General features: G+C 64.4%; 48 protein-coding genes, 3 tRNA genes and 1 pseudogene. 23 read left to right on the top strand and 29 right to left on the bottom strand.

From position 1 onward, the window contains the following. From AC07PT_RS28440 to AC07PT_RS28425, 4 genes and pseudogenes are all read right to left on the bottom strand, one after another. Positions 1-74: pseudogene (locus AC07PT_RS28440) on the bottom strand (GTP-binding protein); the annotation flags it as partial. Positions 75-153: 79 nt separating this feature from the next. Next, a tRNA-Thr gene (locus tag AC07PT_RS28435) sits at positions 154-228 on the bottom strand. 50 nt (positions 229-278) lie between these two features. Continuing rightward, positions 279-352: transfer RNA gene (locus tag AC07PT_RS28430), tRNA-Gly, on the bottom strand. A 68-nt stretch (positions 353-420) separates the two neighbouring features. After that, positions 421-506, bottom strand: a tRNA-Tyr gene (locus AC07PT_RS28425). Between the two features lie 189 nt (positions 507-695). Between AC07PT_RS28425 and AC07PT_RS28420 the strand changes: the two genes are divergently transcribed. After that, entirely contained in the window at positions 696-1,745 is a 1,050-nt protein-coding gene (locus tag AC07PT_RS28420) for a patatin-like phospholipase family protein (RefSeq protein ID WP_494658910.1), read from the top strand. A gap of 18 nt (positions 1,746-1,763) precedes the next feature. Here AC07PT_RS28420 and AC07PT_RS28415 read toward each other — a convergent pair whose 3' ends face one another. From AC07PT_RS28415 to trpE, 7 genes are all read right to left on the bottom strand, one after another. Further along, positions 1,764-2,498, bottom strand: a complete 735-nt coding sequence (locus AC07PT_RS28415) for a uracil-DNA glycosylase (RefSeq protein ID WP_492350439.1) — start codon at positions 2,496-2,498, stop codon at positions 1,764-1,766. Positions 2,499-2,517: 19 nt separating this feature from the next. Further along, on the bottom strand, positions 2,518-3,306 hold the full coding sequence (gene trpC, locus AC07PT_RS28410) for an indole-3-glycerol phosphate synthase TrpC (protein ID WP_492350438.1): 789 nt from the start codon (positions 3,304-3,306) through the stop codon (positions 2,518-2,520). Beyond that, complete coding sequence (locus tag AC07PT_RS28405) at positions 3,299-3,436, bottom strand: hypothetical protein (RefSeq protein WP_494658909.1); 138 nt, start codon at positions 3,434-3,436, stop codon at positions 3,299-3,301. The genes trpC and AC07PT_RS28405 overlap by 8 nt, the downstream gene beginning before the upstream one ends. 10 nt (positions 3,437-3,446) lie before the next feature. Next, entirely contained in the window at positions 3,447-4,496 is a 1,050-nt protein-coding gene (gene trpD / locus AC07PT_RS28400) for an anthranilate phosphoribosyltransferase (protein ID WP_494658908.1), read from the bottom strand. Between the two features lie 33 nt (positions 4,497-4,529). Next, positions 4,530-5,189, bottom strand: a complete 660-nt coding sequence (locus AC07PT_RS28395) for a LysE family translocator (RefSeq protein ID WP_494658907.1) — start codon at positions 5,187-5,189, stop codon at positions 4,530-4,532. A 93-nt stretch (positions 5,190-5,282) separates the two neighbouring features. Next, positions 5,283-5,864: an anthranilate synthase component II gene (locus tag AC07PT_RS28390; protein ID WP_492350434.1), complete on the bottom strand. Its 582-nt coding sequence runs from the start codon at positions 5,862-5,864 to the stop codon at positions 5,283-5,285. A 5-nt stretch (positions 5,865-5,869) separates the two neighbouring features. After that, the gene (trpE, locus tag AC07PT_RS28385; RefSeq protein WP_494658906.1) at positions 5,870-7,381 is read right to left on the bottom strand and encodes an anthranilate synthase component I; all 1,512 of its coding nucleotides are present in this window, start codon (positions 7,379-7,381) and stop codon (positions 5,870-5,872) included. A gap of 376 nt (positions 7,382-7,757) precedes the next feature. On the opposite strand from trpE, the gene AC07PT_RS28380 reads away from it, so the two are divergent. Together AC07PT_RS28380 and AC07PT_RS28375 are read left to right on the top strand one after the other, a co-directional pair. Next, complete coding sequence (locus AC07PT_RS28380; RefSeq protein WP_494658905.1) at positions 7,758-8,345, top strand: chalcone isomerase family protein; 588 nt, start codon at positions 7,758-7,760, stop codon at positions 8,343-8,345. 84 nt (positions 8,346-8,429) lie between these two features. Continuing rightward, positions 8,430-10,226: a methyl-accepting chemotaxis protein gene (locus AC07PT_RS28375; protein WP_494658904.1), complete on the top strand. Its 1,797-nt coding sequence runs from the start codon at positions 8,430-8,432 to the stop codon at positions 10,224-10,226. A gap of 28 nt (positions 10,227-10,254) precedes the next feature. Here the strand turns inward: AC07PT_RS28375 and gph are convergent, their stop codons facing one another. Continuing rightward, positions 10,255-10,959 (bottom strand): phosphoglycolate phosphatase, encoded by a 705-nt coding sequence (gene gph / locus AC07PT_RS28370; protein WP_494658903.1) that lies wholly within the window; start codon positions 10,957-10,959, stop codon positions 10,255-10,257. A gap of 191 nt (positions 10,960-11,150) precedes the next feature. Between gph and AC07PT_RS28365 the strand changes: the two genes are divergently transcribed. After that, positions 11,151-13,166 (top strand): bifunctional 2',3'-cyclic-nucleotide 2'-phosphodiesterase/3'-nucleotidase, encoded by a 2,016-nt coding sequence (locus AC07PT_RS28365; protein ID WP_494658911.1) that lies wholly within the window; start codon positions 11,151-11,153, stop codon positions 13,164-13,166. Continuing rightward, positions 13,163-13,960 (top strand): tetratricopeptide repeat protein, encoded by a 798-nt coding sequence (locus AC07PT_RS28360; RefSeq protein WP_494658902.1) that lies wholly within the window; start codon positions 13,163-13,165, stop codon positions 13,958-13,960. The genes AC07PT_RS28365 and AC07PT_RS28360 overlap by 4 nt, the downstream gene beginning before the upstream one ends. A gap of 50 nt (positions 13,961-14,010) precedes the next feature. On the opposite strand, the gene rpe is transcribed toward AC07PT_RS28360, so the two are convergent. Further along, positions 14,011-14,706 (bottom strand): ribulose-phosphate 3-epimerase, encoded by a 696-nt coding sequence (gene rpe / locus AC07PT_RS28355; protein WP_492350428.1) that lies wholly within the window; start codon positions 14,704-14,706, stop codon positions 14,011-14,013. Between the two features lie 145 nt (positions 14,707-14,851). Here rpe and apaG point away from each other — a divergent pair, with 145 nt between their 5' ends. The 4 genes from apaG to thiL all read left to right on the top strand — a co-directional run bounded on the left by apaG (position 14,852) and on the right by thiL (position 19,759). Further along, positions 14,852-15,247, top strand: a complete 396-nt coding sequence (gene apaG / locus AC07PT_RS28350; RefSeq protein ID WP_492350427.1) for a Co2+/Mg2+ efflux facilitator ApaG/CorD — start codon at positions 14,852-14,854, stop codon at positions 15,245-15,247. A 38-nt stretch (positions 15,248-15,285) separates the two neighbouring features. Next, positions 15,286-17,274 (top strand): transporter-like protein TlpB, encoded by a 1,989-nt coding sequence (gene tlpB, locus AC07PT_RS28345; RefSeq protein WP_494658901.1) that lies wholly within the window; start codon positions 15,286-15,288, stop codon positions 17,272-17,274. A 58-nt stretch (positions 17,275-17,332) separates the two neighbouring features. After that, positions 17,333-18,397 (top strand): PAS domain-containing protein, encoded by a 1,065-nt coding sequence (locus tag AC07PT_RS28340; RefSeq protein WP_494658900.1) that lies wholly within the window; start codon positions 17,333-17,335, stop codon positions 18,395-18,397. A 372-nt stretch (positions 18,398-18,769) separates the two neighbouring features. Beyond that, a complete protein-coding gene (gene thiL / locus AC07PT_RS28335) occupies positions 18,770-19,759 on the top strand; it encodes a thiamine-phosphate kinase (RefSeq protein ID WP_492350424.1) in 990 nt (329 codons plus the stop codon). 18 nt (positions 19,760-19,777) lie between these two features. Here thiL and AC07PT_RS28330 read toward each other — a convergent pair whose 3' ends face one another. Continuing rightward, the gene (locus AC07PT_RS28330; protein WP_492350423.1) at positions 19,778-20,170 is read right to left on the bottom strand and encodes a tautomerase family protein; all 393 of its coding nucleotides are present in this window, start codon (positions 20,168-20,170) and stop codon (positions 19,778-19,780) included. Positions 20,171-20,355: 185 nt separating this feature from the next. Here AC07PT_RS28330 and AC07PT_RS28325 point away from each other — a divergent pair, with 185 nt between their 5' ends. The 3 genes from AC07PT_RS28325 to AC07PT_RS28315 all read left to right on the top strand — a co-directional run bounded on the left by AC07PT_RS28325 (position 20,356) and on the right by AC07PT_RS28315 (position 22,395). Then, positions 20,356-21,267: a LysR family transcriptional regulator gene (locus AC07PT_RS28325; protein WP_494658899.1), complete on the top strand. Its 912-nt coding sequence runs from the start codon at positions 20,356-20,358 to the stop codon at positions 21,265-21,267. Positions 21,268-21,406: 139 nt separating this feature from the next. Then, positions 21,407-21,880 (top strand): phosphatidylglycerophosphatase A family protein, encoded by a 474-nt coding sequence (locus tag AC07PT_RS28320; protein ID WP_492350441.1) that lies wholly within the window; start codon positions 21,407-21,409, stop codon positions 21,878-21,880. After that, positions 21,877-22,395, top strand: coding sequence for a CinA family protein (locus AC07PT_RS28315; protein ID WP_492350421.1), 519 nt, complete (start codon positions 21,877-21,879; stop codon positions 22,393-22,395). The genes AC07PT_RS28320 and AC07PT_RS28315 overlap by 4 nt, the downstream gene beginning before the upstream one ends. A 21-nt stretch (positions 22,396-22,416) precedes the next feature. On the opposite strand, the gene AC07PT_RS28310 is transcribed toward AC07PT_RS28315, so the two are convergent. After that, complete coding sequence (locus AC07PT_RS28310; RefSeq protein ID WP_494658898.1) at positions 22,417-23,421, bottom strand: NAD-dependent epimerase/dehydratase family protein; 1,005 nt, start codon at positions 23,419-23,421, stop codon at positions 22,417-22,419. Between the two features lie 94 nt (positions 23,422-23,515). On the opposite strand from AC07PT_RS28310, the gene AC07PT_RS28305 reads away from it, so the two are divergent. Further along, positions 23,516-24,400 (top strand): LysR family transcriptional regulator, encoded by an 885-nt coding sequence (locus AC07PT_RS28305; RefSeq protein ID WP_494658897.1) that lies wholly within the window; start codon positions 23,516-23,518, stop codon positions 24,398-24,400. A gap of 39 nt (positions 24,401-24,439) precedes the next feature. Continuing rightward, positions 24,440-24,922 carry a nuclear transport factor 2 family protein gene (locus AC07PT_RS28300; protein ID WP_494658896.1) on the top strand — a complete coding sequence of 161 codons (483 nt, stop codon included), beginning with the start codon at positions 24,440-24,442 and terminating at the stop codon, positions 24,920-24,922. A 68-nt stretch (positions 24,923-24,990) separates the two neighbouring features. Here AC07PT_RS28300 and AC07PT_RS28295 read toward each other — a convergent pair whose 3' ends face one another. After that, a complete protein-coding gene (locus tag AC07PT_RS28295) occupies positions 24,991-25,854 on the bottom strand; it encodes a UPF0149 family protein (protein ID WP_492350417.1) in 864 nt (287 codons plus the stop codon). Positions 25,855-26,023: 169 nt separating this feature from the next. On the opposite strand from AC07PT_RS28295, the gene AC07PT_RS28290 reads away from it, so the two are divergent. Then, on the top strand, positions 26,024-27,652 hold the full coding sequence (locus AC07PT_RS28290; protein WP_492350416.1) for an FMN-binding glutamate synthase family protein: 1,629 nt from the start codon (positions 26,024-26,026) through the stop codon (positions 27,650-27,652). Between the two features lie 67 nt (positions 27,653-27,719). On the opposite strand, the gene AC07PT_RS28285 is transcribed toward AC07PT_RS28290, so the two are convergent. The 9 genes from AC07PT_RS28285 to argS all read right to left on the bottom strand — a co-directional run bounded on the left by AC07PT_RS28285 (position 27,720) and on the right by argS (position 36,942). Next, the gene (locus tag AC07PT_RS28285; protein WP_492350415.1) at positions 27,720-28,538 is read right to left on the bottom strand and encodes a Crp/Fnr family transcriptional regulator; all 819 of its coding nucleotides are present in this window, start codon (positions 28,536-28,538) and stop codon (positions 27,720-27,722) included. 328 nt (positions 28,539-28,866) lie between these two features. Then, complete coding sequence (locus tag AC07PT_RS28280) at positions 28,867-29,322, bottom strand: putative toxin-antitoxin system toxin component, PIN family (protein WP_494658895.1); 456 nt, start codon at positions 29,320-29,322, stop codon at positions 28,867-28,869. A 1-nt stretch (position 29,323) separates the two neighbouring features. Beyond that, the gene (locus AC07PT_RS28275) at positions 29,324-30,607 is read right to left on the bottom strand and encodes a THUMP domain-containing class I SAM-dependent RNA methyltransferase (RefSeq protein ID WP_494658894.1); all 1,284 of its coding nucleotides are present in this window, start codon (positions 30,605-30,607) and stop codon (positions 29,324-29,326) included. A gap of 64 nt (positions 30,608-30,671) precedes the next feature. Then, entirely contained in the window at positions 30,672-32,255 is a 1,584-nt protein-coding gene (locus AC07PT_RS28270; RefSeq protein WP_492350412.1) for an RNA polymerase factor sigma-54, read from the bottom strand. 2 nt (positions 32,256-32,257) lie between these two features. Continuing rightward, positions 32,258-33,001: an LPS export ABC transporter ATP-binding protein gene (gene lptB / locus AC07PT_RS28265; protein WP_492350411.1), complete on the bottom strand. Its 744-nt coding sequence runs from the start codon at positions 32,999-33,001 to the stop codon at positions 32,258-32,260. A 23-nt stretch (positions 33,002-33,024) separates the two neighbouring features. After that, positions 33,025-33,669 carry a lipopolysaccharide transport periplasmic protein LptA gene (gene lptA / locus AC07PT_RS28260; RefSeq protein ID WP_492350410.1) on the bottom strand — a complete coding sequence of 215 codons (645 nt, stop codon included), beginning with the start codon at positions 33,667-33,669 and terminating at the stop codon, positions 33,025-33,027. 107 nt (positions 33,670-33,776) lie between these two features. Further along, positions 33,777-34,430: a thiol:disulfide interchange protein DsbA/DsbL gene (locus tag AC07PT_RS28255; protein WP_492350409.1), complete on the bottom strand. Its 654-nt coding sequence runs from the start codon at positions 34,428-34,430 to the stop codon at positions 33,777-33,779. 95 nt (positions 34,431-34,525) lie between these two features. Further along, the gene (locus AC07PT_RS28250; RefSeq protein ID WP_492350408.1) at positions 34,526-35,260 is read right to left on the bottom strand and encodes an SPOR domain-containing protein; all 735 of its coding nucleotides are present in this window, start codon (positions 35,258-35,260) and stop codon (positions 34,526-34,528) included. A gap of 8 nt (positions 35,261-35,268) precedes the next feature. After that, a complete protein-coding gene (gene argS, locus AC07PT_RS28245; protein ID WP_492350407.1) occupies positions 35,269-36,942 on the bottom strand; it encodes an arginine--tRNA ligase in 1,674 nt (557 codons plus the stop codon). A gap of 132 nt (positions 36,943-37,074) precedes the next feature. Here argS and AC07PT_RS28240 point away from each other — a divergent pair, with 132 nt between their 5' ends. Further along, the gene (locus AC07PT_RS28240; RefSeq protein WP_492350406.1) at positions 37,075-37,386 is read left to right on the top strand and encodes a PsiF family protein; all 312 of its coding nucleotides are present in this window, start codon (positions 37,075-37,077) and stop codon (positions 37,384-37,386) included. 59 nt (positions 37,387-37,445) lie between these two features. Continuing rightward, entirely contained in the window at positions 37,446-38,414 is a 969-nt protein-coding gene (locus tag AC07PT_RS28235) for a glycosyltransferase family 2 protein (protein WP_492350405.1), read from the top strand. Positions 38,415-38,430: 16 nt separating this feature from the next. Here the strand turns inward: AC07PT_RS28235 and AC07PT_RS28230 are convergent, their stop codons facing one another. From AC07PT_RS28230 to AC07PT_RS28215, 4 genes are all read right to left on the bottom strand, one after another. Then, positions 38,431-39,975, bottom strand: a complete 1,545-nt coding sequence (locus tag AC07PT_RS28230) for an ArnT family glycosyltransferase (RefSeq protein WP_494658893.1) — start codon at positions 39,973-39,975, stop codon at positions 38,431-38,433. A 30-nt stretch (positions 39,976-40,005) separates the two neighbouring features. After that, positions 40,006-40,821 carry a ChbG/HpnK family deacetylase gene (locus AC07PT_RS28225; RefSeq protein ID WP_492350403.1) on the bottom strand — a complete coding sequence of 272 codons (816 nt, stop codon included), beginning with the start codon at positions 40,819-40,821 and terminating at the stop codon, positions 40,006-40,008. A 7-nt stretch (positions 40,822-40,828) separates the two neighbouring features. Beyond that, positions 40,829-41,275 (bottom strand): DUF2214 family protein, encoded by a 447-nt coding sequence (locus tag AC07PT_RS28220; RefSeq protein ID WP_492350402.1) that lies wholly within the window; start codon positions 41,273-41,275, stop codon positions 40,829-40,831. Positions 41,276-41,338: 63 nt separating this feature from the next. Next, entirely contained in the window at positions 41,339-42,259 is a 921-nt protein-coding gene (locus AC07PT_RS28215) for a LysR family transcriptional regulator (protein ID WP_494658892.1), read from the bottom strand. A gap of 227 nt (positions 42,260-42,486) precedes the next feature. Here AC07PT_RS28215 and AC07PT_RS28210 point away from each other — a divergent pair, with 227 nt between their 5' ends. From AC07PT_RS28210 to AC07PT_RS28185, 6 genes are all read left to right on the top strand, one after another. Further along, positions 42,487-43,203 carry a haloacid dehalogenase type II gene (locus AC07PT_RS28210; RefSeq protein ID WP_492350400.1) on the top strand — a complete coding sequence of 239 codons (717 nt, stop codon included), beginning with the start codon at positions 42,487-42,489 and terminating at the stop codon, positions 43,201-43,203. 96 nt (positions 43,204-43,299) lie between these two features. Next, complete coding sequence (locus AC07PT_RS28205; RefSeq protein WP_492350399.1) at positions 43,300-45,483, top strand: malate synthase G; 2,184 nt, start codon at positions 43,300-43,302, stop codon at positions 45,481-45,483. Between the two features lie 111 nt (positions 45,484-45,594). Then, positions 45,595-45,852 carry a cysteine-rich CWC family protein gene (locus AC07PT_RS28200; protein ID WP_492350398.1) on the top strand — a complete coding sequence of 86 codons (258 nt, stop codon included), beginning with the start codon at positions 45,595-45,597 and terminating at the stop codon, positions 45,850-45,852. A gap of 66 nt (positions 45,853-45,918) precedes the next feature. Further along, the gene (locus AC07PT_RS28195; protein WP_494658891.1) at positions 45,919-46,110 is read left to right on the top strand and encodes a 4-oxalocrotonate tautomerase; all 192 of its coding nucleotides are present in this window, start codon (positions 45,919-45,921) and stop codon (positions 46,108-46,110) included. A gap of 16 nt (positions 46,111-46,126) precedes the next feature. Then, the gene (locus AC07PT_RS28190) at positions 46,127-47,626 is read left to right on the top strand and encodes an MFS transporter (RefSeq protein WP_492350396.1); all 1,500 of its coding nucleotides are present in this window, start codon (positions 46,127-46,129) and stop codon (positions 47,624-47,626) included. A gap of 3 nt (positions 47,627-47,629) precedes the next feature. After that, positions 47,630-48,394, top strand: coding sequence for a class II glutamine amidotransferase (locus AC07PT_RS28185; RefSeq protein ID WP_494658890.1), 765 nt, complete (start codon positions 47,630-47,632; stop codon positions 48,392-48,394). Positions 48,395-48,693: the final 299 nt, after the last annotated feature.

Raw genomic sequence — 48,693 nt, 5'->3', positions numbered from 1 at the left:
TTGCCGTGGTCAACGTGACCGATGGTGCCGACGTTCACGTGCGGCTTGGTACGTTCAAACTTGCCTTTTGCCATTTTTTCGACTCCGAAAAAAAATACCTAAATCAACACAACAAGGGTCAAAGCGCCCCCTGACAGGGGGCGCCGAAGAACGTGGTGCCCATGGCGGGAATCGGACCCGCGACCTCTCCCTTACCAAGGGAGTGCTCTACCACTGAGCCACATGGGCATCTGAAGGCCACCAGGCACTTCAAAAAAACTACTCAAGCAAACCGATGCTGGAGCGGGAGACGGGAATCGAACCCGCGTCATTAGCTTGGAAGGCTAGGGTTCTACCATTGAACTACTCCCGCCAAACAATGACAGGATCACTCCCGACACTACCGGCGCTTTTGATCGCCACTCACATCAATTCACTCGCTGGTGGAGGAGGCTGGATTCGAACCAGCGTAGGCGTAAGCCAACAGATTTACAGTCTGCCCCCTTTAGCCACTCGGGCACCCCTCCAGCGAATCTCGAACTATAACACAGTTTTTTAGGCCGTTTTACTTTCTTGTTCGAGCCGCATGTCCCTAAGAACCTGCGAGACCACGATTATGAGTTATTTTTTGACCCGTTTTGGGCTTTTTGGACAAATTTCTTCAATTGCCCTCAACTTTTTATGCTGCACTGCACAAATCATGTCAGGATGGCTGAATGTACACCTTCCCCACTCCCACGGAGTCGCCCAAACGTCTGAGTCTTGCCCTCCAGGGCGGAGGGGCACATGGCGCCTTCACCTGGGGTGTCCTTGATGCCCTTCTTGAAGATGAGCACTTCGATTTCGATGGCATCAGCGGCGCGAGCGCCGGTGCCATCAATGCGGTGGCGCTGGCCCAGGGCTACCTGGGTCACGCCCCCGGCAACGGAGAGCGCGCGGCGATCAGAACCTCTGCCCGAAAGACATTGCGGCTGATTTGGGAAGGCGTGGTATCGCTGGGCAGCGTCGGAGCCCTGACACAGAGCGTGATGCACATGATGCTCAACACGGGCATGGGTGGACACATGCTGCAAAGCGCCATGGCCCCCTGGATGTCGCCGTCGCAGATGAATCCGATGGATATCAATCCGTTGCGCAAGCTGCTGGCGGCCCACATCGACTTCGAAGGGATGGCACGGCTGCATTCTCCGCGCGTGTTTGTCTCGGCCACCCACGTGCGCACGGGGCTGGCCAAGGTTTTTTCTGGCCGGCAACTCGATTTGCAAGCCGTCATGGCATCAACTTGCCTGCCCATGGTGTTTAGGACGGTCGAGATCGATGGTGAGCCGTTCTGGGATGGTGGCTACTCCAGCAATCCACCCCTGGTTCCGCTGATCAAGCAGTGCGATGCCCAAGACATTCTGGTCGTGCAGATCAATCCACTGCAGCGCCACGAAACGCCGCACTCACAACAGGACATCCTGGACCGGGTGAACGAACTGACCTTCAACGCCAGCCTGCTCGACCAGATGCGAAACGTTGAATTCATCAACCACCTGATCGAACGTGGACGGATGCAGGAAGGTGAAGACTACCGCCGCATTCGCCTGCATCGCATCGATGGTGGTCAATCCCTGGACGAACTCCCCGCCTCCAGCAAGGTGGCCGCTGACGGCAACATGATCGAGCACCTCTTCGAGATGGGGCGAGACGCGGCAAGGCACTGGCTGAAGCGCCACACCGAGGATGTGGGCGTGCGCACAACGCTGCGTCTGCCCAAATCCTGAGCAGCAGGCCGCCGAGTATCAGCCCATGCTTGTTTGCTGATCGCGCCAGGCCCGGGCCTGTGAGAAATGCCCGCAACCGATGAAAGGTGCAGGCGGACGCAGCGCAGACAAGGGCGACGGGTGATTGGACAGAAGAACCAGATGGCGCGACGCATCGATCATGGGGCGCTTGCTTTGCGCATGGGCGCCCCACAGCATGAAGACCACGGGGCGGGGACCCTGGGCCACATGCCGAATCACCGCATCGGTCAACAGTTCCCAGCCACGACCGGCATGGCTGGCGGGCTGCCCTTCCTCCACCGTGAGGCAGGTGTTGAGCAACAACACCCCTTGCTGCGCCCAACGAACCAGACTGCCACCCGGCGTGGGAAACGCCGGGAAAGGGGTCCCAAGATCACGCTGCAATTCCTTGAAGATATTGCGCAGCGACGGCGGCAATGGCACACCAGGCGCCACCGAGAAGGCCAAGCCCTCCGCCTGGCCACGTCCATGGTAGGGATCCTGCCCCAAGATGACGACACGCACCGCCTCGGGCGGTGTCAGCAGGAGTGCCCGCAATGGCTGAGGAGGAAACACCGTGGCACCCGCGTGCAGCCGCTGCTGAAGAAAGTCCAGCAATTGCACGCCTGATGGCGCCGCAAAAAACTCATCCACCAGCGCCTGCCACCCGCCTGCCACGGGCCAATCAGCCGGATCGGCCGAGCCCAGTTGGTCTGGCACGGGCAGTTGGGCTGCATCGATCGATTCCGACATTCCGTCCTCCGAATGCAAGTCAGGCAAACAAATGAGCCAGTGCCTCGCCGGGATCCTTGGCACGCATGAAGGCCTCACCGACCAGGAAGGCATGCACTTGCGCCTCGCGCATGCGCTGTACGTCCGCCGGCCCAAGGATGCCCGACTCCGTCACCAGCAATCGGTCTGCCGGCACGTCAGCCAACATGCCCAGCGTGGTGTCCAGACTGACCTCAAAAGTACGAAGGTTGCGATTGTTGATGCCCACCAGCGGTGTTTTGAGGCGCAAGGCTCGCTCCAGTTCCGGGCGATCGTGCACTTCGACCAGCACCGCCATGTCCAGGCTACGAGCCACGGCCTCCAGATCGGCCATCTGGGCGTCGTCCAGACAGGCGGCAATCAGCAGGATGCAGTCGGCACCCATCACCCGGGCCTCGTAGACCTGGTAGGGATCAATCATGAAATCCTTGCGCAGCACCGGCAGCGCACAGGAGGCTCGGGCCTGTTTGAGGTAGTCCACGCTGCCTTGGAAAAACTGCTTGTCCGTCAACACCGACAGACAGGCCGCGCCATGTTCGGCGTAGCTCTGCGCAATATCAGCCGGGATGAAGTCAGCCCGCAGCACGCCTTTGGACGGGCTGGCCTTCTTGATCTCGGCAATCACCGCAGCCTGACCGGCAGCCACCTTGGCGCGCATCGCGCCAATGAAGTCCCGCGTCAGCACACGGCTCTCGGCGTCGGTGCGCATCGCCGCCAAGGACACTTTCTTGAGGCCGGCCGCCACCTCCTCACGCTTGACGGCCACGATCTTGTTCAAAATATCACTCATGTTCTTGCGGGCTCTGAGAGCCGTTTTTCAAAATTTTCAGGAACACCCGGTGCAAGCCCCAACCGACACCTACAAAAAGTGCCGAAACACCGAGTGCGATCCAAGTACCGGGGTCTTGCCACAGGCTCATGGCAGGGGCCTCAAAGTGCAGGCGTGAGGGCCTTGGCCGTGGCCACCAGCTCGTTCAGCCGGGTGCGCGCAGCGCCCGATTCCACGGCAGCACGGGCACGCTGCACCCCCTCGGTCATCGAAGGCACCACGTTGGCGGCATACAGTGCCACACCGGCGTTGAGCAACACGATATCGCGGGCCGCTCGCACCGCTGGATCCGGGCTGTTGTCCAGCACGGCCAAGAGCAATTCACGGGACTGCTCCGGCGTGTCGACTTTCAGGGCACGGTTACTGGCCATGGGCAAGCCGAAGTCTTCGGGATGGATCTCGTACTCACGCACCTCGCCGTCCTTGAGCTCGCCCACCAACGTGGCAGCCCCCAGGCTGACCTCGTCCATGCCATCGCGTCCGTAGACCACCACGGCATGTTCGGCCCCCAGGCGCTGCAAAGCGCGCACCTGGATGCCCACCAGATCAGGATGGAACACCCCCATCAGAATATTGGGCGCTTCAGCCGGGTTGGTCAGCGGCCCGAGGATGTTGAAGATGGTGCGCACCCCCAGTTCCTTGCGCACGGCCGCCACATTCTTCATGGCGGGGTGATGGTTGGGGGCGAACATGAAGCCAATGCCGGTTTGCTGGATGCAGCGGGCAATCGCCTCGGGCGTGAGGTTGATATTGACGCCCAGCGCCTCCAGCACATCGGCACTGCCCGATTTGCTCGACACACTGCGCCCGCCGTGCTTGCTCACCTTGGCCCCAGCGGCGGCAGCCACAAACATCGAGCAGGTGCTGATGTTGAACGTGTGCGAGCCATCCCCCCCGGTCCCGACGATGTCCACCAGGTGCGTCTTGTCGGCCACATGCACCTTGGTTGAAAACTCCCGCATGACCTGTGCGGCCGCAGTGATCTCGCCAATGGTCTCTTTCTTGACACGCAGCCCGGTGATGAGGGCCGCCGTCATCACCGACGACAACTCGCCGCGCATGATGGCACGCATGAGGTCGAGCATTTCGTCGTGAAAAATCTCGCGGTGCTCAATGGTGCGCTGAAGCGCTTCCTGAGGGGTGATAGGCATGGAAATCTCCTGAGAGGTCATGACGTTTCGCGCTCAAGGCGCGGGACGATCCGAAAAAGCCAGCTTGAGGCCGAAGCCGATGAACATCGCCCCAGCCACGCGATCCAGCCAATGCAAGCCGCGCTGCACTGCGCCAAGGCGACGGGCCATCCAGGCGGCGGCCAGCGCCCAGCCCAAATTGACCGGAATGGCGTTGAGGTTGAACAACACCCCGAGCAACACAAACGCCAGCGCCTTGTTGTCGGTCCCCGGCGCGATGAATTGAGGCACAAAGGCGAGAAAGAAAATCGCCACCTTGGGGTTGAGCACATTGGTCCAGAAGCCCCCCACGAAGACCCGCTTCAGGCTCTGAGTGGCGGGCCCGGATGGCATCAACTCGGCGTCAGGCACCAGACTCGCACCCGAAGCACGGGCGAGCAACATGCGAAGCCCCATCCAAACCAGATAACCGGCCCCCAGCCACTTGAGCACCGTGAAAGCCGTGGCCGACGTGGCCAACAAGGCGCCGACGCCCACGGAAGCGGCCGCGATGTGAACGAAACAACCCGCGGTGATCCCCAAGCCGGCAACCACCCCGGCGCGCACGCCGGAGCGCAGGGCATGGGAGACGATGTACAACACATCGGGCCCTGGCGTGAGGTTCAGCAACCAGCCAGCCAGCACAAACAACAGCAGGTGATGGGCATCCGGCATGGTCACGGCTCCCGCTTCAACTTTGAACGCGATGGCGCACCGGCAGCCCTGCCGGAACCAGCCGATCGGGCCGCCGGGCCTGCACCGCGGACCTCATGAGCGCACCAGGAAGTTCTTGAGCATGGCGTGCCCATGCTCGGTCAGAATCGACTCAGGGTGGAACTGCACGCCCTCGATGTCCAGTGACTGGTGACGCACGCCCATGATCTCGCCGTCATCTGTCCAGGCGGTCACCTTGAGGTCTGCCGGGCAGGTGCTGCGCTCGATCGCCAGCGAGTGGTAGCGATTCACCGTGAACTGCTCGGGCAAGCCCGCAAAAACACCTTCTTGCGTGGTGGTGATCACACTGGTCTTGCCATGCATGAGCTGCTGTGCCCGGATGATCCGGCCGCCAAAGGCAGCCCCGATGGCCTGATGCCCCAGACACACCCCGAGAATCGGCAGCTTGCCAGCGAAATGCTGGATGGCCGCCACCGAGATACCGGCCTCCGCGGGCGAGCAAGGGCCCGGGGAGATCACCAGGCGATCGGGTGCACGGGCAGCAATGCCCTCAAGGGTGATTTCGTCGTTGCGGAACACCTCGACCTCGGCACCCAATTCGCCAAAATACTGGACGATGTTGAAGGTGAACGAATCGTAGTTGTCCACCATGAGGAGCTTGATCTTGTTCGTCATGGCGTTCACTCCAGGCCTTCTTCAACGAGTTCGGCCGCTCGCAACAGTGCGCGGGCCTTGTGTTCTGTTTCTCTCCACTCCATCTCAGGCACCGAATCGGCCACCACGCCAGCGGCGGCCTGCACATACAGCGTCTGGTCCTTGATCAGGCCGGTGCGGATGGCGATGGCCACGTCCATGTCGCCCGCATAGCTGATGTAGCCGCAGGCGCCACCGTACAAGCCGCGCTTGGTGGGCTCAAGCTGATCGATCAGCTCCATCGCGTGCACCTTGGGTGCCCCCGTGAGAGTGCCTGCCGGAAAGGTCGCCTTCAACACGTCGATGGCGCCCATGCCGTCGTTCAACGTGCCTTCGACGTTGCTCACGATGTGCATCACGTGGCTGTAACGCTCCACCACGAAGGCCTCCGTCACCTTGACCGAACCGATCTTGGCGATGCGGCCGATGTCGTTGCGGGCCAGGTCGATCAGCATCACGTGCTCCGCACGCTCCTTGGGATCGTTGATGAGTTCGACCTCGGCAGCCTTGTCCTTCTCGGGCGTGGCACCCCGTGGACGCGTGCCGGCCAGGGGCCGGATGGTGATCTTCTGCTCTTCGCGGCCATCGATGTCAACGCGCTCCTGGCGCACCAGGATCTCAGGCGACGCCCCCACCACATGGAAATCCCCAAAGTGGTAGTAGTACATGTAAGGCGAGGGATTGAGCGAACGCAGGGCCCGGTACAAGGACAAGGGGCTTTCGGTGTAGCGCTTCTTGATGCGTTGCCCCACCTGCACCTGCATGAAATCACCGGCAGCAATCAGCTCCTTCGCCCTCTCCACGGCCACCAGGTAGTCGGCCTTGGCAAAGTCACGCTCGGCAGGGTAGCCCTGGGTGGCCTTCACCACCGGGGCGCTGACGGAGTACTTGAGTTGATCTTTCAGGTCGCGCAGGCGCTTTTTGGCGTTGGCAAAGGCCTCGGGGGTGGCCGGGTCGGCATAGACAATGAGGTACAGCTTGCCCGACAGGTTGTCGATCACGGCCAACTCTTCGCATTGCAGCAACAGGATGTCGGGCGTGCCCAGGGTGTCGGGGGGGCAGGTCTTCTCAAGCTTTTTCTCGACGTAGCGCACTGCGTCGTAGCCAAAATACCCCGCCAAGCCACCGCAAAAGCGGGGCAAACCAGGACGCAGGGCCACCTTGAAGCGCTTCTGATACGCCGCGATGAAATCCAGAGGATTGCCCTGGTCGGTCTCGATGACCACCCCATCGCGAACCACTTCGGTCTTGGCTTCATCGCCAAAGCCGCTGGCACGCAACAGGGTGCGTGCGGGCAGGCCAATGAAGCTGTAGCGGCCAAAACGCTCCCCCCCTACCACCGACTCCAGCAAAAAGCTGTAGCGGCCACCATCGCGGGCATGGGCCAGCTTCAGGTACAGGGACAAAGGGGTTTCCAGGTCAGCAAACGCCTCTGCAATCAGAGGGATGCGATTGAAGCCCTGCAAGGCAAGGCTCTTGAATTCAAGTTCGGTGATCACGGCAATGAGCCTCCAGCTCTGGCGGCACCGCAGTTCTAAGGAAAGGTGCCGCGTTCATTCATCATCTCAACGGGCCCCGACAAATGGGGCCCCCGGGCGCATGCCGGCGCTGCCCGGACATGCTTGGTCAGTGGTGCACGTGAAATGGCTTGCGCCAGGGCCAAGCTCCCCGGTCGCTGCAACCTGTGATGAACGTGCGGTGAATGAACATGTCGCCAGAGTGTAGCAAACCTGCCAGCCACTCTGGCGCGCCAGTCGCTCAGGCGACGCGCGGCCCCATCGAAAACCCTGTTGCGTCAAACCGACCCACCCGAGGAGACTGCAAACTCAACGATCAAGCCCATCGATCCGGGCCGATCTTCCGTCAACAACACCCATGAGCCTCCGATTCCGCACCATCGCCCTCAGCGCCTGCCTGGCCTGGCCGCTGCTTGTGCAGGCCGCCCCCACCACGGTGCAGGGCGTCAGCTTCGACGACCCCATCGAATTGCAAGGGCGCAAGCTCAGCCTGAACGGCGCAGGGGCCCGCTACAAGGCGGTCTTCAAGGTGTATGCCATGGGCTTGTACCTGGAACGCAAGGCAAGCAGCCCCGAAGACGTGCTGGCCGCGCCTGGCGCCAAGCGCATCAGCATCACCATGCTGCGTGAAATCGATGCCAACGAATTGGGCAAGCTCTTCACCCGGGGCGTGGAGGACAACGCCCCCAAGGGCGAAATGTCCCATCTGATTCCTGGATTGATCCGCATGGGCGAGATCTTTGGCGAGCAGAAGAAGCTGGCTGCCGGCGACACCTTCACCGTCGATTGGCTGCCCGACAGCGGCGCCACCCTCACCGTGCGCGGCAAGGTTCAGGGCGCGCCATTCAAGGAAGCCGCCTTTTTCAACGCCTTGTTGCGCATCTGGCTGGGCCCCAACCCAGCCGACTGGAAGCTCAAGGACGCGCTGTTGGGCAAGCCGTCCTGACCTCGACCGGCCTTCATCCATCCCATTGTTGGCCCCATTGCCTTTCCTTTTGCCCGTCCCTTCGCCCGTTACTGCTGTCAGACCATGAACTACAACAACCTCAGAATCGGCTCCCGCCTGGCCATCGCTTTTGCCACCATCTTGTTGATCACCTTGCTGGTGGCCGGCTTTGGCGTGCAGCGCATCTCGGTGCTGCAACAAGCGGGCGAGCATGTCGCCACGATCGAATTGGAGCAGCAGACCCTGGTCGACGACTGGGCCTCCGACATCCGCATCAATTGGGCCCGTACTGAAGCCCAACTGCGCGCCGTGGACAGCACCTACATTGAACGCCTCAAAAAGGACATTGAAACCACCTCCAGCGGTACGGCCGGCAAGATCAAGCGGCTCGAAGAACTGCTAAAGGACGACGACGGCAAGGCCCAACTGGCCGAAATCCGCCAGGTGCGGGAGGCTTACCGCAACAAGCGGGTCGAACTGGCCAAGCTGCAGTCAATGGGCGAAGACATCAACGGCATGATCGATTCGCAGCTGCACCCGATGGCCGATGGTTACCTGGCCAAACTGGACAGCCTGCGCAAGCGCATGGCCAGTCAACTGGCTCAAGGGCAGGAGCGCAATGCCGCTCTGGCCCAAACCAGCCGCCTCCTGCTGATGGCGGCCGCGGCCCTGGCCGTGGTGCTGGGCGCCTTCATGGCCTGGACCGCCACACGCTCCATCACCCGCCCCGTGCAAGAGGCCGTGGCGGCGGCCACCGCGATTGCCCATGGCGACCTGTCCATCCAGATCCCCACGGGGGCCCAAGACGAAACCGGCCAATTGCTGCGGGCCCTCGCCGACATGCAAGGCCGGCTGGCCGCCCTGGTGGCGGATGTGCGCCGCAACGCAGAGGGTGTGGCCACGGCCAGTGCCGAAATCGCCCAGGGCAACCACGACCTGTCGGCACGCACAGAACACCAGGCCTCGGCCCTGGAGCAAACCGCGGCCTCCATGGAGGAACTGGGCTCCACCGTGCGCCAGAACGCCGACAACGCCCGAGCAGCCAATCAACTGGCGGTGAACGCCTCCACCGTCGCCACGCAGGGTGGCGAAGTGGTGGCCGAGGTGGTCGACACCATGAAAGGCATCAACGAGAGCTCGCGCAAAATTTCAGACATCATTGGCGTGATTGACGGCATTGCCTTCCAGACCAACATCCTGGCCTTGAATGCAGCGGTGGAGGCAGCACGTGCCGGTGAGCAGGGACGAGGCTTTGCCGTGGTGGCCAGCGAAGTGCGCAGCCTGGCCCAACGCAGCGCTGAAGCGGCCAAAGAGATCAAGGGCCTGATCGGCGCCAGTGTCGAGCGGGTGGAGCAAGGCAGCCATCTGGTAGACCGGGCGGGTACCACCATGACCGAAGTGGTCTCTGCCATCCGCCGGGTGACCGACATCGTGGGCGAAATCAGCGCCGCCAGCTCGGAGCAAAGCTCGGGCGTGGCCCAGGTGGGCGAGGCGGTGACGCAGATGGACCAGGCCACTCAGCAAAACGCGGCCCTGGTCGAGCAGTCGGCGGCAGCCGCCGCCAGTCTGCGCAACCAGGCCAGCTTGCTCGTGGATGCGGTGGCCGTGTTCAAACTCAACGCCAGCCAGAGCCGGTCCATCGAGGTCAATACCCCCAGAGCCACCCGGTCGGCCTTGCCACCCAGCACCCCCTACCTGGGCCAGGAGCGCCGCCAGCAACCCGACTCGGACCGTCGCAGCGGAGCCGGAACGGCCAGCCCGGCAGCGCCTGCCTCCAGCAGCGCCAAAGCCACCCACAGCACCAGGTCAGCGTCCAGCGACGCCACCACCACGGCCAAGGCCGCAGCCACCGCCAGCGACGAAGACTGGACCAGTTTCTGAGCCGAGGGCGGGCGCCGCGCAGTGTGCGTCAGCCCAACAGAAGGCGTAACTGATCCAGCGAATCCACAAAACCATCGGCGTCCACCGCCCGGATGGGCTCGCCGTGGTTGTAGCCATAGGTCACCAGCACCACAGGGCAAGCCGCAGCGCGCGCAGCCTGAGCGTCGTTGCTGGAATCGCCCACCATCAAGGTGCGGCCAGGCTCGCTGCGCAGGGCGGCACAGGTTTTCTGCAGTGGCAGAGGGTGCGGCTTCTTGCGCTCAAAAGAGTCGCCACCAAACACTTCGCTGAAGTAGCCCTCCAGGCCCTTGGCCTGCAGCAAGGGCTGTGCAAAAGACAAAGGCTTGTTGGTCAGGCACGCCAGGCGCCAGCCCCGTGCCTGCAGATCCTCCAGGCCCGCCAGAACGCCGGGGTAGACGCTGGAGTAGCCGCCGTTGATGGCCAGGTAGTGCCGCTGGTAGCTGCTCCAGGCGGCGGGGTACAGCGCCTCGACCGCGGCGGGTTCCGTCGCCCCTCCACCCAGCACATGCGCCAATACAGTGCGCAGCAAGTGCTCTGACCCTTTGCCCACCATGTGCTCGATGCGTTGCGGCTCGATGGAGGGCAAGCGCAACTCATCCAGCATGCGGTTGAGGGCCTCGGCAAAGTCGCCCAGGGTGTTCACCAAGGTGCCATCCAGATCCAGGATGGCGGCTTCAAACGGCGTTGAAAGAAGAAAGGAGGAAGAAGACACGGCATCAAGGCGCCCACACGGGCGCAAGCAAAACAGCGATTGTGCGACAGGCCCGGCCCGGCAGCCCGCCCTCGCGCTCGTGTCATCTGCCCGTCAAAGCCATGTCACGCAGACCGACCACAGTCCAGCTCTTTACGCACTGGATACAAAACCCGGAGGGATGCGAGATGTCAAAACCTGTTGTTCATTCGATGCGCCGTGCCTGCACCGCAGGCCTGCTGAGCGCAACGGCCCTGGCGCTGGTCGCCTGCGGCGGCTCCAGCGGTGGCCCCGTGGTGGCGGCCAACACCAAGGCCAGCCTGGCCCTGCTGGAGACCACCGACCTGCACACCAACGTGATGAGCTACGACTACTTCAAGCTGGCCGAGGACACCTCGCTCGGCTATGAACGCGTGGCCACCCTGATCAACAAAGCGCGTGCCGAATTTGCCAACACCGTGCTGCTGGACAACGGAGACACCATCCAGGGCACGGCACTGTCCGACTACCAGGCCTTGATCAACCCGGTGGGCTGCAACCAGTCGTTGGCCATCTACAAGGTCATGAATCAGAGCCAATACGACGGCGGCGGCATCGGCAACCACGAGTTCAATTACGGCCTGCCCTATCTGAACCAGGTCACCGGCAGCGCCTTCCAGGTCGACGGCGTGACCAATGGCGCCACACGCTGTGCGGGTCCGAACTTCCCGCAGGTGCTGGCCAATGTGTACAGCGCCAAGACCAAGGCCCCTCTGTTCAGCCCGTACCAGATCATCACCAAGACGCTGAGGGCCACCGCCCCCGATGGCAGCACGGTGCAGGTCCCGGTCAACATCGGCATCATCGGATTCACCCCCCCCACCATCCTGTCCTGGGACAAGCGCTGGCTGGACGGCAAGGTGTACACCGAAGGGCTGGTGGAAACCGCCCAGAAATACGTGCCCGAGATGCGCAGCAAAGGCGCCGACCTGGTTGTGGCCATCTCGCACGGCGGCCTGGACAACAGCAGCTACGACCCGACCATGGAGAACGGCAACTGGCACCTGTCCAAGGTGCCAGGCATCGACGCCATGCTGATCGGCCACTCGCATCAGATCTTCCCGAACGCCACCAGCACCGTGGCCCAGTTCAACCTGCCCGGGGTGGACAAGGTCAAGGGCACCGTCAATGGCGTCCCCACCGTGATGGCCAACTTCTGGGGCAAGCACCTGGGCGTGATCAAACTGCAATTGGTGCACAACGGCAGCAAGTGGACCGTCGACACCACCGGCACCACCGTCGAAGCCCGCAGCACCCAGAACGCAGACAAGAGCTATGTGGCGGTCGACCCCGCCGTGGCCAGCGCGATTGCCAGCGAACACGCCGCAACCATCCAGTACGTCAAGACGCCGATCGGAAGCACCGACTTCAACATGGCGTCCTACTTCGCCGACGTGGGAGACCCAGGCGCCATCGAGGTGGTGAACCAGGCCCAGGCGTCGTACGTGGCGGCCTACATCGCGGCCAACCTGCCGCAGTACGCCTCGCTGCCGGTGTTGTCGGTCAGCGCGCCTTTCAAAAGCGGCTTTGCCGGCGGCAGTGATTTCACCGATGTGGCCAGCGGGAACGTGGCCATCAACAATGCGGCCGACCTGTACCTGTACCCCAACACCGTGTACGCCGTGCGGGTGCAAGGCAGCGACATCAAGGCCTGGCTCGAAACAGCAGCCACCCGCTTCAACCGCATCGACCCGACCCTGAGCACCGACCAGGCTTTGGTCAGCAGCTACCCCGGCTACAACTTCGACATGTTCACCTCGCCCGACATCCGCTACGAGATTGATGTCACTCAGGCCCAGGGCAGCCGCATCAAGAACCTGAGCTACAAAGGCAAGGCCATCGACCCTGCGGCTTATTTCATCGTGGCCACCAACAACTACCGCGCCAGCGGGGGTGGCAACTTTCCGGGCCTGGATGGCAGCAAGACGATCTACGCGTCGCCGGATGCCAACCGCGACGTGCTGATCAACTACATCAAGACCACCAAGACCCTCACCCGAGCCAGCAATGGCCGTGACCGCAGCTGGCGTTTCACCCAAGTCAGCACGGCCGGCCGGGTCACCTTCAAGTCGGCCCCAGGCAAGCTGGCCCTGGCCACCGCTGCTGGTTTGAACGGCATCAACATGATCAACAACGATGACGGCAGCGGCAAGAACCTGGCTGACTACGCCATCGATCTGAGCCAATGAACGCCGCACTGACTCTGCCGGCCCCCTCCCCGGCGCCCACTTCGTCGCGGCGGGTCTGGCTGGTGGCCGGACTGCCTCTGCTGCTGGCCGCCTGGGGGGTCTGGGGCCTGCACCAACAGATCGATGCGCCCCCGTCAGAGGCCGAGTTGATCCAGTGGGGGGCCCAGGCCCAGGCACGCGACGAACAGGCCACCAGCGTTTTGCGCACATTGGCGCGCAATGGGTTGAAGCCCGCCATGCCCCTGCTGGGCCGGGTGCTCGTGCAACGCGGAGACGCCCGCCTGGTCGCCGAAGGGCGCGACTGGCTGCAGCGCGCCGCCGAGGCCGGAGACGCCACGGCCGCCTTGCAACTGGGCAAGCTGTGGTTCAAAGGGGCGGCCGGCCTGCCCGCCGACACCGACCGCGCGCTGCCCTGGCTGCACCAGGCGGCCGATCAGGGGCAGGATGCGGCGGCCCACTACATTGCCTTGATCCTGAAAAACGGCAGCGCCCAAACCCCGGCGCACCCGCAGGCTGCGGCCCGGTGGATGCGTCGGGCCGCTGAGGCAGGCTGGGCCGATTCCCAGTTTCTGCTCGGGCAGATGCTGCTCCATGGTCAGGGTGTGAAAGCCGACCCGGACCAAGCCCGGGCATGGTTTGAGCGCGCTGCCGAGCAGGATCACCCGGAGGCCAATCTGCAACTGCTGCTGGCGCAAACGCATGCAGAACTGGGCTTGCATCGCCAAGCCGATGTCGAGGCCGAGCGTTGGCGTGAGGCCCAGCACGCGCTGAAGCACCGGCCGGAAGCGCCATGAACGGGGCCGCCTGCGGGTCAGATACCCAGGACGCAGGCCGCCCCTGAGGCTCAGCCCGCCAGTTGAACCCGCATGGCGTCGATGACGGCGCGGTAATCAGGCTTGCCGAAAATGGCGCTGCCTGCCACGAAGGTGTCAGCCCCGGCGGCGGCCACCCGGGCAATGTTGTCGACCTTGATGCCGCCGTCCACTTCGAGGCGGATGTCCTTGCCGCTGGCCTCGATGCGGCGGCGCACGTCTTCGATCTTGCGCAATGCCGAGTCAATGAAGCTCTGGCCACCAAAGCCCGGGTTGACGCTCATGATGAGGATCAGATCCAGGTCTTCGATCACCCAGTCCAGCACATCCAGCGTTTGCGCCGGGTTGAACACCAGCCCGGCCTTCACGCCTTGCGATTTGATGGCCTGGATGCTGCGATGCACATGCCCCGAGGCATCGGGGTGAAAGCTGATGTAGTCGGCACCGGCTTCGGCAAACGCGGCGGCCAGGGCGTCCACGGGTTGCACCATCAAGTGCACGTCGATGGGCACGGCCACGCCTTCGGGCGTGCGCGCATGGGGCTTGAGGGCCTGGCAGATCATGGGCCCGAAGGTCAGATTGGGCACGTAATGGTTGTCCATCACGTCAAAGTGGATCCAGTCGGCGCCGTCGGCGATCACCTGACGGACCTCATCTCCCAGCCGTGCGAAGTCGGCCGACAGGATGGAGGGGGCGATGCGGTAGGGGGTAGGAGCGGAGGTCTTCATGGCGCCAATTGTCGCAGCAGCGCCGGCCCTGGCGCCAACGAGGGCAATGCTCGAAAAAATGCCAAAGACTGCACAAGCGCGTCACGAATGACAGAATGCGGGAACTTCAAAGTCCGACAGCCTTCTTACTGTTTGTCCATCCACCATGCCCAGTTATCGAATTAACGTTCACGTCGAGCCTCAACACCTGCCGGACCAGTCCAATGCGGAGCAGTCCGTGCACGCCTTTGCCTACACCGTGACGGTCACCAACACCGGCGACGTGCCGGCCCAGTTGATCTCGCGCCACTGGCAGATTCATGACGCCACGGGCCACTGCGAAGAAGTCAAAGGCCTGGGGGTGGTGGGCAAGCAACCACTGCTCAAACCGGGTGAGGCCTTCCAGTACACCAGTGGCTGCCGCCTGCGCACCCCCAGCGGAACCATGAACGGCAGTTATTTTTTCGTGGCGGAGGACGGCGAACGCTTTGACGTACCGATCCCGCTGTTTCTGCTGGAGGCCCACTCCAGCGCCCACGCGCCGGCTCGCGTGTTGCACTGAGTTCATTCGGTGCCACACCTCGGCTTCACCACGTTCACATGAATCAAACACCCCCCGACCTGCCCCAGATCCTCGACGCCCTCAACCCGCACGCATCGTTGGTGCAACGCCACCTGTGGCTGATGAGCCTGCTGCAATGGATACGGGGTCGGGCAGACGATGCGCCAGCCGCGGTGGCACGCCTTCGGCTGATGCTCGATGCGATCCAGCTGCGCCCCACGTGGCAGACCGAGTGGCAACTGTGGTGGGTCAACTTCCTGGGCGCGGTGGATGCCACCTCCTTGCTGGCCGATCATGGTTTTGCCCCGAGACCGGCCTTCATGAGCGAGCTGGGCAACCGCTTGCGCAAGAAGCTGCTGCCACAGACCCCCGAGACCACCGATCTGGGCGAACTGTTCGAGTTGCTGGCCCCCACCACCTTTGATGCCGAGTGGCTGCGCGCCATCGACCCCGAGACCCTGGTGCGCGTGCAGCGCCTGCTGTTTCCCGCCCCCCCGGCCGCCGATGACCCAGAGGAGGCGCCACTGGCCAATGCCACCTTGCTGCTGCTGGATGCCCTGACCTACAGCGTGGGCCAGGTCAGCGCCACGGGCTTTGCCTCCGAGATCCGCCAGCGCATGTCGGACCAGGCACAGAACGAGCGCCCCTTCCATGAGCTGCCCGCCCATTTCGAACGCCTGCGCCAAGCCGTGCTGCAGCAAGGGCCACGCAGCGAAGCGGCACTGCAGGCCGCCGATGTGCTGCGCCAGCAGTTGGAGGCCTGCCGACGCGCGGCCCAGACCGTTTACACCCACCTGGAAGAGCATGGCATCTCAGTGGGCATCGTGTTCCGCCTGCGCCAGTTGCGCGAGCGCGTGCTGCGCATCCGCGATCTGCTGAGTTGCCTGCAAAGCCAAACCCCCTCGGCCGATCTGGCCCAGCTGCTGGCCCGCCTGGTGCAAGTGAACGAAGACGGTCGCAGCATCCGAGCCCTGATTGCCGCCAGTTCGCAGCTCACGGCGGCCAAGGTGGCCGAACGAAGCGCCGAAAGCGGTGAGCACTACATCACCCGCAACGCCACCGAATACCGGGAGATGCTGCGCGCCGCCGCCGGTGGCGGCTCGGTGCTGGCCCTCACCACCTGGGCCAAATTTGCCATCTACGGGCTGGGCCTGTCGGCCTTCTGGAGCGGTTTTGCGGCAGGCCTGAACTACGCCGCCTCGTTCGTGCTGGTGATGCTGATGCACTGGACCGTGGCCACCAAACAACCCGCCGTCACCGCACCGGCCATGGCCGCCAAGCTCAAGGACATGAGCGCACCCGATGCCATCGAGCGCTTCGTCGATGAAGTGGCCCACCTGTTGCGCTCACAGTTTGCCGCCATCGTGGGCAACCTGGGCCTGGTGGTTCCGGGTGTGCTGCTGATCTGTGTCGGTCTGCATGCCGCCGGCCTGGGGCCCATGGTGGACGCCGAACATGCCCACCACACCTTGCACGACCTGAGCCTGCTCGGGCCCACCGCCCTGTTCGCCGCCTTCACGGGGGTGCTGCTGTTTGCCTCCAGCATCATCGCGGGCTGGGTCGAAAACTGGTTCGTGCTGCACCGGCTGGACTCGGCCCTGACCTACAACCCCCGATTCACCCGCTGGCTGGGGCCGTTGCGCGCGCGTCGCTGGGGCCAGTGGTTGCGTCGCAACATCTCTGGTCTGGCCGCCAACATCTCGCTGGGCATGATGCTGGGCTTGATCCCAGCTTTCGCCGCTTTTTTCGGGCTGGGCCTGGAGGTGCGCCACGTCACCCTGTCCACCGGCCAGGTCAGCGCTGCAGCGGCCACCCTGGGGCTGGAGGCCCTGCGCCACGCCGAGTTCTGGTGGGCGATTGCGGGTCTGTGCGCCATCGGGCCCCTGAACCTGGCCGTCAGCTTCTACCTCGCCTTCCGGCTGGCACTGCGTGCCCACAACGTGGGCCAGGTGGAGCGCCAGCGCATCAACCAGGCCATACGCGCCCGTTTGCGCAGCGCGCCGGGCAGCTTTTTCTGGCCGGTGTAACCAAACGTCAAAGGCACAATAGCGTTGGCACAGAAACTGTCACGCTGTGCCCAGCCTCATGTCCGCTCAACCCCATACGCCCACCCGCTCCAACGCCTTGCGACTGCGTGCCGATCAGGTCGATACGCTGGTCACCCACGCGCTGAATGCACCCATGTCTGTGGTGGACAACACGCTGCGTGTCGTCTATGTGAACGCCAGCTTTGCGCGCTGGTTCCAGCGCACGCCCGCCGAAGCCACCGGCCTCATGCTGGCCGACCTGTACGGGGCCGAGGCGCTCGACCAGATTCAAGGTCACATTGACCGGGTGCTGAGCGGCGAAACCGTGCATTACCAGCGCCAGATATCCAACCCGGCGGGCGAGGCCGAATGGCACAACGTCAGCCTGAGTCCCTGGCTGGACGATGAGGGGCAGGTGCTGGGTTTCGTCAGCATCGCGTTGCGCGTGCACGAGCTCAAGATCACGGCCGACGCCCTGCGGGCCGCCAATCAACGCGTGGCGTCCCACATGGAAAACAGCCCCCTGGCCGTGCTGGAGATGGATGCCAGCCTGCGCCTGCTGCATTGCTCCAGCCGCGCCAGCCAGTGGTTTGCCTGGACCCTGGACGAGGTGCGCGGACGCCAACTCCCCAAGGTGCTGCCCACCCGCTGGGACAACACCCCTTTGAGCGAGGCCCTGGGCCGGCTGCAAAGCGGCCAGGAACTGCAGAACCGCTCTGAATTGACGTTCCAGCGGGCGGACGGATCTGCCCTGCACACGGTGTGGTTCAACTCGGCCCTGCTCGACCCGCAGGGTCGCGTGGAGTCGGTGATGTCGCAGGTCGAGAACGTGACAGAGCGGGTGATGGCCGCCGAACAACTGTGGCCCGAAGCCCCCCAGGCCTCGATCGCCAGCCTGCTCGATCGCAGCGACCAGATGTCCAAGATCTGCTCGTCGCTCAAGCTCACCCCGGCCGAAGCCCGGGTGGCCATGCTGCTCACCGAAGGCCACCCCCTCAAGCGCATTGCGCAGATGACGCATCTGTCCATCCACACCGTGCGCAGCCAGGTGAAGAGTGCCCTCAACAAGCAGGCCCTGCACCGCCAGGTCGATCTGGTGCGGCGCGTGATGTCGATCCGGTAATTTGAAAACGGGCGCAGGCAGCGCACCGTCAAGATGAGGACACGGGCCGCCGGGACCTGGCTTGCGCCAAGCCCCGGGGCCGAGCCTGTGGTTTCCGATGCCAGGAAAGACGCGCCTCTCGAGGCTCCCATCCCTTGCTCATCCCATTCCTGCGGGAAGCGCGTCTTCCTGACCCTGAAACTCTTCTTTCCTCCCTGGCAGCGACCTTGCGGTGTGACAGCTGACAGACGGCTGAACGATTGTTCAACCATGGACGGAATGCTAAAAAAAATCCACACAGTTGACCATCCCGCAAATAGGGTATGAAGCGCACCGGACACGCGTCCAGGGGTCTGGCCAGCCCTTATGCTTGCGGCTTCTTGAGGAATCCGCATGGGTGAATTTGATCTGATTGCCCGTTTTTTCACCCGCGCGCCCCGCGCGGGCGGCCCCGTACGGCTGGGCGTGGGCGATGACTGCGCACTGCTGCAGGCTTCGCCGGGCACGCACTTGGCCATCTCCAGCGACATGCTGGTCGAAGGCCGGCACTTTCTGTCCACAGTCGACCCCGCGCGCCTGGGCCACAAGGCGCTGGCCGTCAACCTGAGCGACCTGGCGGCCTGTGGCGCCACCCCGGTGGCCTTCACCCTGGCCCTGGCCCTGCCGCGCGCCGACGCCCGCTGGCTGGCGCCTTTTGCCCAGGGCCTGCTGGCCCTGGCCGATGCGCACGGCTGCGAGTTGATCGGTGGTGACACCACCCAGGGTCCGTTGAACATCTGCATCACGGTGATGGGTGAGGTGCCAGTGGTCGACGGTCGCAGCCAGGCCCTGCTGCGCAGCGGCGCACGCCCTGGCGACGATCTGTATGTCAGCGGCACGCTGGGCGACGCTCGATTGGCACTCGAGGTGTTCCGAGGCACGCAAAGCCTGCCCGGACCAGCGTTCGAGGCGGCCCGCGCCCGCATGGAAAGCCCCACCCCCCGGGTGGCTCTGGGCCAGTCCCTGCGCGGGATTGCCTCGGCCGCAGCCGACATCAGCGATGGGCTGGTCGGTGACCTGGGCCACATCCTGCGCCGCTCCGGCGTCGGCGCCAGCATGGACGCCGAGCGTGTGCTGAGCCTGCTGGCGGCCCGTTCAGGCCCGCAGCACCTCAATCTGGACGACGACACCGTTCTGGGGCTGGTGCTGGCGGGCGGCGATGATTACGAACTGGTCTTCACCGCCCCCGCCGCAGCCCGCGAAGCGGTGCAGGCGGCCAGCCGCCAAAGCCAGACGCCGGTGACCCGCATCGGGCGCATCGAGAAACAGCCCGGGCTGCGCCTGCTGGATGCCCGTGGCCAGTTGATGGAACGCCGCGACGAGAGCTTCGACCACTTCAAGTGAAGCGCCCTGCCCTGGACATCAGGCCACGCCTTGGGCCTGGGGCGCCGTGGCCTCGCAGCGCCCCCAGTGCTGAGGCGGCACCTCGCGCACGATCACGCCGCTGCCCACCGCCAGCGCCTCGCCGCGGCCCAGTTGGCGCTGCAGCGACCTCAATGCGTGAGCGATGAATTCGGCCTGCTGCCCTTCACTCGCCTGGCCGGCAGGCAGGCAGAGGTGCAACTGGGCGGCAGGCCGGTCCACCGGCTGCCCGGCGACATACCAACGCGCAGCGGGCAGGTCGTCGATCAGCACCACGACCGTCTCCCGCGTCGCACCCAGCCAACGCTCGGCCAGATCGGTCAAGGCCTGGGCCAACAAGGGGTAACGCTCGGGGTTTTGCAAGGGCGCGACCTGAAGGTGCAGGGAAGTCATGGCTTGTCTCTTTCGGCGCTGGCGCGCGGATGCGCGGATGCGGGTGAATTTGAGGTCTGACTTTAGAGAACCCGGGGTGCCAGCGAAACAGCAGCCCGGGCAAACCGGTTTTGCAAACCCTGCAACACGCACGGCGTCTGCCGGCACGGCACGGGCATGCCCAAGCCCCGGCTAACATCGGCGCTGTGAAAGACTTGGACTTTGATGACATGGCCCTGTTCGTGCGCGTGGCAACCCGCGGCACGCTGTCGGCCGTGGCGCGCGAACGCAACGTGCCGGTCAGCCAGGTCTCGCGCTCGCTCAGCCGCATCGAAAAGCAGTGCGGTGTGCGACTGGTGCAGCGCTCCACCCAAGGGCTGTCGCTCACCGCCGAGGGGCAGACCTTCCTGGGTTACTGTCAGCGCATCACCGGCACGCTCGAAGAACTGGAGGCCGAATTTGCCCACCAGACCCGCGAGGTCAGCGGCACCGTGCAGGTGGCGGTGAGCCCGGCGCTGGGCCATTTCATCATCGTGCCCAGCCTGGCCGGCCTGTATGAGCGCCACCCGAGGCTGCAGATCGAGCTGCATTCGGACGACCGCCTGATCGACATGGCGCTGGAGGGCGTGGACCTGACGCTGCGCAGCGGCGCGCCACACACCGAATCGATGATGGCGCGCCAGATCGGCCACCACGGGCGGGCGCTGTACGCCAGCCCGGCCTACCTGGCCCGCTTTGGCACCCCCAGCCACCCCGATGAACTCCTGAGCCATCGCCTGATCACCAACAGCGCGGCCCAGCACCTGAACCGCTGGCCCTTCATCCTCGATGGCATGGCGATCGAGCGACCGGTGCAGGGCCACTACCGAGCCAACTCCACCGGCATCATGATGACCATGGTGCTCAATGACCTGGGCATCTGCCGCTGCAACACCCTGATTGCGGCCCCGCTGGTGGCGCAGGGCAGGCTGCGGCCCGTGCTGGAAGACTGGGTGGATGTGCAGGATTTCCCCATCTATGCGCTGCTGATGCCCCAGCGCCACCACCTGCCCAAGATCCAGGCCTGCCTGGACTACTGGAGCCAGTGGTTCCAGGCCCTGCTGCCGCCCAAGCCCTGAGAATGGCACCAACGTCACTGGCCCCCATGCCCCTTCGCTGCATTGCCCCATGAACCCATCTCACCCCAACGAACCGACCTGGCCAAAGCCCGGCCCCTCCCCCACCACCCGCCCCGCAGTACGCCCCACGGCGCGCTTCATGTGGTCGCACCCGGCCCACATCATCGCGCTGGGCCTGGGCTCTGGCCTGAGCCCGGTGGCCCCCGGCACGGTGGGCACGCTGTGGGCCTGGGCGGCCTACCTGCTGCTGCAACTCTGGCTCACGCCGGGGCAGATCGGCGCCCTGATCGCCGTGTCCATCGCCGTGGGCTGGTGGGCCTGCACCGTCACGGCGCGCCACCTCAACACCCTGGACCCGGGCAACATCGTGTGGGACGAGGTGGTGGCCTTCTGGCTGATCCTTTGGTTGGTCATGCCGGCGAGCCTGGGTGGGCAGCTGGTGGCCTTTGCCCTGTTTCGCTTCTTTGATGCGGCCAAGCCCGGCCCTGTCGGCTGGGCAGACAACTTGTGGCACGGCTTTGGCCCCAAAGGGGGCTTTGGCATCCTGTTTGATGACCTGGTGGCAGCGTTCTGCACCTTGCTGGTCATCGCCCTCTGGAGGTTTTTCGCATGACACAGCCGATCACTTTCGACCACAGGGTTGCGACCACCGCACTGGCCCAAGCCTTGCGCCAGCAAGGCCTGAAGCTGGCCACCGCAGAAAGCTGTACCGGTGGCCTGATCGCGGCGGCCTGCACCGAGCTGGCGGGATCCAGCGACTGGTTCGAGCGCGGGCTGGTGAGCTACTCGAACGAGGCCAAGACCGAGCTGCTGGGCGTCCCGGCCGAGCTGATCGCCCAGCACGGGGCCGTCAGCGAGCCCGTGGCCCGTGCCATGGCCGAAGGGGCCCTGCGTCATGCCCAGACCCAGGCCCGAGCCCAGGTGTCGGTGGCCGTGACCGGCGTGGCAGGCCCCAGTGGCGGCAGCGCGGCCAAGCCGGTGGGCACAGTGTGGTTCGGCTTTTCAGTGGGCGGCCAGACCCACAGCGAAGTACAGCGCTTTGACGGCGATCGAGCGGCGGTGCGCCTGTCGACCGTCGCCCACGCCCTGCAACGACTGCTGGACCTGCTGGGCAGCAACAAGGGCTGAGGCGCCGGCAGCCCTCCGGCCTCAGGCCGCCAGGACTTCGGGCCCCGAGGCCAGGGGCAGGCGCATCGCCTGCAGCGATTGGCGCACGGCCAGCTCAAAGGGCGTGCGGGGCTCCGCCCCCAGCCTTTGCACCAGGCGGGTGTTGTCCAGTCGGTGCGGGGTGCTGAACAGGTAGCCGGTCTGGGCGATCGTGGCCAGGGTGGGCGAGACCAGGCCGAACAGGCGGAAGAACCACACCGGCACGCGGCGCACTGTCAGCGCCTGCCCAGGCTGCAGCCAGCCCTGCTCCAGCGCCACCTGGCCAAGCACCGCCAGCCACTGGCGGGCCGTGACCTGGTGCCCGGCAAAGTGAAAGGTCTCGAAGGCCGCCAGATCGCTTCGTTCGGCCAACATCACCAGTGTCCGCGCCAGATCGGGCAGGTAGGCCCATGGCGTGCCCACATCGAGGTCACCCATCCAGGACGCCTTGCCCCGCGGCAGTTGCGGGGCCACCATTTTGTCCAGAAAGGTGCCTTCGCTGGCACCGAAGAAATTGCCGGCCCGCAGCACCACGGCCCGCATGGCGCCACCTGAGTCCTCGACCGCCCGGGCCATCTGCTGCTCCAGGGCCACGCGGATGCGCCCCAGCTCATGCCGGGCATCCTGCGGCGTGCTCTCTTGCAGCACGGCAGGCATGTCTTCGCCATAGTTGTAGACATTGCCCGGCAGCATGAGCGTGGCGCGCAAGGCCGTCGCCAACGCCAGCGCCGCAGCCATCAGGCCCGGCGCCTGCTCGCGCCAGGCGGCCACGGTGTAGGCCGGGTTCAGGGCATGGACCACCACCCGGGCACCACGGGCTGCAGCGACCAGGCCTGCGGTGTCTTGCAGATCGTGGGCCAGCCATTCAACCCCCGGCACGGCAGGCGCCGTGGCGCCGGGCCGGATCTGAGCGCGGACGCGCCAACCGGCCTGGGCAAAGGCGCGGGCAGCGGCCAGACCCAGACGCCCACGGGCGCCCAGGATGAGAACGGTGGATGTGCAGGTCATGTGAGTGCTCCAGAATCGATGAGGGAATGGAGCGATTGTTGAAAACCATGGAAGATCACACAATTGCCTATCGTTTCATAACAGCAATTCAATTTTGAATACCTCATTCGACTGGAGCCTGGTGCGATCCTTTCTCGCGGCCCTGGAGCACGGCAGTCTGCTGGGTGCCGCACGGGCCTTGCAGGCCAGCCAGCCGACACTGGGGCGGCACATTGCCGAGCTGGAGGCGCAGTTGGGGGTGCTGTTGTTCGAGCGCACCGGGCGCGGCCTGCGCCCGACCGAAGCGGCCTTGGCGCTGGCAGAGTCCGCGAGGTTGATGGAGACCGGGGCCCACCAGTTGGCACGGGCCGCCTCACGCACTGACGAGTTGATCTCGGGGACCGTTCGGATCACCGCCAGCCAGCCGGTGGCCTGCTACCTGTTGCCGCCGGTGTTGGCCCGCCTGCGCTTGCAACACCCCGGGATCCAGGTGGAACTGGTGTCCAGCAACGAGGTGTCCAACCTGTTGCGGCGCGAAGCCGACATCGCACTGCGCATGGTGCGCCCCGACCAGGGCAGCCTGGTGGCCCAGTTGATTGGCGAGGTAACGCTGTGTGCCTGCGCCAGCAGCAGCTACCTGCAACGGCGTGGCACGCCGGTCGACCCCATCGACTTGCTCGGCCACGAATTGATCGGCAGCGACCGGCACGACCTGCTGCTCAAGGGCTTTGCGGCCATGGGCCACCCGGTGACGCCCGCCCATTTTGCGTTCCGCACCGACGACCTGATTGCCACCTGGGAGGCCGTGCGCGCGGGACTGGGCATCGGCTTCACGGCGCAGTACCTGCTGCGCCAGGACGAGCGGGTTCGGCGGGTGCTACCGCAATTACCGATTCCGGCACTGCCCATGTGGCTGGCCGTTCACCAAGAGATCCGTACCAGCCGTCGCATCCGGACGGTGTACGATTTCCTGGCCGCCGAAATGCCTGGGCAGCTCTGAAGCCGCCTGCGCCGGGGACCACCCACAGGAAAACGCACCATGACCCACCGCAACGCCGAGACGCTGCAGCGCTTCTACACGGCTTTCAGCCAGCTTGATCACGCCACCATGGCGCAGTGCTACGCACCCGATGCACGCTTTGACGACGAGGCGTTTTCCTTGCAGGGCCAGGCCCAGATTGCAGGCATGTGGCGCATGCTGTGCAGCGCCGCCCAAAAAAGCCCACCCGGGGCATGGCGAGTCGAATTCAGCAACATCCAGGCGGATGACCGAGGCGGCCAGGCCCATTGGGAGGCGCACTACGTGTTCAGCGCCACCGGCCGCCCGGTGCACAACATCATCGACGCGCGCTTCACCTTCACGCCGGAGGGCTTGATCGCCGGCCACCGCGATCGCTTCGGGTTCTGGCGCTGGGCGCGCCAGGCCCTGGGACTGCCCGGCCTGCTGCTGGGATGGTCGCCCTCGCTGAAACGCAAGGTGCGCAGCACGGCGGCAGCCAACCTGAAGAAGTTCCTGGGCTGAAACTGGGCTGGGTGCGGCAAGCCAGCACTCTGAAGCGGCCCCGACAGCGGGGGCGCTTCAGGGCGCCCTCAGGCCCCGTGGCACTTCTTGAACTTCTTGCCGCTGCCACAGGGGCAGGGGTCGTTGCGGCCCGGGCCGGCTTCCTTGCGGATGGTTTCCACCCGCGGACCGAAGCTCTTCCAGAGTTGGCGCAGGTCATACACCGCCCAGATGGCATCCCCGAAGGCATCGAGACGGGCCTGGCTCAGGCTGGGCGGGCCATCTTCGGCAAACATCGACAGCTCGGGCTTGCCGGTGTCGTCTTCGGTCAGGGCCACGATGCGGTTGAGGGCATCGTCCAGCCAATCGGCGGCCTCCTTGTCGCGGGGAGCGGCCCATTCCTCGGGCCAGTTTTCCACGGCGAACATGAAGCCCAGTGCCCAGATCTGGCCGAAGGAAGGCACCTCCTGGTCACCCAGTTCGGCCAGTTCTTCTTCCGACAAGGTGGCCATGGCGCCGCGCATGTCCATCACCTCGGGCTCATAGCAACGCTCGTCGCCCAGGCTGTCCACCTTGGTGTCCAGGGCCGTCTGCACTTCGTGCCAGCGCGCCTGCCACAAACTGATGAAACGGGCCTGTTGAGCCGCATCGGCGAAAGCCGACAGGGCCGGAATACCGTCGGCATCGGTGTCTTCGGCGGTGATGCCATCGCCCAACAGCATGGGCAGGTACTCGGCCGGTGGCAGGGGGCGGCGGTTGCAGATCACCGCGGCCATGAAGCCTTCGCAGAACTCCCACTGGGGAATCTCGTCCTCGCGGCTGCGCAGGTCGTCCAGGATGGCGTCGAGTTCATCAAAGGCCTCGGGGGGCAGGCGCTCGCCGGCGACGGGGTAGACAGGCACGGGCGAGGCGGCGACTTCGATGGCGGTATCGGCTTGGGGATCAGAAGACATGTCGGGGGGCGTCAAAACGCGTCAGGATGAACGGAGCAGGCAAGACCCTGACCACCGGCCGTGGATCGTATGATCGGTCGGCCACAGGTCATGGGCGAAGCGCTGCGGTGGTACAGCAGTTTACCGGCCTCGCCCTTCGGACACGCGTCAACCCCTTCCTGGAGCCCCCATGCTGAAGCAGCTCAACGCCATCTATCCCGTGCGCTACACCGCCTTCGCCCTCTGTGCAGGGGCCCTGGCCCTGAGCCTGTGGGCGGGGCAACAGCAGGCCCTGGCACCGGAGTGGGCGGTGCTGTCAGGCGCCTTGGTCGCCCTGGGGGTGTATGACCTGCTGCAGAAGCGCCACTCGGTGCTGCGCAATTACCCCGTGATCGGCCACCTGCGCTTTGTGCTGGAGTACATCCGGCCCGAGATTCGCCAATATTTCATCGAGAGTGACAACGAGGCCAGCCCCTTCTCCCGCGCCCAACGCACCCTGGTGTACCAGCGCGCCAAGGGCGATCCCGACAACCGGCCGTTCGGCACCCTGCTCGACGTGGGCCAGCGCGGCTACGAGTGGATCAACCACTCGGTGGCTCCCACCCAGCTGCCCAGCCACGACTTTCGCGTCACCATCGGGGCCGACACGGCCCAGCCCTACAGCGCCAGTGTCTTCAACATCTCGGCCATGAGTTTTGGGGCCCTGTCCGCCCACGCGATCCGGGCGCTCAACCTCGGGGCCCAGCAGGGTGGTTTTGCCCACGACACGGGCGAAGGCTCCATTTCACAACACCACCGCGTCCATGGCGGGGACCTGATCTGGGAGATCGGCTCGGGCTACTTCGGGTGCCGCCATCCTGATGGCAGCTTCGATGCCGAACGCTTTGCCGAGAACGCGCGCAGCCCTCAGGTGCGCATGATTGAACTGAAGATGAGCCAAGGCGCCAAGCCGGGCCATGGCGGCGTGTTGCCCGGCCCGAAGGTCACGGCAGAGATCGCCGAGGCTCGGGGCGTGCCACAGGGCGAGGCCTGCATCTCACCGTCGGCCCACACGGCGTTCTCGACGCCTGTCGAGATGATGCATTTCATTGCCCGCCTGCGTGAGCTCAGCGGCGGCAAGCCCACGGGGTTCAAGCTGTGCATCGGGCATCCCTGGGAATGGTTTGCCATGGTGAAGGCCATGCTGGAGACCGGCATCACCCCCGACTTCATCGTGGTGGACGGGGCCGAAGGTGGCACGGGCGCAGCCCCGGTGGAATTCAGCGACCACGTCGGTACCCCCTTGCAGGAAGGCCTTCTGCTGGTGCACAACACGCTCAAGGGCGTGAAGCTGCGCGATCGCATCCGCCTGGGCTGCGCGGGCAAGGTGGTCACGGCGTTCGACGTGGCCCGCATGATGGCGCTGGGGGCCGACTGGTGCAACTCGGCACGGGGCTTCATGATGGCGCTGGGCTGCATCCAGGCCCAAACCTGCCATTCGGGCCAATGCCCCACCGGTGTGGCCACCCAGGACCCGCTGCGCCAGCAGGCCTTGGTGGTGCCCGACAAGGCCACCCGGGTGAAGAACCTGCACCACAGCACCTTGCACGCCCTGAAAGAGTTGATCCAGGCCGCAGGCCTGCACCATCCGAACGACATCACCGCACACCACATCGTTCGCCGCGTGTCGGACACCGAGGTGCGCCTGCTGAGCCAGTTGGTGATGCAGGTGCCCACCGGGGCCTTGCTGGGCCCACTCGATGGCCTGCCGAACCTGTTCCGCGAGTACTGGCCCCTGGCGACGGCCAACAGTTTTTCACCGCCCTCACAGAAGGCCTGAGCGCCAGCGCCCTGCACCGCCCCCGAGGGCACCGGCCAGACGCTCACGCTGGCCGGTGCACGGGGTGTCAGGCGTAACGCGGGGTCCGATCGGCGGCGCACTCGGCCAGCAGGCTCAGCAAGGCCTCCACCGGCGGGTTGCGCCGCCAGACCTGGTGGCTGTGCAGGCGAACAAAGACGCCGCGCCAGGCACTCAGGTGTTGCAACTCAACGCCGCGGTACTGCAGCCGCACCCAGTTGCCCTGCTCCAGTTGCCCGATGTACTCGGAGAACAAGGTTCGGGACACCCCGCACAAGCGCGCAATCATCTGCTGTGACAAGGGCAGCATGAGGCTGTCCTCCTGGGGTGGAGAGGGCGATACCGAGGTCTCGGCCGCCAAGCACAGGCCCTCGGCGCACAGGGCCAGGCCACCGATCACCCGCAGCGCCGAATTGCTGCATTTGTTGACGATCAGCTGGTTGTTCTGCTGACGGATCTGGGAGGACAACTCGCCCAGCAGATGCTGCGCAAAGCCGGCATCGCTGCGCACCAGGGCCAGATAGGCCGAAGCCGGCAGGGTCAGAAGCTCCACATCGGTGACGGCCAGGTAGTCGACCTGCGCCTTGCCGTCACCCAGCAGATCGTGCTTGGCGAAACAGCTGTTGCGGCTGTGCAGGGTCAGCGGGTAGCTCAAGCCCTGGTCCATGGTGACCTGCTCGGCCACCATGCCTTCAATGATGTGGTGCCAATGGGTGATGGGCGCCCCGGTGCGCCAGATCAGGTCGCCCGCCTTGCGGGAAATGACACGGCTTTGCTTGCCTGCCTCGAATGCGGCAGAGGCGCTCACCCCCATGCTCGAATAGACCTGAAGCGTGAAATCACGCATGCGTTGGGTCACGTCAAACATGGCGTTGATGGGGCGGCAAACCGCCCGTCGGCAACTCAGACGAAGAGACCCCGGAGGGCTGGGCACTGCCTGCCGCAAGACAGGGTGAGGTGTTGTGATTCATTCGCAGCCTTCAGCAACTCGGTGACCGCGCGATGCACTGCGCATCGGGACGGAGTCGGTGCGTCAGCGGGCGGTTCGCTACCGTGCAGGGGAGGCCCACAACACACCAGAAACCTGATCATGAGAAAGGCCTGGGCAACGACCTTGAATGAGTGTTCAACCTTGCACAGTGAACACGTAAGAACTGTGATGGCGTGCTGCAAAACGCCGCTCACGGCGCGTCTGTTCAGGCTCCGGCGACGCTGGCCTCAGCCCAGGCGGTGCTGACGATCACATCGGCAGTCGCCAGCCGGCGCCGCATGCAGAGCACGGCCTGGTCTTTGCTCAACAAGGTGCAGCGGCTCAGGGCCACCGCCAGGTCGATGAACTTTTGATCATCGGCGTCCTTGCAGGTCCAGGGCGCCTTGGCGGGTACCGCGCTCACCTGCGCATGGCGATCAAACGCAGCCAGCACCTGCTCGGCCGTGCGGGTGTAGAAATCCAGGCGGCGCACGATCTGGGGGTAGGCCAACACGCGGGCCAGTTCGTCGCGCATGGCGGCTGTGGCATGCCAGTGCAAGGTGCCGGCTTCCAGGCCGGCACGCACCGAGGTGGTGGCCGGATCGGCAAACACGAACAGGTCCAGCACGATGTTGGTGTCCAGCACCACCCGGCCTGCCGCCGGCGTGCAAGGGTCATCCACCTCAGGCCCCTTGTGGCGCATCGCCCGCGGGGCCGTCGGCCTCGGGGCGGGTCGGCTTGTCGCGGACACTGCCGCGAACCAGGTCGAAGCGGAACAGCCGGCATTCGATGGGTCCGTTCCACATGGGCACCCGGCGCGACTCCTTGAGGCGCATGCGGCCAGGCAGCTTGAGGTCGGGGGTGAGCATCCAGGCCTGCCAGCCGGCGTAGTTTTTCTTCCAATGGCTCGCCAATTGCACGAAGAACTCGCCACCATCTTCGGTCTGGGCGGTTTCGCGACCGCCGCGCGGCGCCCGCTGGCTGGCGCGTTGCCCAGCCACACCAGCGGCCTCGATGCGCTCGCCGTAGGGGGGATTGAGCAGCATCACACCGGGTTGTTCGCAAGGCGGCATGCGCTGCAAGGCATCGCCACCGCGCAACTGCACGGCATGGGCGACACCAGCGCGTTCGGCATTGCGCTGGGCGAAGTCGACCATGCGGAAGGCCACGTCACTGGCAAACACAGGCACGGTGGGTGCCCGCTCGGCGGCCCGGGCCTCTCCCAGCAAGGCGTTCCAGACATGCGACTGGAAAGGCAGCAGTTTCTCAAAACCGAAGCGACGCTGGGCACCCGCGGCCATGTTGCAGGCCATCTGGGCCGCCTCGATGGCGATGGTGCCGCTGCCGCAGCAGGGGTCGTACAAGGGCAGCGGGACGTCGCCCAGCGGGTCCCAGCCGCTGGCGGCGATCATGGCCGCGGCCAGGGTTTCTTTCAGCGGCGCATCGCCCTTGTCTTCGCGCCAGCCGCGCTTGAACAAAGGCTCGCCCGAGGTGTCGATGTACAGGGTGGCGGTGTCGGTGGTCAGGTGGACGTAGATGCGCACATCGGGCCACTGGGTGTTCACATCGGGGCGCACCCCGGTTTTGTGGCGAAAACGATCGGCAATCGCGTCCTTGACCTTGAGCGCCGCAAAGTTGAGGCTGGTCAGCGGGCTGTGCTGGGCCGTGATTTCAATCTTGAAGGTTTGCCGGGTGGTGAACCAGATTTCCCAGGCCACGTTGCTGGCGGCCTCGTACAGATCCCGCTCGCTGCGGTAGCCGGTGTGGGACAACTGCACGAGCACACGCTGGGTCAGACGGCTGTGCAGGTTGAGCTTCATGGCGTCTCGCCAGGAGGCACGCGCCAGCACCCCACCCCGGCCGGTCAGCAGATCCTCCCCGGTGAGCCCTGTGATGCGATGGACCTCGTCGGCCAGAAAGCCCTCGACGCCAGCGGCGCAGGGCATGAAAAGTTGCAATTGGTTCACGGTGATTCACTCCGGCACGACCGACGAACGCTGACCCAGGCGCCGCGCCGTGCGCAAGACAGGGTCAGAGGGCTTTTCTCAGGTTGGCAGGGGCGATGCGCAGCGCCTCGCGGTATTTGGCCACGGTGCGGCGCGCACATTCAATGCCCTGCTCCTTGAGCATTTCAGAAATCTGGTTATCGGACAAAGGCTTTTTCGTGCTCTCGGAGGCCACGAATTGCTTGATCAGCGCCCGCACCGCCGTGCTGGAGGCGTTGCCGCCGGTCTCGGTGCCCAGTGCCGAGCCGAAGAAGTACTTCAGCTCGAAGGTGCCGAACGGCGTGCCCATGTACTTGGCGGTGGTGACGCGGCTGATGGTGGACTCATGCAGGCCCAGTTCATCCGCGATCTCTCGCAGGACCAAGGGGCGCATGGCCAGTTCGCCATGCACGAAGAAGTTCTTCTGTCGCTCCACGATGGCGTTGGACACCCGCAAGATGGTGTCGAAGCGCTGCTGGATGTTCTTGATGAACCAGCGTGCCTCCTGCAGTCGCTGCTGCAGCGCCGCATGACCTTCGCCCTTGTGCGAGCGCAGGGCACTGGCATAGATGTCGTGCACCTTGAGGCGGGGCATGACATCGGCATTGAGCTGCACCCGAAAGCGCACCTGGGCCCCGCGCCCGATCTTGGTGACGATGACATCGGGCACGATGATGTTGCGTTCGACGTCGACAAAGCGGCGGCCCGGCTTGGGCTCCAGCCGGGTCAGCAGGCTGAGCGCGGCACGGATGCGCTCATCGCTTTCACCGCACAGTTGCTGCAGGCGCTTGATGTCGCGCCGGGCCAGCAGCTCCAGGGGCTGTCCGCACAGCTTGATGGCCACGTCGAGGGTGTCAGGCAGGATGTCATCGACACCCCCTTCATCGGACTGGAGCTGACGCAGTTGCAAGCTCAGGCATTCGCGCAGGTCGCGGGCACCGACCCCCACCGGCTCCAGGCTTTGCAGCAGACGCAGCGCCACGGTGAAGTGGTGCACCAGCTCTTCCACCTGCTCCAGATCGTCGCCCGCCAGGCCACGGGCCAGGTCTTCCAGCGGGTCTTCAAGGTAGCCGTCGTCGTTGAGCGATTCGATCAGAAAGCGCAGCGCCGCCGAATCTTCGGGCGACAGGCGCAGCGCCAGGGCCTGGCGATGCAGGAACTGCTGCAGCGACTCCTGGCTGCGCGCCAGCTCGGTGGCATCCACTTCGCCGTCTTCGCCCAGGTTGTTGCGGCTGGGAGGCGCATCGCCGCCCCATTCGCTGTCATCGGGCGCCATCTCGACCTGGCCGTCGCCGTCCCAGGTGGGCTCGTCTTCGAGGGCACTGGACGCAGGTTCGACCTCTGCCGTGCTGGTTTCGGGGGTCGACGCCAGCTCCTTGGGCGCCGTGGCCGGCAGTTCATCGAAGGACGAGGCCTCCTCGTCGCGAGCCGGTACATCGGCCTGCGCCAAACCGAACTCCTCGCGCGGAGCTTCTTCGGTGGAAAGCTCGAGAAAAGGGTTTTCGTCGAGCATCTGATCGACTTCCTGGCTCAGCTCCAGCGTGGAAAGCTGGAGCAGCCGGATCGATTGCTGCAATTGCGGCGTGAGCGCCAGATGCTGCGAAACGCGAAGCGATAAACCCTGTTTCATGCTCACATTCGAAAGTGCTCGCCGAGGTAGACGCGCCGGACATCGGCGTTCTCGACGATCTCGGACGGGGTACCCTTGGCCAGCACATGACCGTCACTGATGATGAAGGCGTGGTCGCAGATGCCCAGGGTTTCGCGCACGTTGTGGTCGGTGATCAACACACCAATGCCGCGCGACTTGAGAAACCCGACAATGCGCTGGATCTCGATCACGGCGATCGGGTCGATCCCGGCAAAGGGCTCATCCAGCAGGATGAAGCGTGGCTGGGTGGCCAGGGCCCGGGCGATTTCCACCCGCCGCCGCTCACCCCCCGACAAAGCCAGCGCGGGGGAGTCGCGCAGGTGGTCGACCCGCAGGTCTTGCAGCAAGGCGTCCAGCCGTTCAGCGATGATGGCCTTGCCCAGCGGACGGCCTTCCTCGTCCTGCTGCAGTTCCAGCACTGCCTGCACGTTCTCGGCCACCGACAGTTTGCGGAAGATCGAGGCCTCTTGGGGCAGGTAGCTCAGGCCCAGGCGCGAGCGCCGATGGATGGGCATGTGGCCCACTTGCTGGCCATCCATGAGGATTTCGCCGGCATCGGAGCGCACCAGCCCGACGATCATGTAGAAAGAGGTGGTCTTGCCGGCGCCGTTGGGGCCCAGCAGGCCCACCACCTCACCTTTGTCCACCGAGAGAGAGACGTCCTTGACCACCTTGCGACTGCCATAGGCCTTGCGCAGGTGGCGCGCCTCCAGTCGGCTGGTCATACCTTCTGTCCGGTCCACAGCGCTCAAGGCTTGTCCCCCGACAGGGCGCCAGAGGGCCGCAGGGCCGGCGTCGGATTGGCCGGGCTGGCAGGTTCGGGGCGGGCCCCCTCCTGGGCTGCGGCATTGCGTGGCGACAGCATGGCCCGCACGCGGTTGCCCGATGGGGTGGCGGGGCTCACGTTTCGCGTCTGACGGGCACCATCCACATTGAAGACGTCGGTGATGTTGTCGTAGACGATCACGTCACCCGTGACCTGATCATTGAGGGTGGTGCCCTGGTAGCGTCGCAACTCGGCACGCTTGATGAACTTGACGTTGTCGGCTCGACCGTCGTACTCGATGGTCTCACCCTCGCCTTCGATGTACTCCTCGCCGCCATCCCGCTTCTGCCGGAAAAAGGCGCGCAGGCCGGGCTCGGCCGTCACCACCCCGTACTGGTAGCCCTCGGCGTCCTGGCGCACATCCAGGCGGGCACCGCGGATGATGATGGTGCCTTTGGTCATGACCACCCGGCCCGTGAACACGCTCACCTGCTTGAGATCATCGTGGCGCAGGATGTCCGACTCGATGTTCATGGGCTTGCTGCGGTCAGCACGCTCGGCCCAGGCCAACGGGGCCAGCCCAAGGGCCAAGGCGATCAGCAATGAGGATACAAAAGCAGGTTTCATAAAGGCATGGTTCTTGCAATCGATTGTACCGATGCAGGTGGCCGGTTCGCTGGCGGGGGCAAGAAAAAGCCCGCACAAGGCGGGCTGCTTCGGCAAACGTTGAGCGATCAGCGCGACTTGCGTGCCTCTGCGATCAAGAAGTCCGTGACCTGCAGAGCACGGGTCATGCCACCGGCCATGGTGCCGTCGGTGACAAAGCGACCCGCCACCCCCATGGCAGGCACGCCATCGAGCTTGTAGGCGTCCACGAGTTGCTTGGCGCGGGTGGCCTTGCCCGTGACCGAGAAAGACTTGAAGAACTCAGTGAACTTGGCCTTGTCCACGCCTTGCTTGGCCACCCAATCGATGATGGCGGCGTCCCCTACCACCTTGAGGTGCTCGGTGTGGATGGCGTTGAAGGCCTTGAGTTGCAACTCATCGACCTTGCCCATGGCTTCCAGCGCGTAATACATGCGCTGCTTGGGTTCGAAGTCAGCAAGGAAGGGCACCGGCAGGCGGCGGAAGACCACATCTTTGGGGAGCTTCTTGAGCCAGGCTTCCAGTTCGGGCTCGAAATGGGCGCAATGCGGACAGTTGTAGGAGAAGAACTCCAGCACCTCGATGCGATCGGCCGGGGCGTCCACCGGGGCGGCCGTGCTCAAGGCCACAAAGTCCTTGCCGGCCTTGAAGGCTGCCTGAGCCTGGGCCGGGGAACTGCCCAGCAGGCCCAGGGTGGCGGTGGAAGTGGCCGCCAGGGCCAGCGAAAAATCACGACGTTTCATCAGAAAGCCTCTTTCAAAAGGGGGTTCACGTCACTCAGAAGGCACGGACACCAAAAAGTTCACGATTTCATTCGGGACGACGGCGACGTCAGGGCTCAGCGCTGCACCCGCACCATGGTGGTGTCGAGTCCGGCATTGTCGAGTTTGTCCTTGATTCGCTCGGCGTCATCACGCTTGGAGAAGGGCCCCACCCGCACCCGGAACACGGTGCGGCCCGCCTGCTCGCGTTCGGTGACACGGGCCTCCCAACCCATCATGGCCAGCTTGGCCTTCTGGGTTTCGGCATCTTCGTTGGTGCGGTAGGCCCCCGCCTGAACGTAGTAATCAAAGGGATCGACGCCCGAACTGGCACTGGCCGACTTGGCCTTGGCCAGATCACCGAGCGGGTCCGATGAGGTGGCGGCCTTGGTGTCGCTGCCCTTGGTCACGGGTTTGACATCCGTGCGATCGGCCTTGTCAGCGCGTGCATCAGCCTTGTCGGGCTTGGCATCTGCTTTTGCGTCGGCCTTGCTGTCGGGCTTGGCATCCGCCCGGTTGTCAGACCGAGTGGCCTTGTCGTCAGCCTTGGCGGCGTCAGAGGATGCATCGGCCCCGACGGCGCCGCCAGAAGACTGGCGAGCCGGGTTCTTGCCGTACAGCGGCGAGTTGGGATCCCAGTCCTTGTTCTTGCGCGCCTCGGCGGCGTCCTGGTCGGCCGAACGGGTCTGGCCTTTGTTCAGGAAGGGCACCGGCACCTTGGTCACATAGACCGCCACGGCCAACGCCACCCCCAAGCCCAGAACCAACCCGAGCACCAGACCCAGAAAGGTCCCGCCGCCTTGTCTTTTCATGTTGTCGCTCACATTTTCGAAGGTGCCGATACGCCCAGCACAGCCAGGCCATTGTGCAGCACCCGGGCCGTGGCCGCGACCAGCGCCAGACGCGCCAGCTTGACCGGCTCGTCATCCACCAGGATGCGCTCGGCATCGTAGTAGCTGTGATAGCTGGCGGCCAGGTCGCGCAGGTAAAAAGTCACGTCATGGGGTGCAAAATCTTGCGCGGCCGCCGTGAGCATGTCGGGGTACTTGGCCAATTGCAGCATCAGCGCCTGGGCCTGGGGGCCTTGGAGCGGCGACAGGTCGACGCCAGCCAGCGAGGCCGCATCGCCGCCCCAGGCGGTCAGCACCGAACAGATGCGGGCGTGAGCGTACTGCACGTAGTAGACCGGGTTGTCGTTGTTCTGCGCCAGGGCCAGGTCGATGTCGAAGATGTACTCGGTGTCCGGCTTGCGTGACAGCAGGAAAAAGCGGACGGCATCCTTGCTGGTCCATTCGATCAGGTCGCGCAGTGTGACGTAGCTGCCAGCGCGCTTGGAGATCTTGACTTCTTCACCCCCACGCATCACCCGCACCATGGTGTGCAGCACGTAGTCGGGGTAGCCCTGGGGAATGCCCACGTCAGCCGCCTGCAAACCGGCGCGAACCCGGGCAATCGTGCCATGGTGGTCGGTGCCCTGGATGTTGACCACCTTGCCGAAGCCCCGTTCGAACTTGGTGATGTGGTAGGCCACATCGGGCACGAAGTAGGTGTAGGTGCCGTCGGACTTGCGCATCACGCGGTCCTTGTCGTCCCCGTAATCGGTCGACTTGAGCCACAGCGCGCCGTCTTGCTCGTAGGTTTTGCCCGCGGCGATCAGTTTGTTGACCGCGGCCTCCACCCGGCCGCTGGTGTACAGGCTGGACTCGAGGTAATAGTTGTCAAACTTCACCTGGAAGGCCTTGAGATCCAGGTCCTGCTCATGACGCAGGTAGGCCACGGCGAACTGGCGGATGCCGTCCAGATCGTCGGCATCACCGCTGCCGGTGAACTCACGGTCGTCCGACTTGACGGTCTTGCCGGCCAGGAAGTCGGTGGCGATGTCGCCAATGTAGTCGCCGTTGTAGGCCGACTCGGGCCAGCCGGCATCACCGGGCTTGAGGCCCTTGGCACGGCACTGGGTGCTGTTGGCCAGGGTCTGGATCTGCACGCCGGCATCGTTGTAATAGAACTCGCGCCAGACGTCCCAGCCCTGGGTCTGGAACAGGTTGCAGATGGCGTCGCCCAGCGCCGCCTGGCGTCCATGGCCCACATGCAGGGGGCCGGTCGGGTTGGCCGAGACAAACTCGACCAGCACGCGCTCGTTGCGTGCCGCCTGCCAGCCAAACTGATCTCCTGCCTCAAGCACCTCGCGCACCACCTGCTGCTTGGCAGCAGGCTTAAGGCGGACGTTCAGAAAGCCCGGGCCCGCGATCTCGATGGCATCGACCCACTGCGCCCAGGCGGGGGTGGCCATCAAGGCGGACTTGAGGGACTCAGCCACCTGACGCGGGTTGAGCTTGAGGGGCTTGGCCAACTGCATGGCCGCCGTGCAGGCGAAATCGCCATGGGCCGCCACCTTGGGCGACTCGAAGACCGCCTTGGGACCAGCACCGGGGGAAAGTTTCTCGAGCTCGGCCGCCAGCGCAGCGAGCAAATCGTGTTTGACAGAAAGCATGGCGTGATTTTACGGGGCGGTGCCCGAACGGCACGGGCACCTGGGTGCATGGAGACCAGAAGAGCGTGGTTTAAGCGTCGAATTCGGGTCTGGGAGCCGCCGGCATCCCACCAGCCCAAGGGAGATTGCAACATGTTCAAAGTGTTCTCGATGACAGGTGCGGCTCTGCGCCCCGCCCTCCAAGCGGCTGCGCCGTCACCCACTCGAACCCGATGGGCCACCTGGGTGCGCGCCAGCGCCCTTGGCGTCGGGCTGGCGCTGAGCCTGGCAGGCCAGGTGGCGCTGGCCCAGGGCAAGGCCGCCGAAGCAGGCGATGGTGCACAGGCCAAGCCGCAAAACCGGATGTCGCGCTGCAGTGCCGATTTCAAGGCCACCGGCCGCCCGGGCAGCGAGCGCAAAGCCTACATGAGCGAATGCCTGCGCAAGCCCAAAAAGGCCTCCTGACCCCGGAGCCGCCCCCGTGGGGCTGCCGACCGCCACGCCGCTGATCGATAATCGCGGCCATGCTTGATCGAGCCACCACCACCCCGTCCATTTCCTGCGTGATGCCGGCCTACAACGAGGCCGGCAACCTGGGCCGCTTTGTGCCCCAGGTCTTGGAGGCCTTGCGCGCCCTGTCCCCCCAGGTGGAGGTGGTGATCGTGAACGACGGCAGCCGTGACCAGACGGCCGCCGCCGCGATCGAATTGACACGCCAGCACCCGGAAGTGGTGCTGATCGATCTGTCGCGCAATTTTGGCAAGGAAGCCGCTCTGACGGCCGGCATGGAAGCCGCCCGCGGTGAAGTGGTGATCCTGATGGATTCGGATGGCCAGCACCCGGTGTCGCTGATGGCCCAGATGCTGCTTCGCTGGCGCGAGGGCATGGACGTGGTGTACGCCGTGCGCAAGACCCGCGACGACCAGACCCGGCTGCACGCCAACCTGGCCGGTTTGTTCTACACCCTGGTGAACCACAACAACCGGGTGAAAATTCCGCCCAATGCCGGGGATTTTCGACTCATGGACCGGGCCGTGGTCGAAGCCATCAAGACGCTCCCCGAGCGCAACCGCTTCATGAAGGGCCTGTATGCCTGGGTGGGCTTCAACAGCACCGCCCTTGAGTACGAGCCCCTGCCGCGCACTGATGGCCAAAGCAGTTTCGGCCTGCGCAGCGCCGCCTCGCTGGCCCTGACGGGCCTGGTGGCGTTCTCGTCCTTGCCTTTGCGGACTCTGGCGGTGGTCGGGCTGCTGATCTCGCTGGCCTCGCTCAGCTACGGCCTGTGGGTGGTGGTGTCCTATTTTGTGTACGGCATCGACGTGCCGGGCTACGCCACCCTGGCCGCCGGCATGATGCTGCTCAGCGGTATCCAGATCCTGTCGATCGGCGTTCTGGCCGAATACATCGGGCGCATCTACGAAGAGGTGAAGCGCCGCCCCACCTACCTGATGAAGGCCCGCCACGGCCAGGGGCTGCCGCCTCCTCAAGCCTGAGGACTTCTTGGCCTGATCAGCGCCGGCAAGAAGCCAGGCCCTCACCGGCCGCCGTGCTCGGGCTGCGGTACAGAACCCAGGCTTGTCCTTCGAAGACCGTCGTGAAGCCGGTGATCTCGAACCCTTGGGGTGCCACCACCCACTGACCCGGTTTCTGAGTGGCTTGTGCCAGGGCCTCCGGCCCCTGGAGCACGCCTGCGGCCTGTTGATCGAAATCAGCCCCCTCAAACAACTCACGGCGCCAGTTGTCACCCGCCTCGCGGCGCTGCAGCGCCCAATCCTGGATCACGACCATGGCCCGTGGCAGGCGCGCCACGAAAGGCAGGTCGTAGGGAAAATCACCCGCAGCCAGCACGGTGTCACCGGGCGCCATTTGGCAGGCCAGCACGGCAGCCACATCGGCGCTGCCCCGGCGCTCGGTGTAACGGGCGGCGGCCACTTCGACCCCACACGCCACCAACAGCGCCAAAGCCAGCAAGCCCCCAAAATACCGCCCGGCATGGGGTCGCCGGGCCAGCGTCTGCTCAAAGCCCAGGGCGGCCAGGAACGCCAGAGGAGGCATCACGGGCAGGGCATAGCCGATCAATTTGGAATGTGGCACCGAGAAAAATCCGATGATGGCCACCAGCCAGATCCAGGCCAGTGACACCCAGGGGCCCAGGCCTGCGGGCAAGGGCCAGGCCCGGCGCCGCAACCAGGCCAGCACCTGGGGGAGCACCAGGAAGGTCCAGGGAAACATGAGCAGGAACAGGCCTGCCAAGTAGAACCACCAGGGGCGCCCGTTGTTGAATGTGGTGGCGGTGTAACGGTTGAACTGCTGATCGCCGAACAGGTAGGCCAACAGCCCCGGCGCCTGGCGCTCGGCCAGCACAAACCAGGGCACGGCGATCAGCCCGAACAAGGCCAGCCCGCCGACCCAGGGCAATCGGAGCACCTTGTGCCACTGCCGGGTCTGGAACAACCAGATGAACAACACCAGTCCAGGCAACACCAGGCCGATCAAGCCCTTGCTCAGCACCCCCAGGCCGCAGGCGACAAAGCCTGCACGGGCCAACCAGGCATCTGGAACACGCTCACTGGATTGCACAAAGGCCATCGCAAAAGCCCAGATCGCGACGCCGATCCAGCAGGCGACCAGCATGTCGTGGTTGATGTACTGCCCGCCGATCAGAAAAGCCAGGCTGCTGCCCAGCACCCAGGTGGCGCGCTGGGCCAAACGCTCGCTGCTGTGCCCAGGCAGCGCCGGGATGCGGCGTAGCGTCAGGTACATCACCAGCAGCATCAGCCCGGCATGCAGGGCCGGCCCCAGGCGGGCCACCCAGGCGTGCACGCCCAGCACGGCCATCAGGCTGGCGTTGAGCCAATGCAGCAGCGGCGGCTTGTGAAAAAAGGGAATGCCGTTGAGCCGCGGAATGATCCAGTCACCGCTTTGCAGCATCCAGCGCCCGATGTCGCCATAGCGGCCCTCATCAGGCACGGCCAGGGGGCGCAGGGCCGCCAGCACCAGCAGCAAGCCCCACAGAAAGGCCAGCCCGGCCCAGGATTTTTGTCGTTCAGTCACGGTAGGTTCCGGCAGGATGGGGCACCGAGCTCAGGGCACGGACGCCAAAAGAGTTTGACCCCGCGCGAGTTGCACCTGGGCCTGCTGCAGTGCAGCCGCGAAATCAGGACCGGACAGGTAGGTCCATTCGCGCAGTCGAGCGGGCCCGATCTCGTCCCCGGGCTCGGCCGCCCGCGCGGGGTGGCACATGATGAGACACGCTTCGGGGGCGTCGGCCAGCCAGCGCGACATGCTTTGGGCATAGCCGGCCACATCGGACTGGAAATCGTCGATGCCCGACAGAAAAGGCGCCACGGCCAGGCCACGGGCGCGGGCCAGGCGCTGCAGGGCGGCAGCGCCCATGCCGGCGATCACACGGCCCTTGAGCCCGCCTTGCCAGGCGACCGGACGCGAGATGCGCAAATAGGGACGCGGGCCGGTGGCATAACGCTGAGCCAGGACATCGACCACCGCCTGGCGAAGGCCAGGGAATTGCTGCACATGTTGATGGCCATCCACATGGTCGGGGGGGGCGCCCCAGTGTTGCTCAAAGCGGTCCAGTTGGCGCAGCACCTCCGCGCGGACCTGCGCAGCAGGCAGCCCGGGCCAGCAACTGCGGCGCATCAAAGCCCCCAGCGGGGCACCGTGGCCGGCGGCCAGGGCGAATTCGCTGGTCCAGTCCAGGTGCAGACCAACGTCGATGCGGCCACGCCAGGCGGCCAGCCCAGCGGCATCCGCGGCCCAGCGCGGAGACAGCGTCATGACGCTGGTGGCGCTGAGGCGGCCGGCCTCGACCAGGGCCACGATGCCGCGCGACACGCTCTCGTTGAGGGCGTAATCATCGGCACAGAGGATGACAGACTTCATCGTGGCCTCACCAGCCCCGAGCCCAGAACACCGCAATCACCGGGATGATGGGAAACAGATGCGCCTGCCACATCACCAGACGCCGCACCCGGCGCACTTCAGCCGCGTCGGGCAGCGCCCCAGTGGCGCGGTATTCACGGCGCCACCGACGGAACGCGAGGCTGGGCGAAATGGACAGCAGGCCCATCAGGGCAAACAGCCCGAGCTTCAGATGCAGCAGGGGCTGCGGCGCATACCAGGCCGCGCCCTTGATGCCCAGGAACACCCTGGCCAGGCCAGTGATCAACACCAACGCGGCGGCCAGCCCGTAAATCAGATCCAGCCGGGGCAGGCGTTCGACCACTGCGGCATTCAGCCATTCGGGGCGGCACAGGGCGGCTTCGCTGGACAGGAACACCACCAGGGTCAGGATGGCCAGCAGATGAAGGCTGGCCAGCAGGGCTTCGAGGGTCATGGAAAGGTCTTTCTCCAGCCCAGGGCCGGCCCACGCCTCAGGGGGCGCCAGGCAGCGGAAAGGTCAGGACACCTTCCAGTAATCGGGCTGGCCGTAATTGTGCTTGAGGAAATCGATCCAAAGGCGGACGCGCAGCGGCAGGTGCTTGCGTTGTGGAAAGACGGCGTAAATACCGTTGGGCGGCGCAGCAAACTCGTCCAGCAAGGTCACCAGGCGACCTTGGGCAATTTCGGTTTCGACCTCCCAGGTGCTTCGCCAGGCCACGCCGTAGCCGGCCAGACACCAATCGTGCAAAACCTGCCCGTCCGAACAGTCCAGGGGACCGCCCGGCTTGAGGTGCACCAGCTCAAAGCCGCTGTCCTTCGGCAATCGGAAGGCCCAGCCGCGGGTCTGTGAGGCATCACTCGACAAGGTCAGGCAGTCAAAGCGGGAGAGTTCAGAGGGGTGCTGCGGGGTGCCGTTGCGCTGCAAGTACTCAGGCGTGGCCACGCACAAGCGCCGGTTGTCGGCCATTCGCACGCTGACAAGAGAGGAGTCGGGCAGATCGCCCACCCGAACCGCACAGTCGTAGCCCTCGCCCGCCAGATCGACCACTCGATCGCTGAGATTGAGGGAGATCGTGACCTCGGCATGCAGAGCGCGAAAGCGCGGCACCAGGGGAGCGACGTGCCGGCGGCCGAAGCCCGCCGGCGCCGTGATGCGCAAATGCCCGCTGGCCTTGACGCCCCCGGCACTGACGCTGGCCTCGGCATTGGCCACGTCAGCCAGCACACGCTGGCAGTCCTCCAGAAAGGCGCTGCCTTCGTGGGTGAGGGTGATGCGGCGAGTGGTCCGCATGAGCAGTTTCACGCCCAGGCGCTCTTCCAGGGCGTCCAACCGGCGCCCCATGATGGCAGGCGCCACTCCCTCGGCATTGGCCGCGGCGGTCAGACTGCCCCGGGTGGCCACCGACACAAAGGATTCCATCTGCTTGAGTTTGTCCATGGGCCTCAGATTACGTTACAAAAAGTCAAAATCTCAGACGAAAAAACCCTCATTACCCTCAAATTCAATTCGAATTTGACACGGCATGCCAGACAAGCTCGCTCGATGGGGATGTGCAGGTCTCTGACGTGGAACGCATCAGCCCCACAGATTACATCTTAATTTGTCACAAATAAATCTATTTTCAAGTTATTAATGTTTACTCAAGTGTGGAATAAAGTCTGGGCATGGACAAACGCCGCGCCCAACCTGCCTCCGCCTTTGGCACGCCCAAGGCGGTGCTGTTTGACGCATTCGGCACTTTGTTTGACGTCTACAGCGTGAGCCTGCTGGCCGAACAACTGTTTGCTGGCCAAGGGGATGCACTGAGCCGGCTGTGGCGCGACAAGCAAATTGAATACACCCAGTTGCTGACCAGCGATGGTGGTGGCCACTACCAGCCTTTCTGGGCCTTGACCCAGGCGTCGCTGCGCTATGCCGCAGCCCAACTGGGCCTGCTGCTGAGCGACGCACAAGAACTGCAACTGATGAACCAGTACCGCGCCTTGAGCGCCTTTCCTGAGAACCGGGAGGTCCTGCAGGCACTGAAGGCGCAGGGGATCACCACGGGCATCCTCTCCAACGGCGACCCCGAGATGCTGGCCGTGGCCGTGCGCAGCGCCGGGCTGGCAAACTGGCTGGATCACATCATCAGTGTGGACGCGGTACGCCGCTACAAGCCCCACCCCGACACCTATGCCCTGGGCCCCAAGGCCACCGGCGTGGCCGTGCGCGACACGCTGTTTGTCAGTGGCAACAGCTGGGACGCTCTGGGGGCCACCTGGTTCGGCTACAACACGCTGTGGGTGAACCGGCATGACCGGCCCCCGGAGCAGATTGGCCCGCCCCCCAGCCGGACCGGTACCAACCTTCAGGCCGTGCTGTCCTTTTTTCCGTCGGGGTGATGCCCCGCCTGCCCGGAATGCACCGGGGTCGATGGCACCTTCATTTTTGTTTTTTGTTCATTTGCCTGACTTCACTTTCAACTCAAGGACCTCATCATGACCGCACGCACCCACGTTCACGGCCTGCAAGTCGCCACCACGCTTTACGACTTCGTCAACGAACAAGTTCTGCCGGGTACCGGCGTCAGCAGCGAAACGTTCTGGCAAGGCTTTGACGCCATCGTTGCCGATCTGGCCCCCAAGAATGTGGCCCTGTTGGCTGAACGAGACCGCCTGCAGACCGAGCTGGACTCCTGGCATCAGGCTCACCCAGGCCCCATCACCGACATGCCGGCCTACCGCGCCTTCCTGGAAAAGATCGGCTATCTGGCCGCACAACCCGTGCAGGCGCAGGCCACCACCACCAACGTGGACGCTGAGCTGGCCCTGCAGGCAGGGCCTCAGCTGGTGGTGCCCATCCTCAACGCACGCTATGCACTCAACGCCGCCAACGCACGCTGGGGCAGCCTGTATGACGCGCTGTATGGCACCGACGCCATTCCCGAAGCCGATGGTGCCGAAAAGGGCTCGGGCTACAACCCGGTGCGCGGCGCCAAGGTGATTGCCTTTGCACGCCAGGTGCTGGACACCTCGGCCCCCCTGGCCAACGGCTCCCACAAGGACGCCGTGGCCTATCAGGTGGTGAATGGGCAACTGCTGGTCAAGTTGAGCACCGGCAGCGACAGCCCGTTGCAGGACACCGCGCAATTCGTGGGCTACCAAGGCGACGCAGCCAACCCCAGTTCCATCCTGCTCAAACGCAACGGCAACCATCTGGACATCCAGATCAATCGCAACACGGCCATTGGCAAGAGCGACGCGGCCGGCGTCAGCGATGTGGTGCTGGAAGCGGCGCTGTCTACCATCCTTGACCTGGAGGACTCGGTGGCCGCAGTGGACGCCGACGACAAGGTGCTGGCCTATAGCAACTGGCTGGGCATCCTGAAAGGCACGCTGACCGAGGAAGTGAGCAAGGGCGGCAAGAGCTTCACCCGCGGCCTGAACCCGGACCGCGTCTACACCGGCGCGAAGGGCGGTGAAGTGCGCCTGCATGGCCGTTCGCTGATGTTCCTTCGCAATGTGGGCCACCTGATGACCAACCCGGCCATCCTGTATGGCAACGGTCAGGAGATCCCGGAAGGCATCATGGACGCCGTGGTGACCACGGCGATCGCGCTGCACGACCTGCAAGGCCATGGCGCCAATGGCATCCGAAACAGCCGCACCGGCAGCGTCTACATCGTGAAGCCGAAGATGCACGGCCCGACAGAAGTGGGTTTCGCCAGCGAATTGTTCAGCCGCGTCGAGAAGTTGCTGGGCCTGCCTGACAGCACCGTGAAGCTGGGCATCATGGACGAGGAGCGCCGCACCAGCGTCAATCTGAAAGCCTGCATTGCGGCCGCCGCCAGCCGTGTCGCGTTCATCAACACCGGCTTCCTGGACCGCACAGGTGACGAGATGCACACGGCCATGCGCGCAGGCCCGATGCTGCGCAAGGGCGACATCAAAGGCAGCGCCTGGATCGCCGCCTACGAACGCCGCAATGTGCTGATCGGCCTGCAATGTGGCCTGCGTGGTCGCGCCCAGATCGGCAAGGGCATGTGGGCCATGCCGGATCTGATGGCTGCCATGCTGGAGCAAAAAGTCGGCCACCCCAAGGCGGGCGCCAACACGGCCTGGGTGCCCTCGCCCACTGCGGCCACCCTGCATGCCCTGCACTATCAGCAGATCAACGTGGCGCAGGTGCAATCGGACATCGAGCAATCGGGACAAGACCCCGAATCGCTGATGAACGACCTGCTGACCATCCCGGTGGCGGCCCAGGCCAACTGGAGCGAAGCCGACAAGCAGCAAGAGCTGGACAACAACGTGCAAGGCATTCTGGGCTACGTGGTTCGCTGGGTGGACCAGGGCGTCGGCTGCTCCAAGGTACCCGACATCCACAACGTGGGCCTGATGGAAGACCGTGCCACCCTGCGTATCAGCAGCCAGCACATTGCCAATTGGTTGCTGCATGGCGTGGTCACGGAAGCCCAGGTGCGCGAGACCTTTGCACGCATGGCCGCCGTGGTGGATGCCCAGAACGCAGGCGATCCGCTTTACATCAGCCTGGTGGCCAACCCGCAAGGCGCTGCTTTCCAGGCCGCTCTGGACTTGGTGTTCAAGGGCCTGGTGCAACCCAGCGGCTACACCGAGCCGCTGCTGCATGCCTGGCGCCTCAAGGTGAAAGCAAAAGCTTGAGCCCTTGCCCTTGACGGGGCATGCATCTTGATCGGGGCACCTTGGGGTGCCCCCTTTTTTTGGCGCTCACGCCTGCCAGGCCTGGCACACAGAAGCGCACAATGCGGTGATATGACTGAGAGCCAGCCACCCAAGCCCTTCCGCGCAGATCTGTGCCCTTTGTGCGGTCAGCCGAACGAATGCGGTGCCTGCCAAGGCAATGCCTCTGCCTGTTGGTGCATGAGCACCCCCATTGGGGCTGATGCGCTGGCGCGCCTGCCGGCCGATGAGCAAGGGTTGCGCTGCATCTGCTCGCGATGTGCACAAGGCACGCAAGCAATGGGTGGCGAGCGCATCACATCGGTGGCACATGACGGAGAGCAGATTTAGCCGAATCACCCGGGTGGCGCATTCCTTCTATGATTTGACTCTTTCGAAATCCTAGCGAGTCGCAAGATGCCCACTTATCACGTGGAAATGATGGAAGGCCGTTCCATCGAACACAAAAAGAAGCTTGTGGCAGAGCTCACCCGCGTGAGTGGGGAGGTTCTGGGTGGGGCAACGGAATCGGTCGATGTGATCATCACAGAGGTCCCGCGCGACAACTGGGCCACCGGCGGCAAGCTGTGGTCTGAAGCCCGTATTTGAGCGACCAGGAGCACGGATGTCTTCTCCTCTCGCGAATGCGGGCGAACTGCATACCCAGGCCTTGCGCGAACGCTATGGGGAACGTTACCGCTGGCTGCTGCTGTTGTCCGTGATGATCGGCACGATGGCGTCCATCATGTCGTCCACCATCGTCAATGTGGCGATTCCGGCGATGAGCCACCATTTTTCATTGGGGCAAGAACGGGCCCAATGGGTGAGTTCGGGCTTCATGGTGGCGATGACCGTGTCCATGCTGACCACCCCCTGGTTGCTGGCCCGGTATGGCTATCGAAGGACTTACTCAGGTGCTGTGGCACTGCTTCTGCTGGGCGGCGTTGTCGGTGGCTTTGCCCAGGTCTACCCATTGGTGTTGGGCGCCCGCGTGGCGGAAGGCCTGGCAGCGGGCATTGTTCAACCGATCCCAGCCATCATCATCCTGCGTGCCTTCGCGCCCCATGAGCAAGGGCGTGCCAGCGGCATTTTCGGCATGGGGGTGGTGCTGGCACCAGCGATCGGCCCCAGCATCGGTGGGATTCTGGTCGACCTGTTCGGGTGGCGCTCCATTTTCTTCATGGTCGTGCCTTTCTGCCTGGCGTCTTTGTGGATGGCACATCGTTTCGTACCGACCACCGCACCAGGTGGCGTGGCAGCCAACCGCGATGGCGCGGGATTGGACTGGCGTGGCTTGCTGCTGGGCAGCGTGGGCACCTTGTGCCTGCTCAACGGCTTGGTCGATTTACGAGGTGGGTCAGGCTTGCAGGCAGCGATGCTGTTGGTGGCGGCCCTTGCGTCCTTGTTCCTTTTCATTTGGTGGGAACGTCGCATCGCCAAACAGGGGGGCGAGGCGTTGATGAACCTCCATCTGTTCAGTTACAGGCAATTTGCCATGGGCAGTATCGTGGCGGTGATCTACGGTACCGCTTTATTCGGATCCACCTACCTGCTGCCTGTCTACATGCAATTGGCACTTCATATTTCGGCCTCACACGTTGGAACGATCTTGCTGCCCGCCGGCTTTGTGCTCGCGGCGACCATTGCCGTGGTGGGACGCATGGCAGACAAGCAACCAACCTATTTGCTCGTCAGTGTTGGGTTGGCACTACTGGCCGCATCCTTTGCGTTGATGATGGGGCTGACCCTTGAATCCGCCCTGTGGCAACTGGCTCTGCTGGCCGTCCTCGGGCGGATCGGACTGGGCTTCATCCTCCCCTCATTGAACCTGGGAGCCATGCGGCCCTTGTCCAAGGCGCTGATTCCGCAAGGGGCGAGCAGCATCAATTTCTTGCGAATGCTGGGTGGTGCTGCCGGTGTCAGTCTGTGCGGCATCGTGCTCGAATGGCGATTGGCAGCTCACGGGGATTCGTTGAGCAATCCTGTCACCAGCCCCGCCCGCGTGGCGGCCTTCGATGAGGTTTTTATGCTTCTGGCAGCTTTGTGCATGTTGGCCATGGCGGCCGCATGGCAACTGCGTGAAGGCCGCGATGCCATGAACAACAAGATTCCAAAGGACCAATGATCCATGTGTCAATTGCTGGGCATGAACTGCAACGTCCCGACCGACGTGACATTCTCCTTTTCAGGTTTTTCTCAACGAGGCGGACGCACTGATCATCACTCTGACGGATGGGGCATCGCATTTTTTGAAGGGCGTGGGCTGCGTCACTTTGTGGATCACGAGCCCGCAGCAGAGTCCGCCATCGCGCAACTGATTCGACGCTACCCCATCAAAAGTCGCAATGTCATTGCTCATATACGCAAAGCCACGCAAGGTGCGGTGAATCTTCAGAACTGTCATCCTTTCGTGCGAGAGCTATGGGGGAGGTATTGGGTTTTTGCCCACAACGGCGACTTGAAGAACTTCGCACCCAGGTTGCACAGCCATTTTCGTCCGGTTGGGAGCACGGACAGTGAGTTGGCCTTCTGCTGGATCATGCAAGAACTTGCCAAATCACACGCCAACGTCCCCTCTGTGGAAGAACTGACCATCACTTTGCGTGAGTTGGCGCCTCGAATTGCCAAACACGGCACATTCAATTTCCTGTTGTCGAACGGGGAGGCGCTCTGGGCTCACGCCTCGACTCGCCTGCACTACCTCGAGCGTGCGGCACCCTTCGGACAATCCACGCTGGCAGATGACGACATCAGCATTGATTGGACGACCTGCACATCACCCGACGACCGCGCGGCGATCATCGTGACAGAACCCTTGACCCGAGACGAATCATGGGTCGAGTTCCGTCAGGGAGAACTGAAGGTGTTTGTCGAGGGTTTGGCCGTAGCTTAAGGGGCTGATGAGGCTCCGCGGGGTCAGGAATGACTGCCAAGCGCATTATCAAGAGGCTGATAGGCATCAGAGACGATGACGAAGGGCCTGCAATGCTCCAGAAGTTGTCGTTGCATTCGAAGGGGCGCCCGAATTGCAAACGGTGCCGGCACTGAGGCATCCGAGGCTGAGCAAGGGTTGGACTCATTTCTGGAGCCCCAAAGACAAAACCCCCGCCAGTTTCCTGGAGGGGGTTTTGAGGGCTGTAAGAGCCTGACGATGACCTACTTTCACACGGGAACCCGCACTATCATCGGCGC

This window comes from Curvibacter sp. GW821-FHT09D12 (assembly GCF_059416245.1).
The sequence above is the reverse complement of the archived record's forward strand: the minus strand, read 5'-3'. Positions and strand labels throughout refer to the sequence as shown.

Bases quoted from the DNA above. Each gene is read 5' to 3' on its own strand.
- AC07PT_RS28420 (WP_494658910.1), top strand. From the start codon at position 696: ATGTACACCTTCCCCACTCCCACGGAGTCGCCCAAACGTCTGAGTCTT.
- AC07PT_RS28415 (WP_492350439.1), bottom strand. From the start codon at position 2,498: ATGTCGGAATCGATCGATGCAGCCCAACTGCCCGTGCCAGACCAACTG.
- trpC (WP_492350438.1), bottom strand. From the start codon at position 3,306: ATGAGTGATATTTTGAACAAGATCGTGGCCGTCAAGCGTGAGGAGGTG.
- AC07PT_RS28405 (WP_494658909.1), bottom strand. From the start codon at position 3,436: ATGAGCCTGTGGCAAGACCCCGGTACTTGGATCGCACTCGGTGTTTCG.
- trpD (WP_494658908.1), bottom strand. From the start codon at position 4,496: ATGCCTATCACCCCTCAGGAAGCGCTTCAGCGCACCATTGAGCACCGC.
- AC07PT_RS28395 (WP_494658907.1), bottom strand. From the start codon at position 5,189: ATGCCGGATGCCCATCACCTGCTGTTGTTTGTGCTGGCTGGCTGGTTG.
- AC07PT_RS28390 (WP_492350434.1), bottom strand. From the start codon at position 5,864: ATGACGAACAAGATCAAGCTCCTCATGGTGGACAACTACGATTCGTTC.
- AC07PT_RS28380 (WP_494658905.1), top strand. From the start codon at position 7,758: ATGAGCCTCCGATTCCGCACCATCGCCCTCAGCGCCTGCCTGGCCTGG.
- AC07PT_RS28375 (WP_494658904.1), top strand. From the start codon at position 8,430: ATGAACTACAACAACCTCAGAATCGGCTCCCGCCTGGCCATCGCTTTT.
- AC07PT_RS28365 (WP_494658911.1), top strand. From the start codon at position 11,151: ATGCGCCGTGCCTGCACCGCAGGCCTGCTGAGCGCAACGGCCCTGGCG.
- AC07PT_RS28360 (WP_494658902.1), top strand. From the start codon at position 13,163: ATGAACGCCGCACTGACTCTGCCGGCCCCCTCCCCGGCGCCCACTTCG.
- rpe (WP_492350428.1), bottom strand. From the start codon at position 14,706: ATGAAGACCTCCGCTCCTACCCCCTACCGCATCGCCCCCTCCATCCTG.
- apaG (WP_492350427.1), top strand. From the start codon at position 14,852: ATGCCCAGTTATCGAATTAACGTTCACGTCGAGCCTCAACACCTGCCG.
- tlpB (WP_494658901.1), top strand. From the start codon at position 15,286: ATGAATCAAACACCCCCCGACCTGCCCCAGATCCTCGACGCCCTCAAC.
- AC07PT_RS28340 (WP_494658900.1), top strand. From the start codon at position 17,333: ATGTCCGCTCAACCCCATACGCCCACCCGCTCCAACGCCTTGCGACTG.
- thiL (WP_492350424.1), top strand. From the start codon at position 18,770: ATGGGTGAATTTGATCTGATTGCCCGTTTTTTCACCCGCGCGCCCCGC.
- AC07PT_RS28330 (WP_492350423.1), bottom strand. From the start codon at position 20,170: ATGACTTCCCTGCACCTTCAGGTCGCGCCCTTGCAAAACCCCGAGCGT.
- AC07PT_RS28320 (WP_492350441.1), top strand. From the start codon at position 21,407: ATGTGGTCGCACCCGGCCCACATCATCGCGCTGGGCCTGGGCTCTGGC.
- AC07PT_RS28315 (WP_492350421.1), top strand. From the start codon at position 21,877: ATGACACAGCCGATCACTTTCGACCACAGGGTTGCGACCACCGCACTG.
- AC07PT_RS28310 (WP_494658898.1), bottom strand. From the start codon at position 23,421: ATGACCTGCACATCCACCGTTCTCATCCTGGGCGCCCGTGGGCGTCTG.
- AC07PT_RS28300 (WP_494658896.1), top strand. From the start codon at position 24,440: ATGACCCACCGCAACGCCGAGACGCTGCAGCGCTTCTACACGGCTTTC.
- AC07PT_RS28295 (WP_492350417.1), bottom strand. From the start codon at position 25,854: ATGTCTTCTGATCCCCAAGCCGATACCGCCATCGAAGTCGCCGCCTCG.
- AC07PT_RS28290 (WP_492350416.1), top strand. From the start codon at position 26,024: ATGCTGAAGCAGCTCAACGCCATCTATCCCGTGCGCTACACCGCCTTC.
- AC07PT_RS28285 (WP_492350415.1), bottom strand. From the start codon at position 28,538: ATGTTTGACGTGACCCAACGCATGCGTGATTTCACGCTTCAGGTCTAT.
- AC07PT_RS28270 (WP_492350412.1), bottom strand. From the start codon at position 32,255: ATGAAACAGGGTTTATCGCTTCGCGTTTCGCAGCATCTGGCGCTCACG.
- lptB (WP_492350411.1), bottom strand. From the start codon at position 33,001: ATGACCAGCCGACTGGAGGCGCGCCACCTGCGCAAGGCCTATGGCAGT.
- lptA (WP_492350410.1), bottom strand. From the start codon at position 33,669: ATGAAACCTGCTTTTGTATCCTCATTGCTGATCGCCTTGGCCCTTGGG.
- AC07PT_RS28255 (WP_492350409.1), bottom strand. From the start codon at position 34,430: ATGAAACGTCGTGATTTTTCGCTGGCCCTGGCGGCCACTTCCACCGCC.
- AC07PT_RS28250 (WP_492350408.1), bottom strand. From the start codon at position 35,260: ATGAAAAGACAAGGCGGCGGGACCTTTCTGGGTCTGGTGCTCGGGTTG.
- argS (WP_492350407.1), bottom strand. From the start codon at position 36,942: ATGCTTTCTGTCAAACACGATTTGCTCGCTGCGCTGGCGGCCGAGCTC.
- AC07PT_RS28240 (WP_492350406.1), top strand. From the start codon at position 37,075: ATGTTCAAAGTGTTCTCGATGACAGGTGCGGCTCTGCGCCCCGCCCTC.
- AC07PT_RS28235 (WP_492350405.1), top strand. From the start codon at position 37,446: ATGCTTGATCGAGCCACCACCACCCCGTCCATTTCCTGCGTGATGCCG.
- AC07PT_RS28225 (WP_492350403.1), bottom strand. From the start codon at position 40,821: ATGAAGTCTGTCATCCTCTGTGCCGATGATTACGCCCTCAACGAGAGC.
- AC07PT_RS28220 (WP_492350402.1), bottom strand. From the start codon at position 41,275: ATGACCCTCGAAGCCCTGCTGGCCAGCCTTCATCTGCTGGCCATCCTG.
- AC07PT_RS28215 (WP_494658892.1), bottom strand. From the start codon at position 42,259: ATGGACAAACTCAAGCAGATGGAATCCTTTGTGTCGGTGGCCACCCGG.
- AC07PT_RS28210 (WP_492350400.1), top strand. From the start codon at position 42,487: ATGGACAAACGCCGCGCCCAACCTGCCTCCGCCTTTGGCACGCCCAAG.
- AC07PT_RS28205 (WP_492350399.1), top strand. From the start codon at position 43,300: ATGACCGCACGCACCCACGTTCACGGCCTGCAAGTCGCCACCACGCTT.
- AC07PT_RS28200 (WP_492350398.1), top strand. From the start codon at position 45,595: ATGACTGAGAGCCAGCCACCCAAGCCCTTCCGCGCAGATCTGTGCCCT.
- AC07PT_RS28195 (WP_494658891.1), top strand. From the start codon at position 45,919: ATGCCCACTTATCACGTGGAAATGATGGAAGGCCGTTCCATCGAACAC.
- AC07PT_RS28190 (WP_492350396.1), top strand. From the start codon at position 46,127: ATGTCTTCTCCTCTCGCGAATGCGGGCGAACTGCATACCCAGGCCTTG.
- AC07PT_RS28185 (WP_494658890.1), top strand. From the start codon at position 47,630: ATGTGTCAATTGCTGGGCATGAACTGCAACGTCCCGACCGACGTGACA.